Genomic DNA, 56,858 nt, shown 5'->3' with positions numbered 1-56,858 from the left:
GTTGGTCAGGTCGCGCACCTCGGCGCCCGCCGCCGAGAGAGCGAACTCGATCAGATAGCCGAGGATGTTCTGCTCCGTGAAGTCTTTGGAACCCACCGTGACCTGCACACCCTCCAGTTCGGGCACGGGCCGGATGCTGCCGGGGCCGACTCGAAGCGGCACCGCGCCGCCGGATTGCAGCCCGCAGGCGGCCAGCAACGTCAAGCCCAGGCCGAGGGTCAGCGCGCGCCACGCCCGGATCATTTCAGCCCCTTCGGCCCGAGAAACGCTTCGGCGAGCGCGCCGAGCCAGTCCACCAGCAGGGCCAGCGCCACCGCGAGCACCGCGCCGACCACCAGGGTGACGTTGTCGCGCAGCTTGTAGCCGGTGTCGATCAGAATGCCGAGCCCGCCCGCGCTCACCAGGAACGACAGCGTCGCGGTGCCGACCGCGAGCACCAGCGAAGTGCGCAGCCCGGCCAGGATGTAGGGCACCGCGAGCGGGAATTCGATGCGCCGCAACACCGTCACGGCCGACATGCCCTGGCCGCGCCCCGCATCGATGAGCGTCCGGTCCACCTGCTCATAGCCCAGAATGGTGTTGCGCAGCACCGGAAGCAGCGAATAGAACGCGATCGGCGCTACGCCGATCCAGAAGCCGGTGGTGCGGGTGGCCAGGTAGAACAGCACGATCAGGCCGATGGCCGGTGCGGCCGCGCCGATATTCGCGATACCGACGAAAACGGGTGTGAGCCGCCGGAATCCCGGTCGCGTGAGCAGGGTTCCGAGCGGGACGGCCACCGCGACGACGATCAGCACCACGGTCGCGGTGATCCGCACGTGCTGCCAGGTGACGGTCGCGACGTTGCCCGCGTTCAGGCTCGCTTGCTGGGTGACGGTCAGGTCGCGGGCGAACGCCCACACCAGCACGCCCGCGGTGAGCACGAGCACGACCACCGGCTGCACGACCAACCGGATGCGCTCGGCCCTGCGCTGGGTGGCGGGTGACGCGGTGGCGGTGGTCATGGTGCGCCGTCCGTCGCGGAACGCCCGGCTCCGTGCTCGGCGCGCAGGGCCGACAGGTGGCCGACCAGGGTGTCGATGGTGATCAGCCCGGCGTACTCGCCGCGCGCGCCGGTCACCACCGCGGTCGCGCTCTGATGGGTGAGCAGGGCTTCGAGTGCGTCCTGCAGCGTCGATTTCAGCGCCAGCGTCTCCGGCACCGGCGTTCCCAGATCGCGCAGCGAATCGGCGTGGGCCAGTTGTTCGGCCGAGACCCAGCGGCGTGGCTTGCCATGACCGTCCAGTACCAGCGCCCACGGCCAGTCGCGGTCCGCGAGCGCGGCGCGCAACTCGTCGACGGTGTCCTGTTCGGTGGCGGTGGGGCAGTCGCCGAGTTCGACATCCCCGACCCGGGTCAGGGTGAGCTGTTTGAGCGAGGCGTCCGCGCCGACGAAACCGGCGACCGTCTCGTCGGCCGGGTCAGCCAGGATCGCCGCGGGTGTGTCGTATTGCAGGATCCTGGACCGGTCGCCGAGCACGGCGATGCGGTCGCCGAGCTTGACCGCCTCGGTGAAATCGTGGGTGACGAAGACGATCGTCTTGCCGAGTTCGCCTTGCAGCCGCAGCAACTCGTCCTGCAGCAATCCCCGGGTGATCGGATCGACCGCGCCGAACGGCTCGTCCATCAGCAGCACGGGCGGGTCTGCCGCCAATGCCCTGGCCACGCCGACGCGCTGCTGCTGGCCGCCGGACAGCTGGCGGGGATAGCGGTCGCGGAAGGTGCCTGGATCGAGACCGACCAGCTCGAGCATCTCGTCGACCCGTGCCGCGACGCGCCGCCGGTCCCAGCCGATCAGGCCCGGTACGGTCGCGACGTTCTTCGCGACGGTCAGGTGCGGGAACAGTCCCGCCTGCTGGATCGAATAGCCGATGCCGCGGCGCAACCGGTCGGGCTGGATCGTGGCCGCGTCGCGGCCGTCGATCGTGATTTTTCCGGAGGTGGGTTCGATCAGCCGGTTGATCATTCGCATGGTGGTGGTCTTGCCACAGCCGGACGGCCCGACCAGGACCACGATCTCGCCGGCCGGGATGGTCAGCGAGACGCTGTCCACAGCCGGATCACGCTGTCCCGGATAGTGTTTGGTTACCGCGTGCAGCACGATCTCGACGCCGGAGACGACGGATGCCGCGCGGCCGTCGCTGGTTTCGGTTTCAGTCACGAATTCCCCTGGAAGTGGTGAGCCGCCCGACCAGGACGTAGATCCCGTCGAGGACGAGTGCGAGGACGACGACGAGGATCGTGCCGACCAGCGCCTGTGGCACCGCGTTCGGGCTGCCCAGGCGCGCGAGTCCGGAGAAGATCAGGTTCCCGAGTCCGGGGCCCTTGGCGTATGCCGCGAGGGCGAGAATCCCCATGATCAGCTGGGTGCTCACCCGCATACCGGCCAGAATCGCGGGCCACGCCAGCGGCAGTTCGATCCGGGCGAGCACCCGCAGCCGGTTCATCCCGACGCCGCGGGCGGCGTCGGTCACGGCCGGATCCACCGAGGCGAGTCCGATGATGGTGTTGCGCATGATCGGCAGCAGCGCGTACACCACGAGCGCGGTGATCGTCGGTGCGACACCGAGACCGAGCACCGGGATCAGCAGGCCGAGCAGCGCGAACGACGGAACGGTGAGCACCGCGCCCGCCAGCGCGGAGGCGATCGACGAGCCGAACGGGCTGCGGTAGACCAGGATTCCGATCAGAACCGAGACCACCGTCGCCAGCAGCACCGATTGCACCACGGCCGAGACGTGCAGGTAGGAGTCGACCAGCAACTGGTGCCGCCGGTGCACGATGAATGTCCACAGCGTGTCCAGGGCCGTACCTCCCCATCGGCTGGTCTCTCCGGAGACTAGCGCGGTTTTCCAGGTGCCGTCCATGATTTCGGCTCCACCGGGTTGCCCCTCCGCTCGGTCGCCGAAACCAGGCGGACGGCGCGTGGAACCGTTCGGCGTGCTCGCGCGTCGAATTCCATAAGCTCGACAACAACGTCACACGAACGAATCGGGGGAGCGAATGACACAACAACGGGGATCGCGATCGGGGCGGTGGGTCGCGCTCGCACTGGTGGTGCTCGGCGTGGTCGCCGCCGGGATCGCCGGTGGTCTCTGGTGGCAGGACCGTACGGACCACCGGGCGATCGCGGGCGAGCGCCTCACCGAGTTCCCCGCGCTGGACCGTTCGGCACTCGACGCGGCCCAGGCCGGAATCGTCGCGGTCGCCGAGCGCGAGTTCGCCGATCCCGGTGCGGGTACGAAATACGCGGAAGGAGCCGAGGAGGCGTGGTGCGCCGATTTCGTCAGCTGGGTGCTGCGCGAGGCCGGTGTGCCGCTGGCCAACCCGAATTCGGGTTCGTGGCGGATTCCCGGCGTCTATACCTTGCAGGAGTATTACGAGAGCATCGGCCGGTTCGTCCCGAGCGGCTCGAACTATCGACCGCGGACCGGTGACGTGCTGCTGTACGGAGAGCCCAGTCCGTTCGGACAGCACACGAACATCGTCCTGCGAGTCGAGGGCGGCCAGGTGACCACGATCGGCGGTAACGAGTACGGCGCGGTGCGCATCCACCGGTTCGTGCTGGGCGACATAACCGGGGTGGTCGGGTTCGGCCGATTGTGAAGATCACTTCCGTCGAACGGGATTCGACCGATATGCGGGTGAAACGGGGTGCCGGATAGTCCTACGATGGGAGGTGGCGGCGCCCGGCAGCGCCGCCGCCGGTCCCCGCCCTGCTTCCCCCTCATCGGCAGGACGGGGATCTCGGGCCGCAGTGCGTTCCGGGGTGGGACGAGATCGGTCGCGTACCGTGTCGGGTGTCCATCGAGAGGTGAGGGTTGCGGAACTAGCGATGCATCCGACCGACGAACCGAGTAGTGCGCCCGGCTGGATCGACTACGCCGAGTTCGGCGAGCGTTTCGTCACGCACGCCGTGAACGCCGCTCGTATCGAGTCCGCGGTCTCCGGCATGGCGGGCCGCGGCATGACCATCGGCCCGGTCTCGATCGGCCCGGCCGGGCTCGCCGGATTCGTCGCCGAGGGGAAGGTCGGCGCCCCGCGCGTACTGCGCAGCGGCCCGAAGGTCACCTTCGACGTCACCGTTCCGGTGTCGCTCACCTTGAAGGTGCTGCTCGGCGGCCGGAAACTGCGGCTCGAGGCCAGGGTGGAGATCGATCTGACCCTGCACGCCCGCACCGCCGAACCCGTGCTCGTCGTCATCGATATCCCACCGATCACCCAGCGGGACATCAGTTTCGTCTTGCGCGCCCAGGCGGTGGATTCGGCGTGGGAATGGTTGCTCGACCCGATCGCGGGCGTGGTGCAGCGAGAGGTCGCCTCCCGGGTGAACGCCATGCTTGCCGACCCGCAGACCCGCAGGGGGCTGGTGTTCGACCTCGAGGCCATGGTCGCGGGCAAGCGTTCGCCGTATCGGGACGAGCTCGCGTTCGATTGGATCGGCTACGACGAGTTCGGGCATCGGTTCTTCTCCCGCATCGTGACGCGCGAGCGAGTGTGGGACGTGGTGGAACGGCTGGCGGGCAGGCTGATCGAGGTCGGTCCGCTGCGGACCGGACCGCGCGCGAGCGCCGTCGTGACCGTTCGGGGAACGGTACGGATGCCGCGGCTGACGGACCGGTCGACGGAGCCGGTCGCCTTCGATCTGACCCTGCCGGTGAGCCTGGACATCACGGTCGACGTGTTGAAAGCCAATCGCTATCGCGCTGACGTCGAGGTGCCTTTGGTACTCACCGCCCGCGCTGCCGACCCCTTGCGGGTGGTGATCGACGTGCCGCCGCCCGACCCGGCCGACATTCGGATGGAATTCACCGCGCAGGGCGCCCGCGCGGCCGCGCTCGGTGCGCTCGCCGGGATAAAGAAGCAGGTCGTGGCGCAGGTGGCGGCGGTGATCCGCAAAGAACTGGCCGATCCAGCGATGCGCGCCATCGATGTCGCCGCGCGCATCGACGGCATTGTGTGACCGGTAGCGTCGTCGAGCGTATGTGGCGAATGTGAAACGTGATTCTCCTGGGTCTAGCGGTTCCAGTGTGAATATGGTGAAATGAGTTCACGTTCGAGGCTCCCGGCGCGCGGTGGATTGGGGAAGGTGCGCCGGGCACGCTGCCATCCATGTCGGGTTGCGCGAAGGAGTCGACGATGCGTTCCAATTCGGTATCCCGGCGTGATCTGTTCGCCTACACGGCCGCCGCGGCCGTCGTCGGCATGACCGCCGCGGCAGCTCCCGCGTCCGCGCGACCAGCGCTGGGCACCCTCATCGATTACGCCGGAGGCGTTCCCTCCGCTGCGGCGATCCGCGACGCCGGACATATCGGCGTGATCCGCTACGTGTCCGATCGCAGGCCCGGCGCCGAGTGGATGGCGGGCAAACCGCTGCGATCCCCGGAAGTCGACGATCTCAAAGCGGCTGGTCTGCAGATCGTCTCGTGCTACCAATTCGGCAAGGGACCGACCGCGGACTGGCGTGGCGGGCTGGAGGCGGGCAAGCGGCACGCCGAGCGCGGGCTCGCGTTGCACCGCGCCGCCGGTGGCCCGGACAACGTGCCCATCTACGCGTCCATCGACGACAACCCCTCCCCGGTCGACTTCGCCACCATGATCGCGCCGTACCTACTGGGCTGGCAGGCAGTGCTCGGCACGGAGAACACCGGCGTCTACGCGAACACCCCGACCATCGAGCTGGCCCGCGCCGCGAGCCTGGGTTCCTGGTACTGGCAGCACAACTGGGGCACACCCAAGGGCTTCGTGCACCCCGCCGCCAACCTGCACCAGGTCGAGATCGACAAGCAATCCATCGACGGTGTGGGGATCGATGTGAACAACGTGCTCACGCCCGAATACGGGCAGTGGTGAGCAGCTGCCGCGGTACGTGCCTGCTCGCCTCCACCCCGCTTTTCGAGCGAAGTGAGACCGAGCAGCTGCCGAATATTACGTCTGGCAGTGGCTTATCGGGGTGACGCGCAGATCGGGCTCGTCGTCCGGAACGACCCGCAGGGAGGGGCGGCTGTCCGGAGCCTCGTGATCGCCGAGCCAGGACAGCAGCGACCACCGGGACAGGCCGGAGAACGCGGAGCCGAGGCTGGCGAACGAGAACGACGAGATCGCCGACCCGAACGATCCCACGGATCCGATCGACAGCACCGAGCCCACGCTGCCGATGGACAGGACCGAGTAGGCCGAGCCGATCGAGAGGATGGAACCCTCCGAGCGGATCGACAGGATGGAACGGTGCGAGCGCCTGCTCCGGATCGAATGACCCGGCTGTCTCGAACAGTCCGCGGATTTCGAGAAAACGGTGGTCGCCATAGATAGCGGTCTACCACAGTCCGGCCACCTCGTGTGGCTGCGCGGCAGATCGATACGAGGTATTCGCCGAGTCACCGCAACGCCGAAAGGGCGACGACCCCCATGGAGTCGCCGCCCTCGACCGGAAGCTCAGCCTACGGTGAAGAATCCGAGCGTCGGCAGGAAGGAGCAGGTCCGCGCCTCCGCGTCACCGGACTGGGTGGTCAGCGAGCCGGAGACGACCGCGACGACGCGGCCGTTGCCCGTGTCGGCGATCGCGGACAGCGTGGCGGGGCCGTCCGGGTTGATCTTGGCCTCGTCGGTCAGCGGCAGGACGCCCGACTGGCGGGTGTCGAGGTTCAGCCACTGCACCGTCATCGGCGGGTTCTGCACCGGCGTCGGCCCCTTGGTGCCGAGCGCGGTGAAGACGAACCCGGTCTGGCCCGCCTGCGGGCCGGGTGGCGGCAGCGTGGCGGGCCCGGGCACGGCGAGGGCGGTACCCACCGAGTCGGCGGACGGGCCGATGCAGCCCTTGCCGATGCTCGGGTAGAGGAACTGGGCGATCACCGGTCCGTCCTGCGGTACCTCGGGGCCTCCGCCGCCGCTGCCGTCCAGGAAGGTGATGATCCGTTCCAGCGTCGACTTGATCTGCGGCGGAAGGTTCAAAGTGGCCAGCAGCCTGCGGGCCTGATCGAGGATGGCCGACTGCGGACCCGCGACGCCGGCCGGGCTCGCGATATCCGCGGGGCCCGCGACGGCGCCGACGATGGCTGGGGCGAGCGCGGCCAGCGCATCCACGGGAACGCCTTCGGGCACCATGGGAACGCTGTTCGTAGTCGCCACGGGGGCGGTCGCGGGAGCCGCGATTGCTGTCGTCGGCGCGGCGAGCGTGGCACTCGCCGCGACGGCGAGTGCGGACAATGCGATCCGCGATCCTCGGGTGCGAAGCACTGGTCTGGCCGTCCTTACCTCGGGGTACATCTGGGTTCGATTGCTAAAAGCCATCGTTTCGGGGGTCACTCTAGGGACATTGCGGCTATGTGTACAGCTGCGGCGTCCGGAAAGCGCCGTGGACGATCAGTGTTAGCAGAAGATACCGCGCCCAGATGTTACTGATGTGAAAGTTGATGCAAATGTTATCGGTGGTTCGAGGGTGGAACCGACCGGATTCGCGCTGCGGCTAATCTAATCGGTGCCGTCCGCGCTGTCGCCTCGACATCGAACTTCGGGCGCGCCAACCGACGCACCGCACCCGAGCCGAAAGCCAGCGATTTGAATCGTCACCTCCGATGGGCCGTGTCGGTGCTGGGCCTGTCCGTGCTGGCCCGGCTGCTCTGGATGCTGCTGTCCCCGAATGGGATGAACCTCGTCGACCTGCATGTCTACGTCGGCGGGTCGGCCGCGTTGTTGACCGATCAGCTCTACGACTTCACCTATGCGGAGAAGACTCCGGACTTCCCGTTGCCGTTCACTTATCCGCCTTTCGCGGCATTGGTGTTCTTCCCGCTGCACTATCTGCCGTTCACCCTGGTCGCGGTGGCTTGGTTGCTGGCCATCGCCGCGGCGCTGTACGCGGTGGTGCACATCAGTCTCGAGCTGCTGTTCGGGGCGCAGCGGCTGCGCACGCCGCAGTGGCGGGCCGCCACCGTCGGGTGGACCGCGCTCGGGCTGTGGCTGGAGCCGGTCCGAACCACGATGGACTACGGCCAGGTCAATGTCTTCCTGGTGCTCGGTGGGATGCTCGCGGTTCGCAGTTCGCGGTGGTGGCTGTCCGGTGGACTGGTCGGAATAGTCGCGGGCATCAAACTGACGCCGGCGATCACCGGGTTGTACTTCGTCGCGCGCAAGCGCTGGGCGACGGTGGCGTGGTCGGCCGTGGTCTTCGGCGCGACGGTAGGGCTGAGTTTCCTGATCGCGCCGGTCGAGGCGCGTCGGTATTTCGGCACACTGCTCGGTGACGCCGACCGGATCGGTCCGGTGGGGTCGGTGTGGAACCAGTCGCTGCGGGGCACACTGAGCCGCATCCTCGGCTACGACGTCGAGTCCGGCCCGTGGTGGATCGCGGCCGTGCTCGTCGTGGCGGTGCTGGCGTTCCTGGCTTGGCGCGCGCTCGGCGCGGACGACCGGCTCGGCACGCTGATCGTGGTGCAACTGTTCGGGCTGATGGTCTCGCCGATCTCGTGGTCGCATCACTGGGTGTGGCTGCTGCCGACGGTGCTCTGGGTGGTGTACGGGCCGCTGCGCCGGGCGCCCGGCGCGCGGGTGATCGCCGGGTACTGGCTGGTGACCATGCTCGTCGGCGTGCCGTGGGTGCTGTCGTTCTTCCAGGATTCGATCTGGACCATCTCGCGCCCGGGCGTACTGGCCTGGCTCGGCGCCGTCGACGTGCTCGGCGTTCTGGCGTTCTACCTCTGGGTGATCCGCTTCGGAGCCAGGTACACGCGATCGGCCGAGGACGAAGAAGCGCGCGCAACCACCGAGGGCCCCGCGCGCACCGCATAAGGTACTCGCCCGACTCTGCGTTGATCAGCCTCGAGCGGCGATCAGCGGAGACTCGAACTTCTGGCTGGAACGCGACACGGCGGCCCGGCTCCCGGTTTCGAGCGAAGCGAGACCGAGCATGCCCCGTTCGCGGCCCGGCTCGCGTCCGAGCGGCCGCCGCCTCCGCGACGCAGTCGCCAGCGGCGGTCGCTCGGACGCGAGCCATAAGAGGGCCGCGAACACGCAGCGCCGAAGGCGCTGCAAAATCAACAGAGCCGGTCTATTTCATGTGCCAGTGCTACATCCAGCGCGGTGAGCCCGCCCGCCGAGTGTGTCGACAAGCTGAATGTGACCTTGCGCCAGCGGATATCGATGTCGGGGTGATGGTTCGCCTCCTCCGCGACTTCGGCGACGCGGCGCACCAGTTCGATGCCCGCGGGGAAGGTGGCCGCCTCGACGGTGCGCGTCAGGTTGTCCCCTGACCTGGACCACTCCGGCAATTCGGTGAGAGCGTCGACGATTTCGGGTTCGGAGAGCAGTGCCTGCTGCGCCATAACACTCCTTACTACTCGCCTCGGGCCGCCCCGGAAAGGGTGGCGGCGGGGGTCAGGCAGCGCGCGCCTGCTTGAGTGCCTTCTTCAGATCCTTGCCGGTGACACCGGCCGCTTCGCACTTCTTCATCCGCATGATGACCACGGGGCACTTCACGCAGCGCGTCTTCTTCCGACAGCACTTCTTCTTCGGTTTCAGGCTCGAAACCTTCTTGGCTTTGACCTTGCCCACGGCGGTTAGCATACCCTTAGTACAAAGGCTGAAACGGTGCCTCGAACCGACTGCCGGTAGGGTATAGCTCGCCGCGATGCCTGGTGAGTTTCGATTCTCCACCTGTTCGCAGGGAGACCGGCGTGTGCGTCAGGCCCCGGAGGCGGCAGCCTGCGTAATCACGGAGGGTCCGTGCACGCCGGACACCGAGCACCGTCGGCTCCAACACCGAACAGCAGGAGGATTCAGGCGTGTCGTCTGCACGCGATTTTCGCAACGTCGCCATCGTGGCTCACGTCGACCACGGCAAGACGACCCTGGTCGACGCCATGCTGCGCCAGTCGGGCGCCTTCGCCGAGCGGGCCGAGCCCGTCGATCGGGTGATGGACTCCGGCGACCTGGAACGCGAGAAGGGCATCACCATTCTCGCCAAGAACACGGCGGTGCACCGGCATCACCCGGACGGCTCGGTCACCGTGATCAACGTCATCGACACCCCCGGCCACGCCGACTTCGGTGGCGAGGTCGAGCGCGGCCTGTCCATGGTGGACGGCGTGGTGCTGCTGGTGGACGCGTCCGAGGGGCCGCTGCCGCAGACCCGGTTCGTGCTGCGCAAGGCGCTGGCCGCGTCGCTGCCGGTGATCCTGGTCGTGAACAAGACCGACCGCCCCGACGCCCGCATCGAAGAGGTCGTCGAGGAGAGCCACGACCTACTGCTGGACCTGGCCTCCGATCTCGACGACGCCGCCGCCGAGGCCGCCGAGCTCGCGCTCGACCTTCCGGTGCTGTACGCCTCCGGTCGTGAGGGCAAGGCGTCCAAGGAGCGTCCGGAGAACGGCAACGCCCCGGCCGCGGAGAATCTGGACGCGCTGTTCGACGTGCTGCTGGAATACATCCCCGCGCCGAAGGGTGATGCGTCCGCGCCGCTGCAGGCGCACGTCACCAACCTGGACGCCTCGGCGTTCCTGGGTCGTCTCGCGCTGGTCCGCATCCACAACGGCGAACTGCGCAAGGGGCAGAACGTCGCGTGGATGCACGCCGACGGCGTCAAGCAGGTGAAGATCACCGAACTGCTGCAGACCGTCGGCGTGGAGCGCAAGCCGGGCGAGCTGGCGGTGGCGGGCGACATCGTCGCCATCGCGGGCATTCCGGACATCATGATCGGCGACACCCTTGCCGACATCGATGATCCGGTCGCGCTGCCGCGCATCACCGTCGACGAGCCCGCCATCTCGGTCACCATCGGCACCAACACCTCGCCGCTGGTCGGCCGGGTGCAAGGGCACAAGTTGACCGCCCGCATGGTGAAGGCACGCCTGGACCAGGAGCTGGTCGGCAACGTGTCGCTGCGCGTGCTCGACATCGGGCGCCCGGACGCCTGGGAGGTGCAGGGCCGCGGTGAGCTGGCGCTGGCCATCCTGGTCGAGACCATGCGCCGGGAGGGCTTCGAGCTGACCGTCGGCAAGCCGCAGGTGGTCACCAAGCAGGTCGACGGCAAGGTGCACGAGCCGTACGAGGAGCTGACCATCGACTGCCCCGAGGAGTACCTCGGCGCGATCACCCAGTTGCTGGCCGCCCGCAAGGGCAAGATGGTGCAGATGAGCAACCACGCCGCGGGCTGGGTGCGGATGGAGTTCATCGTTCCCTCCCGTGGCCTGATCGGTTTCCGCACCGACTTCCTCACCGAGACCCGCGGCACCGGCATCGCCAACGCTGTGTCGCACGGCTACGCGCCGTGGGCGGGCGAGATCCGGGCCAGGCACACCGGCTCGCTGGTCTCCGACCGGTCGGGCTCGGTGACGCCGTTCGCGATGATCCAGCTGGCCGACCGCGGGCAGTTCTTCGTGGAGCCGGGCGCGGACACCTACGAGGGGCATGTCGTCGGCGTCAATCCGCGCGCGGAGGATCTGGACATCAACGTCACGCGCGAGAAGAAGCTGACCAACATGCGCAGCTCCACCGCCGACGTGATCGAGACCTTGGCCAAGCCGTTGCAGCTGGATCTCGAAGGCGCCATGGAGTTCTGCGCCGCCGACGAGTGCGTTGAGGTCACCCCGGAGGTGGTCCGGGTGCGCAAGGTGGTCCTCGGGCAGAACGAGCGCGCACGGGAACTGTCCCGGCGCAAGGCGCGCGACCGCGCGGCGCTGTAACAACTTGTGTGCCACGGTATTCGGTGTCACCGCGGGTGGCACCGAATACCGGGCAGAACCGCTGGTCGGGCAGTCGCGGGCGCTCGCATCGTGCGGGTGTACCGCCAGCCTCGCGTTCGACTCGGGCTCCTCGGGTGTGATCGCAATTCCTCGCATCACCAGGCATGGTGGCAATCGGGAGAAATTCGAGACGGCCCCGTGATGCGTGCGGTGGTGAAGTCCGGTGCCACATATTCGAGGGCTGATCGGTTTCGTTGTCGGTAATTTCGATTTGTGATCGTCTCAGCCCTTGGTATGCGGGTCCGAAATCGGTTCGTTCGCGTGGAATAAGTTTCCGAGGCGACGGCTGGTGGGAAAATTTGGTAATTGTCGACCACTACCCGTCGTGGGGTGGTGGTGGCGGGTGAAAATAATTGGCTGTGCCGTGCGCCTGTTTTATATTGTCGGCACCCGTGGTCATCCAGAGCTGTGCACGCAATGAGCTTTCTCATGCTATCGAGGGGCCTCGACGCGCGGGCGGGCCAGCGCCTGTGTGGGTTGTCGCCGTGTTGGCCGGATGGTGCTTCGGCGAAAAGAATTCGTCTCCCGTTCGGCGTGTCGGCGCAAATGTTCACTTCATGTCCGAGTCGGTAGCGCGTGTGGTTGCCTAAACGACACCGATGCGCATACGGATTGCGGTGCGTCGGGTGCGGCGGGCTATTGTGCCGCGACGGTACGCCGAATATTTGCCGAGGTTCGACACGGTTTGTATGGGTGATGTCACGACCCTGCGACGCTGCTGTGTTTCCACGCTACGCATATCCGTTCGACCGCGTTGTTTCCGCGCTGGTCAGCAGGAATCTGGGAACGGACTCGACCGTACGGTAGAGTTCCCGAGCGTGAAAGTGGGCGCAGGAAAACGCGCAGCGTGGCGCACGTTGTTGCCGGCCGTGGCAGTGCTGACCTTGATCAGCAGCTGTGCGGCGAATCCGCCGCCGCCCATCGAGAGCACCGACAGTCCGAAGACCACACCGGTCAAGCCCGCGGAGACGACCGTCGTCGTCGCTTTGGACACCATCGGCACCGCGTTCAACCCGCATCTGCGCTCGGACCAATCCGCCGCGACCTCGGCGATCGCCTCCCTGGTCCTGCCGAGTCCGTTCCGGCCGGTGCTCGATCCGGCGCGGCCAGGGACGACGGCCTGGGTGCCGGATTCGTCGCTGCTGGTCTCCGCCGAAGTCACCGCGCAGGAACCGTTCACGATCACCTACAAATTGCGCAACGAAGCGTCCTGGTCGGATGGCGCGCCGATCGCGGCCGAGGACTTCCGCTACCTGTGGCAGGAGATGATCTCCGAGCCGGGCGTCGTCGACCCGGCCGGCTACCGGATGATCTCGGACGTCAATTCGTCGGCGGGCGGCAAGACGGTCACCGTCGTGATGACGCAGCCCTACCCCGGCTGGCGGGAGCTGTTCACCGATCTGCTGCCGTCTCATCTGCTCAAGGACGCGCCCGGCGGATTCGCCAGGGGGATGAACGGTCAGGTCAGCGGTGTCCGGGTGTCCGGGGGGCCGTTCGGGATCCGCTCGGCGGACCCGGGCCGTGACGAGATGCTGCTGGAACGCAACGACCGCTTCTGGGGCACACCGGCGATGCCGGGCCAGATCCTGCTCCGCCGCGGCGGCACCACCGCGCAGCTGGCGGGCTCGCTGCGCACCGGCGACGTACAGATGGCGCTGGTCCACGGGGGCGTGGCGACCCAGGCGCAACTGGGGGCGATTCCCTCCGTGCGCACCACGATCATGCCGCAGTCGCGAGTGCTGCAGATGGCGCTAAACGGGCGCAAAGGCGACTTGAGCGATCCCCGGGTCCGCTCGGGCGTGCTGGCCCTGCTGGACCCTGCCCTGCTGGCCACGGTCGGCGCGCAGACCGGCAACTGGGTGGAACCGGCGCGCGCGCAGGTGCTCGCACCATCCGATCCCGGATACGCCCCGACCGCTCCGCCGCGTCCATCGGCGGAGGAGGCGTTCGCGCTGCTCGCCGCCGCGGGGTACGGCCGGGCGCCGGAGCCGCCGCCGGCGACCTCCCCGACCTCGCCCGCCCCGCAGCCGCGCACCGTCGGCAAGGACGGCAAGCCGCTGGCCGTGCGCATCGGCGCGGTCGACCGGGACGCCACCGCCTTGGCCGTGGCCAATACCGCCGCCGACCAGCTGCGCAGCGCGGGCATCGACGCCACGGTGCGCAGTGTCGCCGCCGACGAGTTGTACGGCAAGGAACTGCTCGAGGGCACGGTCGACGCGATCGTCGGCTGGGAGGTGGCCGGTTCCGATCCGGCGACCGTGCTGGCTTCCAGGTATGGCTGCCCGCCGCCCGCGCTGCCAGGGGTCACCGGCCCGGCGCAGGCCATCGCCGAGGCGGCGCAGCGGGCGCCGAGCAACCTGTCCGGCGTGTGCGATCCGACCCTGCAACCCGCGATCGACGACGCCCTGCGGGGCGGCGACGTGGGACGGGTGCTCGCCGAGGCCGAACCCAAACTGTGGGCCATGGCGACCGTGCTGCCGATCGTGCAGGACAACGCCGTCGCCGCGTCCGGTCCTCGGCTGGACGGCGCCTCGCTCAGCGGCGCGATCCAGGTCGGGATCTTCGGCGACGCGTCCATGTGGCGCAGGATCCCGTGACCGCGGAGACCGGTGGGCTGCTTCTGGTACACGCCCACCCGGACGACGAGTCCATCACCACCGGCGGCACGATCGCGCACTACCGCCGTCGCGGCGTGCCGGTCACCGTGATCACCTGCACCCTCGGTGAGGAGGGCGAGGTGATCGGCGACGACTGGGCGCTGCTCGCGGCGGATCACGCCGACCAGCTCGGCGGCTATCGCATTCTGGAGCTGACCCGCGCGCTGGACGCGCTGGGCGCGGGTCCGCCGCACTTGCTCGGGGGCGCGGGACGCTGGCGTGACTCCGGGATGGCGGGCACACCCGCCGCGAACAAGCCGCGCGTCTTCGTGCGCTCCGGAGACGAGGCGGTGCGGGCTCTCACGGACGTCGTCCTTCGTCTGCGGCCGCGCGTGGTCGTCGGTTACGACCCGAACGGCGGCTACGGCCATCCGGACCACATCCGGGCGCACGAGATCACCACGGCCGCCGTGCATGCCGCCGCCGGCGAAGGCTGGGATGTCCCGAAGTACTACTGGACCGTCACCGACGCCGACATGCTGCGTCTGCACACCGCGGCGCTGGCCCGGCGCACGGCCGCGGGCCTGCCCGGCGCGCTGCCGCCCGGTTGGCGACTGCCCGCCGAGGGCGAACTGGCGAGCGTGCCCAGCGACGCGGTGACCACCACGATCGACGTCTCCGAGGTGCTTTCGGCCAAGCGCGCCGCGCTGCGGGCGCACGCCACACAGGTCACGGTCGCGCCGTCCGGCCGGGAATTCGCCTTGTCGAACGGTATCGCTCAGCCGGTGTTGCCCGAGGAGCACTTCATCCTGGTGCGGGGTCGGCGCGGTCCGCTCGGTCCGGACGGGCGGGAGCACGATTTGTTCGCCGCCCCGGAGTGACGGATCCCGCCGGCGGCGGTGCGGCCGCTACCCGCGATTTCCGGACATTTCACATAATTCGCCCGCCGTTTTCGGAACTTGTCCGGGCGGCGAGCTCCTGTACCCCCAGGGCTGGCAGTTGGCGGTATCGGCGCGGCGGGTACGGTTCGGCGTGATCTCGGCACATCGAAACGGAGGATCCGTCGGTTCATGACAGCGCGCGGCGACAACGCCCACCTCAGCATCGAGGACCACGGATACCACAAGAGTCTGAAGCCGCGCCAGCTACAGATGATCGCGATCGGCGGCGCCATCGGCACCGGCCTGTTCCTCGGCGCCGGCGGGCGGCTGGCCAGTGCCGGACCCGGGTTGTTCCTGGTCTACGGCGTGTGCGGGTTCTTCGCGTTCCTCATCCTGCGCGCGCTCGGCGAATTGGTCCTGCACCGGCCGTCGTCCGGGTCGTTCGTCTCCTACGCGCGCGAGTTCTTCGGTGAGAAGGCGGCGTTCGTCGCGGGCTGGATGTACTTCCTGAACTGGTCGATGACCGGCATCGCCGACACCACCGCGATCGCGCAGTACTTCCACTATTGGTCCGGGTTCTCCGCCGTTCCGCAATGGTTGCTCGCGCTGATCGCGCTGGTCCTCGTGCTGGGCGTCAACCTGATCTCGGTGAAGTGGTTCGGTGAGATGGAGTTCTGGGCCGCGCTGGTGAAGGTATTCGCGCTCAGCGCGTTCCTGATCGTCGGCACGATCTTCTTGCTCGGCCGCTTCACGGTGCAGGGCGCCGCGACCGGGACCAGCGTGATCGCCGATCACGGCGGCCTGTTCCCGACCGGCGTCATGCCGTTGGTCGTGGTGGTGTCCGGTGTCGTATTCGCTTATGCCGCTGTTGAATTGGTCGGCACCGCGGCGGGGGAGACGGAGCATCCGGAGCAGGTCATGCCACGGGCGATCAATTCGGTGATCGTCCGGATCGCCGTCTTCTACGTCGGTTCGCTGGTCCTGCTCGGATTGCTGCTGCCGTACACGCGGTACACGGCCGACGAGAGTCCGTTCGTCACCTTCTTCACCATGCTCGGCGTCCCTGGCATCGGCAGCGTGATGAATCTCGTGGTGCTGACCGCGGCGTTCTCCAGCCTGAACGCCGGCCTCTACTCGACCGGCCGCATCCTGCGGTCGATGTCGATCAACGGCAGCGCGCCGAAATTCACCGGGGTGATGGGCAGCAACGGCGTTCCCTACGGCGGCATCCTGCTCACCAGCCTGATCGCGCTGGTCGGCATCGCGCTCAACGGCATCGTCCCGGATCAGGCGTTCGAGATCGTGCTGAACATGGCGTCGCTCGGCATCGTCGCCTCCTGGGCCACCATCGTGTTGTGCCAGCTGCAGTTGTGGCGCTGGTCCACCCGGGGACGCATCCAGCGGCCCGCCTTCCGCATGTTCGGCGCGCCCTACACCGGTTTGCTCACGCTGGTGTTCCTGTTCTTCGTCGTCGTGCTGACGGGGTTCGACTATCCGGTGGGGACCTGGACCGTCGCGACCATCGCCCTGATCGTCCCCGCGCTGATCGTCGGCTGGTTCGCCGCGCGTAGACGAGTGCTGGCCATAGCGGCGGAGCGTGGCGACCCGACCGGCGAACCTCCGGTGGTCGCTGCCCTGCCTGCCGACCGGGAGAACTGATCGTGCACCCGATCGCGCCGGAATAGACTCGGCAGTATGTACAACTGGGAGGTCCAGAACGCGATCGCGGCGTTCGTCGACAGCATGCGGCCGCACTGGCAGGAGCAGCACGACCTGTATATGACGGTGCTGTACGCGTTCGCCGACATGCAAAGCCACTTGTTGACCCTCCTCGGCTACCCGCCGGTGCCGTGACGACGAAGATCGACGACCACGCAGGCGATCGCGCTCCCGTGGCATCCGGCGCCACCCGTATCCCCGTAGGCCTCCTCGGCTCGGTGATCCTCGCGATCCTGATCGTGGACGCCCTGCTCACCCTTGCGCTCGAGGTGCTCTACCTGCCGACCTATCTGGGCTCGGTCGTTTTCCCGGTCTCCGCCGCGGTGGCGGGAGTGGTGAACGTGCTGCTCGTCGCGGGTGCGCGAACAGTGACCCGGCGTCCCGCGCTGCTGGGCCTTCCGCTGGTCGCATGGGCGTTCGGCTTCCTGGTCTGCGCGAGCGCCGGGCCCGGCGGTGACATTCTGCTCGGCAGTGATTGGCGGACGGCGCTGTTGCTGTTCGCCGGGCTGCTGCCGCCGCTGGCCTACCTCTACATCCAGGCGAACGCGCACGTCTTCGGCCGCCGCTGACTCACGCGAGCCGGACCGCCAGGGTCGCGATCACGGCCTCGGTGCGAACGCGCAGCGCGGCTGTGAGCACCGGTCCGCGCGGATTGTGCAGCGGGCGTTGCCACCAGTGCCGGGCTTCGACATGCGCCAGCAGCACGGTGACACCCAGCCCGGCGGCGGTCTGCTTGCGGACGTAGCCGACGAGCGTCGACACCAGGCTGCGATGCGGGCAGGGGAGCACCGCGAGCGGCACACCGGGATCCCACTCCTTCCACTGGGCGCTGAGCCGTTTGGTCGTGGCCGGATCGATGTCCGCGGCCACCGCGACGATCTCGCCCCGCATGCGCAGCGCGGCTTCCAAGGCGCGATAGGTCACCTCGCTCATGGTGACCACCGGGACGACCACCAACTCCTTGGCCTCCGGCGCGGGTCGCGGGGGCGGCGGGATTTCACGCAGTCGCAGCTGACGCGCGACGCCGGCGTAGTAGTTCTCGATCCGGAAGAAGAGGCCAACCAGCGCGGGGATGATGAGCAGCAGCAGCCACGCGCCCTCGGTGAACTTCTCCGCGAGCAAGACGACGCCCGCGACGGCGGTGAGCGTCGCGCCGAATCCGTTCAGCAGTGCGCGCGGCAACCACCCGCGGTCGCACACTCGCCACCAGTGCAGCACCAGACCGGTCTGGCTGATGGTGAACCCGATGAAGACGCCGATCGCGAAAACCGGCAGCAGCCGGTGGGTTTCGGCGTCGACCGCCAGCAGCACCAGCCCGGCCAGCAAGGCGAGTGCCGTGACCCCGTACCGGAAGACCGGACGCTCCGACCGCAGCGCGAACAGCGACGGCGCCCTGTGGTCCTTGGCCAGCAGCGCCAGCAGCACCGGGAGCCCGCCGAAACTGGTGTTCGCCGCGAGCAGCAGCACCGCGGTGACCGCGAGATTGGTGAGGTAGAACAGCCAGCCGGTGCCGAACGCGGCCGCCGCCAGCTGGGCCAAGATGGTCACATCCGGGCGCGGCGTGACGTGGTGCTCGCGGATCAGCACGGCCAGGCCGAGCAGCATCGCGCCGAGCAGGATGCCAAGCGCCACCTCGGGGTGCTGCGCGCGGCGCACCGCGGGGCTGCGGAAAGCGGGCACGGCGTTGGCGATCGCTTCCACACCGGTCAGCGACGAGCATCCCGCCGCGAAGGCCTTGAGCAGCAGAACGATTCCGAGCGCCTCGACCGGCTCGATCGGACCCGGGTCGCCGCCGATCATCGCGACCGGCTCCGGCCGCAGCATCCCGACAACGATCACACCGCCGATCAGGACGACGAACAGGATCGTCGGCCCCATCAGCACCCGCGCGGATTCCGCCACTCCGATCAGGTTGATCACGGTCAGCGCCGCGAGGCCGATCAGCGTCATCGGTAGCAGTTCGTGGGCCAGGGCGGGAAAGGCGCTGGCCAGGCTGGCCGCGCCTGCGGCGAGGCTCACCGCGACGGTCAGCACGTAGTCCACGACCAGGCTGGCGGCCGCGAGCAGCGCGGCGGGCCTGCCGAGCTGCTTCTTGGCGACCGCGTACGCGCCGCCGCCGTCCGGATGCACGGCGATCACTTGCCGGTAGGAGAGCACCAGTACCAGCAACAGCGCGGCGATCGCGCAGGCAACCGGCAGCGTCCAGGAGACGGCCGCCGCGCCCGCCGCGACCAGCACCAGCACGATCGCCTCTGGTCCGTAGGCGACGCTGGACAACGCGTCCAGGGAGAGCGCGGCGAGCCCGCCCACCGCGGTCAAACGGAACTTGTCCGCTCGCTGCATCTGCCGAACCCGGCGGTCGGCGATCCGCGGCTCCGTATGGTGCGGCTCGGTCTTGGTCACCACAGCGTCCATTGAACTCCGCCGCCGCTCGGCAACCGATCAGCGACACTGGGGGCGGGTTCAGCGGGTGCCGGGCAGCCCTGGTGTGACGGCTTGGATGAGTTCCCATGCTCGGTCGGCGGGGAGGTCGACCACGGAGTAGTGCTTCTTGCCCGCCGCGGTGGCCGCGACGACCGTAGCGACCCCGGCACGCCGTTGGAAGAAGGTTCGACGCACTGTCCAGCCGATGATGCCGGGGGCCTCGATGCAGTCGCGGTCGCGGTCGAGTGATCCGGACCGGGTGATCAGCCAGGTTGGGCTGGTGGTTGTGCGGGGCAGTACCGCGTGTCCGAGGCCGCGATAGCGGTCCTCGGCGAGGGCGAGCGCGAGGGCGAGCGTGAGGCCCGGCAGTAGCCACCACCACGGCGAATAGTGCTGTCCAGCAAGGGAGATGACGACCAGCGCGGCGGCGATGAGCACGACCGGTGCGAGCGCGCGGGTATGCCTGCGTCGCCGTGCGGCCGGACCGTGCGCGATCAGCGGGGCGCTGCCCGGCGCCGGGACGGTGTGCGCGTCCGCCGCGCCCGAACCGGTGGGCCTCGCCTCCGGCTGGACAGGAAACTCGTTGTCTCGCACTTCCTCTGGGGCGAGCAGATGGCCGAGGGTGTGCTCCACGGCGCTACGCGGGGCCTGCGGAAGGATTCGCTGCCGCGGGTTCTGCCCGGTCATGATCGCCTCGAGTTCGGCGCCGCCCGCAAGGCGCAGCAGCAGCGGTTCGGAGACCGTCGCTCCGCGCAGCCGGGCTCGATCGAGGGTGATCTGGCGGGTGGTGAACAGGCCGTGGCGCAGCTGCAAGGTCTTGCCGTCGTCGCGGACGCGCAACCCGAAATACGTGGTCAGATAGTGCGCGCACGCGGCAGCGCTGACCACGACGACGATGACGCCCAGCAGCGCGGCCGCGGCGAGCGCGAGGACGAGCACGCCGCCGTCTTCCACGTCGTGCACCGCGTCGGACCGGAAAACGATCTCACCGAGCCCGTATTGCAGCGCGAAGCCGACGATCGGCGCGATGATCGCGAACCCGGTCAGCGACAACGGGGCGTAGCGCACCCACGCCGGACTCCAGTGCCCGATCTCTCCCGCCCGGGTACGCGGGGCCGTGAAACCACCGGAGCTGTTCTGCTGCGGCTCTTTTCGTTCTTCATCCGGACCCACCCTGGCCGCCGTATGGGCGAGCAGCGCGGCGCGCAACGGCGGGACGACGCGGGCATCCAGGGCGTCGAGCTTGAACTTCTCGCCCGATTCGGCATGCTGGCCGGTCCCGATCGCCAGCACCGCCAGGCCGAGAGCCCGATGCAGCAGGTCCGCTTCGATGTCCACCGAGCGGATCCGCGACCGCGGCACCGACAGTTTCTTGCGTTCCAGCAGCCCGGTGCGCAATTCCACGTGTGTGGGCCCGACCCGATACGTCGTGGTGAACCAGCGGGTCAGCGCGAACCCGACGATCAACGCGAGCGGGATGACGCTCCACACGTGGTTGCCGCTGCTGGTCCCGAGGATCACCGAACCGATCAGCACCGGGATGAACTTCACCACTTCGGTGATCGGATGGACCAGCAGCATCCGCTTGTCCAGCCGCTGCCAGGGCGGCCCGTCCTGCTCGGCGCCGGTCGTCTCGGGGCTCATGTCGCGTCTCCGCGGTGCTGGGCGGCGATCCGGGTGAGCCGGGCCACGGTTTCCTCGGCGACCGGAAGGTCGAGCGCGCCGATCTGCACCGCACCCGCGGAGGACGCGGTGGTCACGGTGACGGTCGCCAATCCGAGCAGGCGTTCGAGCGGACCGCGTTCGGTGTCGACGGTCTGCACGCGGGAGATCGGCGCGACCCGGCTCTCCTGGGTGAGCCAGCCGACCCGGGTGTAGACCGCATCGTCGGTGACCTCCCAGCGGTGCACCGCGTACCGCCACCACGGCGCGACACCGATGTTCAGCGCGGCGGGCACGAGCGCGACCAGGAAGAATCCCAGCTGCCACCCGCGATGCGCGGAGTCGACCACCGCCCACACCAGCAGGGCCGCGAACGGGATCACCCACGTCAGGACGGCCTGCACAGTCCACAGGAGCTTCGCCTTCGGACTGGGGCGCCAGGCCGGATCGGCCATGATCGTGCGCGGCTGCGACATGCCGCCAATCGTTGCACGATCACGCGGTCGCCGTCGCGGTCGATGGTGAGCGGCCTACCGCGACGGCGCGGACCCGGCGGACGGGTGAGCGCGAGGGTCGCAGAGGGCTTTCTACCGGGAATGAGCCTCGTTGTGTGACAACCGTTTCGGGCGCATCGGGCGGTCGCCGAGGAGTTGGCCCCCGGCCTCACCTGCGAGGGTCTGGTGTGCCGGAACGGTCGAATCGGCGGCGCTCACCGAGGCCACGCTCGACGACCGAACGCGGGCCGCGCGGCGCGGGTGCCCCGGAATAGCCTCGGGTACCGCACAGTTGTCAACGCTCAACGGTGCTCCACGTCCCCGTGTGGGCTCCGTGGCGAGCGGAGCCGTGACTCGTCCGCTTCGTCGCAACCAGCACTGGAGGGAGACAGTTCCGGATGTGTAGCGCATGATCGAGGGCGTGACCGACCTACCGAACCCGAGCGTCCCATCCGCGCCGCCCAGTCCATCGGCCATGCGCCGGGCGCTGCGCAGGGCCCGCGACGGTGTCACGTTGAACGTGGACGAGGCCGCGGTGCTGCTGCACGCGACCGGCGACGACCTGGCCGACCTCTGTCGCAGCGCCGCGCGGGTGCGCGACGCCGGGCTGGCGTCCGCGGGGCGTCCGAAGACGATCAGCTATTCCCGCAACGTCTTCATCCCGTTGACCAGGCTGTGCCGGGACAAGTGCCACTACTGCACCTTCGTCACGGTGCCCGGCAAGTTGCGCGCCGAGGGCAAGGGGATGTTCCTCGAACCCGACGAGGTGCTCGACATCGCACGCAGGGGCGCTGCCCTCGGCTGCAAAGAGGCGCTGTTCACGCTGGGTGACCGGCCCGAGGATCGCTGGCCGGAGGCCGCGCAGTGGCTCGACGAGCGCGGCTACGACTCCACGCTGGACTACCTGCGCGCCGTGTCGATCATGGTGCTGGAGGAGACCGGCCTGCTGCCGCACCTGAACCCGGGCGTGATGTCGTGGGAGGAGATCGCGCGGCTCAAGCCGGTGGCGCAGTCCATGGGCATGATGCTGGAGACCACCTCGGCCCGGTTGTTCACCGAGAAGGGCAACTGCCATTACGGCAGCCCCGACAAGGACCCGGCCGTGCGGCTGCGGGCGATCACCGACGCGGGACGGCTCTCGGTGCCCTATACCACCGGGATCCTGGTCGGCATCGGTGAGACGATGGCGGAGCGGGCCGAGTCGATCATGGCGATTCGCAAGCAGCACAAGGCTTTCGGGCACATCCAGGAAGTCATCGTGCAGAACTTCCGCGCCAAGGACGACACCGCCATGCGGGACGTGCCGGACGCGGGCCTGGAGGAATTCCTCGCCACCATCGCGGTCACCCGCGTGCTGCTCGGGCCGGACGTGCCGGTGCAGGCGCCGCCGAACCTGGTCTCGCACGCCGAGTGCCGCGCACTGATCGACGCGGGCATCGACGACTGGGGCGGCGTCTCGCCGGTGACGCCCGACCACGTGAACCCGGAGCGGCCGTGGCCGAACCTGGACACGTTGCGGGAGATCACCGAGGCGGCGGGCTATCAGCTGGTCGAGCGGACCTCCGCGCACCCGAAGTACGTGCGAGCGGGCAATCCGTGGGTCGATCCGCGGATCGGCGCGCACGTCGCCGCGCTCACCGACCCGGTGACGGGGCTGGCGAATCCGGACGCGATCCCGGTCGGCCTGCCCTGGCAGGAGCCGGACGAGTCCTGGGAGTCGGCCGGACGCGTCGACCTCAACACCGCCATCGACACCGAGGGCCGCAACACCGAGGCCCGCAGCGACGCTGCCCTCGGGCAGGACATCGTGGGCGCCTTCGGCGACTGGGACACCATTCGTGAACAGGCCCGCGATCTCGCCGTCGCCGTTCCGCAGCGGCTGGACTCCGACGTGCTCGCCGCGCTGCGCGCCGCCGAACGCGATCCGGCCGGGCTCGGCGACGCCGAGTATCTGGCGCTGGCCACGGCGGACGGCGCGGAGCTGGACGCGGTCGCCGCGCTGGCCGATCAACTGCGCCGCGACACCGTCGGCGACGACGTCACCTACGTGGTGAACCGGAACATCAACTTCACCAACATCTGCTACACCGGGTGCCGGTTCTGCGCGTTCGCCCAGCGTAAGGGCGACGCGGACGCGTTCACCCTGAGCACGCACGAGGTGGCCGACCGGGCCTGGGAGGCGCATGTCGACGGCGCCACCGAGGTGTGCATGCAGGGCGGCATCGACCCCGACCTGCCGGTCACCGGGTACGCGGATCTGGTGCGGGCGGTCAAGCAGCGGGTGCCGTCGATGCATGTGCACGCCTTCAGCCCGATGGAGATCGTGAACGGCGCCTCGCGCGGCGGCCAGAGCGTCCGGGAGTGGCTGGTCGCCCTGAAGGAGGCGGGCCTGGACACCATCCCAGGCACCGCCGCGGAGATCCTGGACGACGAGGTGCGCTGGGTGCTCACCAAGGGCAAACTGCCCACCTCGGCGTGGATCGAGGTGATCACCACGGCGCACCAGGTGGGCATCCGGTCCAGTTCGACCATGATGTACGGCCACGTGGACAACCCGAAGCACTGGGTCGGGCATCTGCGGGTGCTGCGTGGAATCCAGGACGAGACCGGCGGTTTCACCGAGTTCGTGCTGCTGCCGTTCGTGCACCAGAGCGCGCCGCTGTACTTGGCGGGCGCCGCGCGGCCCGGGCCGACCAACCGGGACAACCGCGCCGCGCACGCGCTGGCCAGGATCATGCTGCACGGCCGGATCCACAACATCCAGACCAGCTGGGTCAAGCTGGGCACCACCGGAACGCGGGTGATGCTCAACAGTGGCGCCAACGATCTGGGCGGCACGTTGATGGAGGAGACCATCTCCCGGATGGCGGGCTCGCAGCACGGCTCGGCCAAGACGGTCGCCGAGTTGGTGGAGATCGCCTCCGGCATCGGACGACCGGCCCGGGAACGGACGACGACCTACGGCGTCCCGAAGCACAAGCGGTTGTCGGCCGCTCCGGGGCTTCAGGCGGTATTGGTCGACTGACGAGGGAGCTGCGCCGGGCGGCGCGGCGACGGCGATAGGTTCCAGCCCGCGGTGCGATCGGGCTTCCGGTCGGCCGCGGGCAGCCGGGACCGGCGCAATACCGGACCCGCCGTGGCACGCTCCGGCGCTACCTCCCACAACGCGGCCCCCAGCGCGTACCTCGGGTGGCGGAGTCGAATCGGGCCTCGCGTCGGCGTGCGCGATCCCCGAAGTTAGGGCAGGCTGACCAGTAGTAACGTGTGGTTGCCGGGATAGGGTTTCGCCGGGCGGACTATCCCGCAGGCGAGGACAGACTAGGAGAGCGGCAGTGCCGTACATCATCGCTGAACCGTGCGTTGACGTGAAGGACAAGGCATGCATCGAGGAATGCCCCGTGGACTGCATCTACGAGGGTGGTCGCATGCTGTACATCCATCCCGACGAATGCGTGGACTGTGGTGCATGTGAGCCGGTGTGCCCGGTGGAGGCGATCTTCTACGAAGACGACACCCCGGACCAGTGGAGCGGATACGTCAACGCCAACGTCGATTTCTTCGACGAGCTGGGCTCGCCCGGCGGCGCGACCAAGGTCGGCAAGGTCGACTACGACCCGCCGTTCATCAAGGAACTGCCCCCGATGGCGAGTGAGTGAGACCTGACGTGTCACCGCGTGGCCGGGTCAGCAGTCTGCTGCCCGATTTCCCCTGGGACACCATCGCTTCGGTGAAGGTGAAGGCGGCCGCCCACCCCGGCGGGATCGTCGACCTGTCCGTCGGCACTCCGGTCGACCCGGTCGACCCGCTGATCCGGACGGCGCTGAACTCCGTCGCGGCGGTCCCCGGTTACCCGACCACGCATGGCACCCCCGAGCTCCGCGCGGCCGCGGTCGACGCGCTGAAGCGGCGCTACGGGATCACCGGACTCGAGCCCGCGGCCGTGCTGCCCGCGATCGGCACCAAAGAGCTGATCGCGGGGCTGCCCCGGCTGCTCGGGCTCGGCTCGGGCGACCTGGTCGTCATCCCCGAGGTCGCCTACCCCACCTACGAGGTCGGCGCGCTGCTGGCGGGCGCGCAGGTGCTGCGCGCGGACGGACTGACCCGGCTCGGTCCGCAGACGCCCGCGCTGATCTACGTGAACTCGCCGTCCAACCCGACCGGCCGGATACTCGGCGTCGAACATCTGCGCAAGGTGGTCGCCTTCGCGCGGGAGCGCGGCGTGATCGTCGCCTCCGACGAGTGCTACCTGGGACTGACCTGGGAGGGTCGCGGCGTCTCCTTGCTCGACCCCGAAGTATGCGACGGCGACCACACCAACCTGCTGGCCGTGCATTCGTTGTCCAAGACCTCCAACCTGGCCAGCTATCGCGCCGGATTCGTGACGGGCGACCCGGAGCTGGTCGCGGAACTGCTCGAAGTGCGCAAGCACGCGGGCATGATGGTGCCGTTCCCGATCCAGGCCGCGATGACCGCCGCGCTCAGCGACGACGCGCACGAGGCGCGTCAGCGCGAGCGGTACCGCGCCCGACGCGACGTGTTGCGAAAGGCTTTGCAGGCCGCGGGTTTCCGGATCGATCATTCCGAGGCGGGCCTGTATCTGTGGTCGACGCGTGGTGAGCCGTGCCGGACCACGTTGGAATGGCTGGCCGATCGCGGCATCCTCGCCGCGCCCGGCGACTTCTACGGCCCCGGCGCGAGCGAGCACGTGCGGATCGCGCTGACCGCGACCGACGAGCGGATCGCGGCGGCGGCCGAACGGCTCGCCGCGGGCTGACACCTTCGTCGCCGCTGCGCGCGAGCGCGGCCATCGTTCGAGGCCGCGGTCGCACAACGGGCACAGCGAGGCGTGTCGGCGTCCGCGCCCGCCCTGCCCGGCGAGCTAGCCTGAGGTATGGACGCTGTCACGGTTGTCCCCACGCCCGGCAACGAGCCGGTGCACTTCTACGCGCCCGGAAGCCCCGAACGGGAGTTACTCCTCGGCAAGCTGGCCGAGCTGTCCGCGGAACCCGTCGACGTGCCGCTGGTCATCGGCGGCAAGCATCGACCCGGCCTCGGCGAACGGCACGACATCGTCACACCGCATCGGCATCGGCACGTGCTGGGGACCTACACCGACACCACCCATTCGGAAGCGCACGGAGCCATCGACGCCGCGACGGCCGCCGCCCCGGGGTGGCGGGCGCTGCCGTTCGAGGAGCGCGCCGCGGTGCTGCTGCGCGCCGCGGACCTGTTGGCCGGGCCGTGGCGGGAGACGATCGCCGCGGCCACCATGCTCGGTCAGTCGAAGTCGGCCCAGCAAGCCGAGATCGATGCGCCGTGCGAGCTGGTCGACTTCTGGCGGTTCAACGTCGCGTTCGCGCGGCAGATCTTGGAGCAACAGCCCAGCTCCAGCGCCGGGGTGTGGAACCGGATGGACTATCGGCCGCTGGAAGGGTTCGTCTACGCCATCACACCGTTCAACTTCACCGCCATCGCCGGGAATCTGCCGACCGCGCCCGCGCTGATGGGCAACACGGTGGTGTGGAAGCCGTCGCCGACGCAGACGTTGTCGGCGTTCTACACGATGCGGCTGCTGGAGGCGGCGGGCTTGCCGCCCGGCGTGATCAACATGGTCACCGGCGACGGGGTGCAACTGTCGGAGGTGGCCTTGGCCGATCCGCGGCTGGCCGGTATCCATTTCACCGGTTCCACCAAGACGTTCCAGTACCTCTGGCAGCAAGTGGGCGCGAATATCGGTCGGTATCAGGGCTATCCGCGCCTGGTGGGGGAGACCGGCGGCAAGGACTTCATCGTCGCGCACTCCTCGGCCGACCCCGGCGCGCTGCGCACCGCCCTGATTCGCGGCGCCTACGAGTATCAGGGTCAGAAGTGCTCGGCGGCCTCACGCGCCTACATCGCGCGGTCGGTCTGGCGCGCGATGGGCGACGAGTTCCTGCACGACGCCGACCGGCTGAGCTACGGCGACGTCGCGGATCTGTCGAATTTCGGTGGAGCGCTGATCGATCGGCGCGCGTACGACAAGAATGCGGCGGCCATCCGGCGCGCCGCGGACGCGGGCGTCGCCATCCCGGTCGGCGGAACCTACGACGACAGCGAAGGCTGGTTCGTCCGGCCGACCGTATTCCTGACCGACAATCCGCACGACGAATCGTTCGCCACCGAGTATTTCGGCCCGATCCTTTCGGTGTACGTCTACGACGACGCCGAACCCGGCTCCTACAGTGCGATACTCGCCGAAGTCGAGTCGGCTGCGCCTTACGCGCTGACCGGAGCGGTGTTCGCGCAGGACCGGTACGCGATCGAAGAGGCCGACGCCGCACTGCGTTTCGCGGCGGGCAACTTCTACGTCAACGACAAGCCCACGGGTGCGGTGGTGGGGCAGCAGCCGTTCGGCGGCGCACGCGCCTCCGGCACCGACGACAAGGCGGGCTCGCCGTTGAACCTGCTGCGCTGGGTCGCGCCGCGGACGATCAAGGAGACCTTCGTGCCGCCCGTCGACTTCCGCTACCCGCACATGGAGAGGTGATCAGACCAGCGGCTTTCCCTGCCGCAGGCGCCTGCGCAGGTCGAACAGATAGGCGTTGAGCGGGAACATGCGTGCCGCCGCGGGCAGCCGACCGTGCACGGCTCCGAGGATCCGCAGCAGCCGGTCCAACCGCCGCTGGTCGCGGTCGGTCCAGGTCATGCCCATCTCGTCGCGCAGGTGCTGCGGAAGCAAGCCGGTGACGATAAAGCGCTGCAATCCGGCGAAGACCACCTGCACCGGTCGCGGCATCATCTTCAGGTCGATCAGACCGTTGAAGTAGTCCCGAAGCTCCGGCTCGATGCCGCGCTGCTTCAGGTTCTCGTCCCAGTACCGCTGGAACTCCGTGCGATTCGCCGGCCACATCTCCGGCCGCATCTGCAGGGTGGTGCCCAGGCGGGCGGCGTAGGTGTAGAAGGCGTCGGCGGTCGCGTCGTCCATCGGGCCGTGCATCCGCGTGTAGAGGTCATCGATGCCCCAGTACAGGCAGGCGGCGACCCACAGCTGGAGATTCGGATCGAAGGCGTTGTACTTGACCGGGCTCGCGGTGGTGGAGCGCACCGACCGGTGCGATAGGTTGACGGCCTCCCGGTAGGCGTCGCGTTCGTCATCCGACCCGAGCAGCGCCACGGCGATATAGGTGAGGGTGGTGCGCAGCCGCTTGATCGGGTGCAGTGTGACCTTGCCGCTGTCGACGGTGCTCTCCAGCACGCCGCGGCCGACCGGGCGCAGGCTCAATTGCATGATGACGTTCGCCGCGCCGCCGAGGAACGCGGCGACGCCGTCGACGTACTGCGCGACCGTCTCGGGGGTGAGGGTCTGGCTCGGATCCGGTTCGTGCTCGGCGGTGCGCAGCGGCGCGGTCATCGTCGACCTCGTCTTTCGTGTCCGCCCGATCCCAGAGAATCGGTCGATGAGAAGATAATGCCCTAACTTTCTCATCGACTCGGTGAGCTGTCAATCGCCGCGGGTAGGCGGTGATGGTGTGCAATGCTGAAAGTGTCATCGTGTCGCTGTCGCGGATAGGGTTGAGGTATGGCCAGGCTGACCAGGCTGCTGCCGCTGGTGCGCAGCGCCGCCCCGGAGGATCGCAACCAGGCGCGGGTACTGGACGCGGCGCTGCTGGCGTTCCTCGACTTCGGTATCAAGCGCACCAGCATGGTGGAAGTGGCGCGTCGCGGCGGATTGTCGCTGGCCACGCTCTACCGCCGCTTCGCGAGCAAATCCGATCTGATCCGGGCCGTCGGACTGCGGCAGACGCGCGAATTCATCGAGGAGGTCGACGCCGCGCTCCAGCGTCAGGTCGATCGCGACGCGAGCGCCGAGGACCAGATCGTCGAACTGTTCGCCGCGTTCATCAACGGCCTGCGAGGAAACCAGCTGATCCACCGGCTGCTGGCCACCGAGCCCGAACTCGTGCTGCCGTACCTCACCACCCAGGGCGCGCCGGTCATCGAACTCGGCCGGGATTACCTGGCCGAGTTCATCACGCGGTTGCAGCGGGAAGGCAAGTTGCCGGAATACGATCCGGAGCCGCTGGCCGAGATGATCGCTCGCACCGCGCTGTCACTGGCGCTGACCCCGCAGACCGTGATCCCGCTCGGCGACGACGCATCGATCCGGCAGTTCGCCCGCGATCACGTCGTGGTGTCCTTCCGGGTGCGCTGACTTCAGCGGTGCTGCGGAAGGCCGAAGAGCATCGCCCCGAGCGCGGCCATGACATCCGCCGTCTGCTCGGCCGCGGTGCCGTGGGTGTGCGCGGTCACCGCGAAACCGGGGCCGTAGGACGTCGAGGCGACCTCCGGCTCGCCGAAATCCGACCAGCCCCATTTGCTGCCCTGGACGAAGGGCCATCGTGCCGTGCCCCAGTTCTGCTCGGTGCCGTCTCGGGCCGTCGATCCCGCCGCGGCCATCCATCCGAAGATCGGTGATCCGGGATCGGTGCGCAATTTGGTGGCGAGGAAGTCGGACACGTTCGCCGTGCTGGTCGCCCCCGCGCCCCAACTGGGTCCTGGCACCGTCTGGGCGAGGCCGTATTCGGCGGCGATGGCCGCGATGGCCTGTGGATACTTGGCCTCCATCACGGTCGCGGCTCCATCATCTGAGTAGCGGATCATTTGCTCTCCCAGCATGCGGTCCTCGGCCGAGCCGTCGCCGTGGCGCAGGGCGTAGTCGGCAAGGAAGAGCTTCGACAGCGACAGACTCGAGCGTGACTCGTGTTCGTTCGGTGTTCCCCAGCCGATGCCGACCGAGGTGCGTACGGAGATCGCCGTGCGCGGCGGCACCGCGGCCACTTCGGTTTCGGCGGATTCCTCGGCAAGGGCGACCGGCGCGGCCAGCGCCAGGAACCCGCAGGCGATCAGCGCGGTCAACGTCGTTCGGTAGCCCATCGTCTCCTCCTGGCTGGTGGCGTCACGTCGCGTCGGACGGCGCTGTGCAGGCACGATCAGCAATACGAGATGCGATTGCCCACCAGTAACTGGAATGAAACGAAGGGTTGGCTCAGACGAGACGAAGGCCGAGTCGACGCCGGATGCGCATATCCAGGAGATAAGCGTTCAGCGGGAATGCGCGGATCGTTCGCGGTAGCCGGGACTCGGCGGCCCCGACGGCGCGCAGAAGGTGGCCGAGTACGCGTTCGTCGCGGTCGGTCCAGGTCATCCCCATCTCGTCGCGCAGGTGCCGGGGCAGCAATCCGGTCACGAAGAAGCGGTGCAGGCGCCCGAAAGCCAGCTGCGCGGGTCGCGGCAGCATGCGTAGGTCGATGAGGTCGTCGAAGTAGGCACGGACCGTCGGATCGATGCTGGTCGCCGCGAGATTCGCGCTCCAGTACTCGGTGAAGGCGCGGCGGTCTGGAGGCCACATCGCTGCGGGCATCTGGAGGGTGGTGCCGAGCCTGGCGCCGAGACGGTAGAACGCGTCGGCCGTCGCTTCGTCCATCGGGCCGTGCATGCGCTCGTACAGATCCCGCGCTCCCCAATGCAGGCAGGCCGCGACCCAGAGTTGCAATGTGGGATCGAAGGCGTTGTAGTGCACCGGGCTCGAGTCGGTGGAGTGGACCGGACGATGCGAGACGTTGATCGCTTCTCGGTAGGCGGCGCGTTCCTCGTCGGTGCCGAGCATCGCTACGGAAAGGTAGGTCAACGTGGTGCGCAGCCGTTTGACCGGATGCAACATGACGTTTCCGCTGTCGACGGTGCTCTCCAGCACGCCGTAACCGACCGGCGGAGCGCTCAGCTGCATGATGACGTTCGCGACGCCGCCGAACAGGCCGGCCACGCCGTCGAGGTATTGCCCGATGTCGAAGGAGTCCGGCGATTCGGGACGATGCGTCGCGGAAAGTGGCCTCGTCATCGTCGACCTCGCAGTGCTGAGAAAGCTATGCACCAACGTTCTCACCACGTCAGCGGGAGTGTCAACCGTCACATTCGACGCCGGTCGGCGCGGGATGCCGCGACACCGCCGCTGATCCGGCGAAGTAGCGTGAGCGAATGCCGTTCGGTCCGCCGCTGCTGCTCAGCTCCCTGAACCCGCTCGCCGTCGCAGGCGGAGCGGACATCCCCGACGCCGTCACCATCGACGGCGCCACCCTCTCCCGCAGCGATCTGCTGGGCGCCGCCACTTCGGTGGCCGAACGCGTCGCGCGCGCGGAACGAGTGGCGGTGTTCGCCGAGCCGACCGTGGAAACCGTGCTCGCGGTGGTTGGCTGCCTGATCGCGGGCGTCACGGTGGTTCCGGTGCCCCCGGACTCCGGGACCGCGGAACGGGCGCACATCCTGGCCGATTCGAGCGCTCAGGTGTGGCTGGGGAAAGCGCCGGAGGACGCCGACCTACCCGTGGTGCCGGTGCGGCGGCACGCCAGGTCCTGGCACACCTACCCCGAACCCGACCCGGCCACCACGGCTTTCGTGCTGTACACCTCGGGAACCACCGGCTTGCCCAAAGGCGTGCTACTCAGTCGCGGCGCGATCGCCGCGGGTCTGGACGCCCTGGCCGAGGCGTGGGCTTGGACCGCGAGGGACACGCTGGTGCACGGGCTTCCGTTGTTCCATGTGCACGGGCTGATCCTCGGCCTGCTCGGTCCGCTGCGGGTGGGCAGTCCGTTGATCCACACCGGTAAGCCGACGCCACAGGCATACGCGGCGGCCAAGGGTTCGCTGTACTTCGGCGTGCCCACCGTGTGGTCGCGGGTGGTCGACGACCCCGACGCGGCGAAGCAGTTGACCGACGCGCGGCTGCTCGTTTCCGGTAGCGCGCCGCTGCCGGTGCCGGTGTTCGAGCGATTGCGCGAGCTGACCGGGCACGCGCCGGTCGAGCGCTACGGCATGAGCGAAACCATGATCACGCTGTCCACCCGGGCCGATGGTGAGCGCAGGCCGGGCTGGGTCGGATTGCCGGTGCGCGGTGTGCGCACCCGGATCCGGGACGAGTCCGGTGCTCCGGTGCCGCACGACGGCGAGAGCATCGGGGGCTTGGAAGTGTCCGGACCGATGCTCTTCGACGGTTACCTGAATCGCCCGGAGGCGACCGCGCGGACCTGGACCGAGGACGGGTGGTTCCGGACCGGCGACGTCGCCGCCATCGACCCGGAAGGCTTTCATCGCATCGTCGGCCGGGAATCGGTGGATCTGATCAAGTCCGGTGGTTACCGGGTCGGCGCGGGCGAGGTCGAGACGGTGCTGCTCGGTCACCCCGCGGTCGCGGAAGCCGCGGTGGTCGGCCTGCCCGACGACGATCTCGGCCAGCGCATCACCGCCTTCGTCGTGCTGCGCGTCGCCGCGACCGAGCGTGAGTTGATCGACCATGTGGCCGAAGAACTTTCGGTGCACAAACGCCCGCGCGAGATCCGCGTGGTCGACGCGCTGCCGCGCAACGCCATGGGCAAGGTGCAGAAGAAGAAGCTGAGCTGACCGCGGGGTTGACCTCGAGTTAGGTAGAGGTTCTACGGTCGGCGCATGACTGCGACTCTGACCACCGAACACATCGACTACCTGCACACCCAGCGGCTGGGCCGGCTGGCCACCGTCCGGCCCGACGGCACCCCGCAGAACAACCCCGTCGGCTTCCGCTACAACGCCGACCTGGGCACCATCGACATCGCGGGCTGGAACATGGGCGACTCGTGGAAATTCCGCAACCTCGCCACCAACGACCACGTCGCCTTCGTCGTCGACGACGTCGCGTCGGTCCAACCGTGGCGCGTCCGCTGCCTCGAGATCCGCGGCACCGCCGAAGCACTCACCGACGTCGACCCATACATCCCCGGCGTCTCCCGCGAAATGATCCGCATCCATCCCCACCGAGTCATCGCCTTCGGGCTCTCGGAAGCGCCTTCGGCCTGATCCGAACTCCGCGAGTGGCACAACCATGTGCCACTCGCGGAACGTTCAGTCGTTGGCGTGGAGGTCGGCGTTGAGTTCGATGCCGGTGCCCTTGCGGGGGACTACTTCGACGGCGCCGGTGGTGGAGTTGCGGCGGAAGAGGAGGTTGTCGCGGCCTGCGAGTTCGGCGGCCTTGACCAGGGTGCCGTCGGGTGTGGTGACCTTCGTGCCCGCGGTGAGGTAGAGGCCGGCCTCCAGGACGCAGTCGTTGCCGAGGGGGATGCCGAGCCCGGAGTTCGCGCCGAGCAGGGACCGTTCGCCGATGGAGATGACCGTGGTGCCGCCGCCGGAGAGGGTGCCCATGGTGGACGCGCCGCCGCCGATGTCGGAGCCGTCGCCGACCACGACGCCCGCGGAGACGCGGCCCTCGATCATGGACGCGCCGAGGGTGCCCGCGTTGAAGTTCACGAAGCCCTCGTGCATGACGGTGGTGCCGGAGGCCAGGTGCGCGCCGAGGCGGACCCGGTCGGCGTCGCCGATGCGGACGCCGGAGGGCAGCACGTAGTCGACCATGCGCGGGAACTTGTCCACGCTGTACACCGTGACGGGGCCGCGGGCGCGCAGCTTGGCGCGGGTGGCCTCGAAGCCATCCACCGCGGCGGGGCCGTGGTTGGTCCACACCACGTTGGTGAGCAGGCCGAACTGGCCGTCCAGGCTCACCTCGTGCGGCTTGACCAGGCGGTGCGAGAGCAGGTGCAGGCGCAGGTAGACGTCGTGCGCGTCCACCGGGGCGGCGGACAGGTCGGCGATCGTGGTGTGCACCGCGATCACGTCGACCCCGCGGGCGTCGTCGAAGCCGAGCAGAGCCGCGTACTCCGCGGGCGCCTCGTCCAGCCGCTTGCTGCCGGTCTCGGCGAACTCGCCCAGCTGCGGGTTCGGGTACCACGTGTCCAGCACGGTCCCGTCCGCGGTCACGTTGGCGATACCGATTGCTGCTGCTCCCTGGATACTCACGGCCTAGAGGTTACCGACCCGCGACCGGCGATGGTGCGGCTGCTCCGGAGAGCGCGATCACCAGGCTCGATACGCCTCCAGCTCCAGGACCGGTCGGCCGAGTGCCCTGGTCAGCAGTCGCGCCGACGCTCGATCGCCCGATCAACGAGACCACTGCGCCGACCGGAGATACGCGCGACGGTGGCCGCACTGTCGCACGCTGAACAGTGTCTGGGCCGAGAATGACCGCACCATCGCCTGGACGACTCCGGCGAGATGCCGGCGCACGATGGCGGTCCCGGACGATGCGGCGGCACACCGGCCGGTACCGGCGGGCCTCGCGGGTGACCGGTCGTAGGGTGAAGCGCGTGACCATCGACCTGCATGCGGACCCGATCACACTGACCGCCGCCCTCGTCGACATCCCGAGCGTCTCGCGCGACGAGGCCGCCATCACCGACGCGGTGGAGCGGGCACTGGTGGAGCAGACGACGGGCTTCGAGATCCTCCGGCACGGGAACGTGGTGCTGGCACGCACCCACCGCGGGTTGCCGACCCGGGTGATCCTGGCCGGGCACTTGGACACCGTGCCGATCGCCGACAACGTGCCCGGCCGGTTCGCGGTGGGCCCGACAGGCGAACAGGTCTTCTACGGCTGTGGCTCGGTGGACATGAAATCCGGCGACGCGGTCTTCCTGCATCTGGCCGCCACCGTCGCCGATCCGGTGCACGACCTGACCCTGATCTTCTACGACGGCGAGGAGATCGCCGCCGAGTTCAACGGCCTCGGGCACATCGAACGCGACCTGCCCGACTGGCTCAGCGGCGACCTCGCGGTGCTCGGCGAACCGTCCGGCGGCTGGATCGAGGCCGGTTGCCAGGGCACGCTGCGCGTGCGGCTGAGCGCCTCGGGCGTGCGCGCGCACTCGGCGCGAGCATGGCTGGGGGACAACGCGATTCACCGCTTGGCCCCGGTCTTGCAGCGGCTCGCCGACTACCGCGCCCGGGAAGTGGACATCGACGGCTGCGTCTATCGCGAGGGACTGTCCGCGGTCCGGGTCACCGGCGGCGTGGCGGGCAACGTGGTGCCGGACGCCGCCGAACTGGACGTCAACTTCCGTTTCGCGCCCGACCGCACCGTCGACCAAGCCGTCGAGCACGTGCGCGAGGTCTTCGCCGGGCTCGAGTTGTCCTTCGAAGTGACCGACTCGGCGCCGGGCGCGCTGCCGGGGCTGACCGCTCCGGCGGCCAAGGACCTGATCGCGTCGGTACAGCGCCACGGCGGCGGCGGTGTGCGCGCGAAGTACGGCTGGACCGACGTCTCGCGTTTCGCGGCCCGCGGCATCCCCGCCGTCAACTTCGGTCCGGGCGATCCAAACCTCGCGCACAAGCGCGACGAACACGTTCCCGTCGACCAGATCACCGCGGTCACCGCCATGCTGCGCGGCTACCTGAGCGGCACTCCGGACTGAACGGCGGGTGCGAAGCCGCGGGTGCCGCCGCATCCGGCCCGGGATCGTCGCGACCGCCGTACTGCCGCCGCGCGCGTGATCGACCGAGCACGAACTTCCCGCGCCCGTCCGTCCGCGTGATCTCGTTCGTGGCGATCTCCGCGACGGCGTCGAGCAGAGGTCGAAGAGGTCCGGCGAGCCCGTCCGAGTGCACCTGGATGGCTTCGGGCGCGCAGCGGCGCGGCTGGAGGTTCGGTTGCTGCCGACCCGGCCACGCGGCCCGATTCCCGCTGATGGCCGCGATCGCGGGTGCCCGACTCCGACTCGCCGCCCGCCTGATTCGCACGGTGACGTGCGCCTCGAGCGCCGAGATTGCGATGGTGTCTCGCCCTGCCTGCGTCCGGCTGAACGTCGGACGACTTCTCTCGTCCGGCCCGTGAGTCCCTCTTGCCGGGCGGTAGCGTGGAATGCATGTCCACCGACGCCGCGGACCGTGAGGTCGCCCCCGAACCGAAGTCGAGACCGAAGTTCCGCGGGCCGATCATGTTCCGCCGCGACCGTGCCGACGGCGTCAGCACCGCCGACCGGAATCTGCTGGACAAGCGCGGCGACACGGACTGGGTGCACACCGATCCGTGGCGCGTGCTGCGCATCCAGGCCGAGTTCGTCGAGGGCTTCGGCGCTCTCGCCGAGGTGCCCCGAGCGGTGACGGTCTTCGGTTCGGCGCGCACCTCCGCCGACCACCCGGAGTACCAGGCCGGACTCGCGATCGGCGCCGCGCTGGCGCGGGCGGGTTTCGCGGTGATCACCGGCGGCGGTCCCGGCGCGATGGAGGCGGCCAACCGAGGAGCATGCGAGGCGGGCGGCTACTCCATCGGTCTCGGCATCGAGCTGCCGTTCGAGCAGAGCCTCAACGACTGGGTCGACCTGGGCATCAATTTCCGGTACTTCTTCGTCCGCAAGACGATGTTCGTGAAGTACTCGCAGGCGTTCATCTGCCTGCCCGGCGGCTTCGGCACGCTCGACGAGTTGTTCGAGGCGCTGACGCTCGTGCAGACCCACAAGATCACCCGGTTCCCGATCATCCTGTTCGGCACCAGGTATTGGTCCGGGCTGGTCGATTGGTTGCGCGATTCGCTGGGCGGGTCCGGCAAGATCTCTCCGGGCGACCTCGGACTGCTGCACGTGACCGACAGCGTCGAGGAGGTCGTGAACATCATTCAGGCGGCCGCGATAGCGGGCGGCGCCGAGGACGCGATCGGGACGGAGGATCAGTGGTGAGCGAGCGGCCTTTCGCCGTCTGTGTCTACTGTTCGGCGAGCACGACCGACCAGGACTATCTTTCGCTGGCCGCCCGGGTGGGCACCGAGATCGCCCGGCGCGGTTGGCAACTGGTGTCCGGCGGCGGTCACGTCTCGATGATGGGCGCGATCGCCACCGCGGCGCGCGCCGGCGGCGCGAACACCATCGGTGTGATCCCCAAGCACCTGGTGCACCGAGAGGTCGCCGACGTCGACGCCGACGAACTGGTCGTCACCGACACCATGCGCCAGCGCAAGCAGGTGATGGAGGACCGCGCCGACGCCTTCCTCACCCTGCCCGGCGGCATCGGCACACTCGAGGAGTTCTTCGAAACCTGGACCGGCGGATATCTGGGACAGCACGAGAAACCCGTTGTTGTGCTGGATCCCAATGGATTCTTCCGCGGGTTGTTCTCCTGGCTGGACGAGTTGTACGAGCGGAAGTTCGTGCCCCAGACAGCGTTGTCCCGGATTACCGTGGTGACCGATCTCCCGTCCGCTTTCGCGGCGTTGGAGGCGCGCCTACCCCGTGAGGAGAGCTGAAGACGTGAGCACCGATGCCCGCTCGACGGTGAGTTTGGTCGACCTCGCCCGGCATCTCCCCGCGATGGCCCTGGACGCGCCCGGCATGCTCCGCAACGCGTTGAACATGCTCGTGACGCCGGATTCCAAGTCGTCGGTCGGGCTGTATTTCCAGCGCAACGCCCACCGGCATCCGGACCGCTTGTTCCTGCGGTTCGAGGGCGCGAGCTACACCTACGGCGAGGCCAACGCGGAGGTGAACCGGTACGCGAGCGTGCTCGCCGCGCGCGGGGTGCGGCGCGGCGACGTGGTGGGCGTGCTGATGACCAACCGGCCGGAAACCCTGTTCGTCGTGCTGGCGACGGTCAAGCTCGGGGCCACCGTCGGATTGCTCAACCATCATCAGCGCGACCAGGTGCTGGCGCACAGCCTCGGCCTGCTCGACAGCGTGCTGAACGTGGTGGGCGCGGAGTGCGCCGAGGCGATCGACTCGCTGCCCGAACCGCCCGCCAACGTGCTCGCGGCCGACGAACTCCGCGACGCGGCCCGCGACGCCGACGACGGCGACCCGCCGAGCTGTGCGGAGGTCACCGCGCGCGAGCGGGCGTTCCTCATCTTCACCTCCGGCACCACCGGACTGCCGAAGGCCAGCGTGATGACCCACCTGCGCTGGACCAAGAGCATGGGCGGACTCGGTGGCCTGGGAATCCGCTTGCGCGGCAACGACACCCTGTACTGCTGCCTGCCGCTGTACCACAACAACGCGCTCACGGTCGCGTTGTCCGCGGTCCTGGCCGCGGGCGGCACGTTCGCCCTCGGCCGGAGTTTCTCCGCGTCCCGGTTCTGGAACGAGGTCATTCGCGAACAGGCCACGGCGTTCATCTACATCGGCGAACTGTGCCGCTACCTGATCAACCAGCCGGCCGAGCCGACCGACCGGCAGCACCTGATCCGGCTCGCCGTCGGCAACGGATTGCGTCCGGAATTGTGGGACGAGTTCAAGTCCCGGTTCGGCATCGAGCGCATCGTGGAGTTCTACGGTGCGAGCGAGGCGAACATCGCCTTCGTCAACGCATTCGGCGTGGACCGGACGGCGGGTTTCGGTCCGCTGCCGTATGCCGTCGTGGAGTACGACGAGGAGACCGGAAAGGCGAAGCGCGACAAGAACGGCCGCCTGCGCCGGGTCGGCACCGGTGGCGTCGGCCTGCTGTTGGCCAAGGTCACCGACCGCTCCCCGTTCGACGGTTACACCGACAAGGCCGCCTCCGAGGCCAAGCTGGTGCGCGATGGCTTCGAATCCGGGGACGTCTGGTTCGACACCGGCGACCTGGTGCGCGACCAGGGCTGGCACCACATCGCGTTCGTGGACCGGCTCGGCGACACGTTCCGCTGGAAGGGGGAGAACGTGGCGACCACCGAAGTGGAGGGCGCGCTGAGCAAGGCGGAGTCGATCGAGCAGGCGGTGGTCTACGGCGTGGACATCCCCGGAACCGACGGCAAGGCGGGCATGGCCGCGGTGACGCTGCATCCGGGCGCGGAATTCGACGGTGCGGCGGTGGCGAAGCTGGCCTACGACCAATTGCCGGGTTACGCCGTGCCGCTGTTCATTCGCATCGTGCACGAGCTGGAACAGACTTCGACGTTCAAGAGCCGCAAGGTGGACCTGCGCAAGCAGGGCTACGCCGACGATCCCGACAGCACGCTGTACGTGCTCGCGGGCCGCGCCGAGGGATACATCCCCGCCTACGCCGATTACGCCGCCGACGTAGCCGCGGGCCGCGCCCCGAAGAACTGACGGCCGTCTGCGGAAAAGAGCTGGTGGCGGTGGTTCCCCCACCTCCGCCAGAGGACTGCTGGCTGATCTTGTGGCACTCGACTGGTACGGTCTGAGAATTAGGAGACCACTGGTTTCGTGAGCACACGGGTCACTCGTGGGGTACGCCCAAGCCCCGGCGACACGACCTGTCCGCGATCCCTGTCTCCTGATTTGTACGGCCTGATTCGCGGAGAGGCGGGAGAGCGACATGTTCAGCTCGACCGCGGCCCCGCTTCCCACGCTGTGCGGGCGGCCGGTGGCGACGGATCGGGCGCTCGTGATGGCGATCGTGAACCGCACCCCGGACTCGTTCTACGACCGCGGCGCCACGTTCACCGATGCGGCGGCCATGGATGCCGTGGCGCGCGCGGTGGACGAGGGCGCCGATCTCGTCGACATCGGCGGGGTGAAAGCCGGGCCGGGTGATTCGGTGGACGCGGCCGAGGAGACGCGCCGGGTGGTGCCGTTCGTCGCGGCCATTCGCGCGAAGTACCCGGAGCTACTGATCAGCGTCGACACCTGGCGCGCCGATGTTGCATTGGCGGCGGTGGGCGAGGGGGCGGATCTGATCAACGACACCTGGGCCGGCGCCGACCCCGATCTCGTTCCGGTGGCCGCCGCGCACGGTGCGGGTGTGGTGTGCAGCCATACCGGTGGCGCGGTGCCGCGCACCAGGCCGCACCGCGTCCGCTACACCGACGTGGTGGAGGAGGTCACCGGAACCGTGGTGCGGGCCGCCGAGGAAGCGCTCGCCGCGGGAGTGCGCCGGGATTCGATCCTGATCGATCCTACGCATGATTTCGGCAAAAACACTTATCACGGTCTCGAACTGTTGCGCCGAGTCGACGTTCTTGTAAAAACCGGATGGCCAGTCTTGATGGCGCTGAGCAACAAGGATTTCATCGGGGAGACTCTAGGTGTCGGTCTTTCCGAACGGCTGGAGGGCACTTTGGCGGCGACAGCGTGGTCGGCGGCGGCAGGCGCCAGAGTCTTTCGTGTCCACGAAGTCGCAGCGACCCGGCGGGTCGTGGACATGATCGCCGCTATCCAGGGCATCCGGCCCCCCGCACGAACCTTGCGAGGTCTGGCATGACATTTCAACACCGTGAGCCCGCCTGGGCGACGACCAATACCTGGGACACCCCGAACTGGCGCGTGGACGAACTCGTCTCCGCGAAGGCCGGGCGCACCGTGTCGGTGGTGCTGCCCGCGCTGAACGAAGAACGGACCGTGGCCGACGTGGTGGCCAGCATCCGGCCGCTGCTCGGCACGCTGGTGGACGAGCTGATCGTGCTGGACTCCGGCTCGACCGACGCCACCGCGGAGCGGGCCCGCGCCGCGGGCGCCGAGGTGATCAGCCGCGAGCAGGCGGTTCCGGAGCTGGAGCCGGTTGCGGGCAAGGGCGAGGTGCTGTGGCGCTCGCTGGCGGTGACCAGCGGCGATCTGATCGCCTTCGTCGACTCCGACCTCATCGACCCGGATCCCGCCTTCGTGCCGAAGCTGCTCGGTCCGCTGCTCACGGTGGACGACATGCACCTGGCCAAAGCGTATTACCGCAGGCCGTTGCGGCAAGGCGGCGCGGTGGACGCGCATGGCGGCGGCCGCGTCACCGAACTGGTCGCCCGGCCCCTCCTGGCCGCGCTGCGACCGGAGCTGTCGCAGGTGTTGCAGCCGCTCGGCGGCGAGTACGCGGGCACCCGCGAACTGCTCACCTCGGTGCCGTTCGCCCCGGGCTACGGGGTGGAGATCGGGCTGTTGCTCGACACCTACGACCGGCTCGGCATGTCCGCGATCGGCCAGGTCAACCTGGGTGTGCGCACGCATCGCAACCGTCCGCTGGCCGACCTGGGGGTGATGAGCCGCCAGATCCTCGGCACCGTGCTCGGTCGCAGCGGTATCCAGGACTCCGGCGCCGCGCTGACCCAGTTCCCGCTGATCGGCGACGAGTTCACCGCGCACCGCACCGAGGTCTCCCTGCTGGACCGCCCGCCGATGAACACCCTCCGGCCGGCCTGCGCCGCGGCCTGATCCGTTCTCGCGCCGCATGCGGATGCGGTCAGGCCCCTTCCGCATGCGGGTCGCGCATGTATCCCGCCTCGATCAGAGTCCGGAAGGCCGCGTACTTGTAGACGCACTCGGAGGGTTCACAGATCCGGTGGCGCTGCATGAGTTCGTGCGCCTCCGCCACCGTCAAGGGCTCGACGGGTAGTCGCTGCGGCCTGCCGATCGGACAGACCGGGAGCGCGGGGGCGGGCAGTTGTTCCGCGATCACGTGCTCGGTGACGCCGACCCGGCGCCGCCGGTTCGCCGGTCCGTGCAGCAACCCGATGGTGGCGAGCAGGCTCGCCGCGCCGACGAGCGAGCAGAGGACGGCGATCTGGGTGGCGGTCACGGCGCATTTCTCCTCTCGGTGGGGCGGGCCGGGCAGAACGTGGCGGGGCCGAAGCGCAACGCACCGTCACCAACGTGCAGTTAATTTTCAGCAAATCAAGTGTGGGCCGAGTGAGCGCGTCGTGCAAGTGGGATTGGACGCGCCGCCGACCGGTATGTGCGGCTCTGTGGCCGGTATTCCCGCCGACCGGCGGTCCAATCCGCCACACGTACGAACTTCGAGCTGATCAGCCGGTGAATGGGTCCCCTCGATGCGCTGCATCGGGGAAGTGGAGTGCCGCCGCGCTCGGCCAGAATCTGGGCGACGATGGAGATGGCCGTCTCGTCCGCGCGCCGAGTCCCCGTCGCTGTTCCGCACTGTATGCCCCGACGTCAGGACGACTGCCTCGGCGTATCCGACGGCCTGTGGCCGTGGACGCTGGACCGGTCAACGCGGCTTCGAACTCCCGGGGTCCGGGGCTGATCGTTCCACCACGTGTGCCGACGTGACCGACTCGTGTGACAGCAGGGTGAGCAATTGCCCGAGTGCCGCGCGCTTGGCGCCGGCGCTTCGCGCATCGGGTCCGGCCGCAGCGCGTTGAGCCCGAGAAATCGGTGAATTTCCGCTGTGCCGACCGCTGGTTAACCGAAGGCTATTGGTTGCGGCGACGATGATCCGGCAGCAGTACCTGGTTCGCATCGTCCTCGGTCGCCGAATCCGCGGCAGCGTCACGGGGCTCGTCGGCCTCGGTGCCGGATTGCTCGCGTTCCTCGCGCCCGGGATCGACCGACTCGGCGTCGGTATTCGGCGAGCCGGATTCCGGTTCACCGTCCACCGGGCCGTCCGCCTCGGGCGACGGAGCCGACTGCTCCCGCGCGAGCCGGGCCTGGAGATCGGCGACGGTCACATGAGCCTTCGACCCGGTCGGCCGCAGCAGCACACTGATGATCAGGCCGACCAGGCCCACCGCCAGGACGGCCCCGCCGATCAGCAATAGCGGATTCACGATTTCCTCCTTGCCGGACGCCTCACGCGGCCGTTTCTCGGAGAGCGGTTATCGTCCAGCTATTCAATCATCCGCGTATGAACGCACTCGGGGGAGGGGTGGTGACCTGGGGCACATAATGTGCGGCTGCTTTTTAAGTCGAGAGAGTCGCTGTGAACAGGTGATCAGCGGAGCTAGTGGTGCCCGTTCGGCGGCTCGAGTCATTTTTCTGCTGCGCTGATTGCGCGCGTTCTGCGCTCGGTCACGATGACCAGATATTTGCTGAAATCCGTTGTCTCAGTATGTCCGACGCGCCGGGCATCTCGGGGCGGATCCGCAGCGCCTTCACCCGGGTCGCGGCTCAGCGGCGCAGACCCGTTGCGGGCGATCTGTTCTCGGGATCGTGGCGGTAGACCGGCGTGAGCAGCTCGGCCTCCAGCGGTTCGCCGGTGGCGCGGTCGAAGCGACAGGCGATCAGCACGGAGAACAGGTGATTGCTCGCTCGTTCGTGCAGGGTGGCCAGCCGGGTGGCGAGCAGCCGGATCGCGCCGAGCGAGCCCGGCGGATGCATGCCGTCGATCATCAATACGCTGCCGCGCCCGTCGGGCCTGGGAAGCCTGCCCAGGTAGGCGATGTCGTGCGGTTCGGGTCCGCCCGGCCGGTAGACCCGTCGGGCCGCCCGGTCCTCGATGCCCCGGCGCGCGTCACCCATTCTGGCTACGGCGCGGCGCAATCGTGGGTCCGCGGCGACCAACTGACGCAAGCTCGGGGACAGTTCCGGCCCGCCCAGCACGATCAAGCCGTCCCGCCGCAAATCGACCGGACGGCCCGGTAGGAAATGCTCGACCGCCACGCTGAAACCGAGTTCGCGTAGCAGCTCGGCCAATCGTTGCGGCGCCGCGGGATCCGGCGCGCCGATCACCCGCCCTGCGCGCACCTCCGGGACGAGCACGGTGAGCGAGCCGTGCCCGAAGAACAGTCCTTCCGGCGCGGGTCCCTGCGTACTCACCTGGTGGATACGGGCCCGGGAAAGCCCGGCCGCCGCACCGATTCTGGCGAACGTCCAGCCTTCGGCATGGAGCTCCCGGATCACGGCACGCCGAATCCTGGTCAGTTCGTTGATGGTCTGCTGGGCCGCCGCCACCCCGTCGGTGGCCGCCTTCAGTCGCTCGACCTTGTCCTCGATCGCGAACACGCGCGCCACGTCATCGGCCGACATGTGCGAAGTCTAGACAGCTGAACAGCTCAATGTGTCTAGTCTTCTTGACGTTCAGGTGGCGTCGGTGTCGATCGGAGGACGTTCGTTGCGCTCCAACGGCTTATCCAACTTGGGCATCGGATAGTCCGGCATCCCGCTGTTCGTGCTGTACAGGTCCTTGGGATCGGGCAGCGCGCTGTCGAAATCCCGGAACAGCGAATCATCGCCGTTGAGAAGATGTTTGGTCACCATCGCCCGCGGCGTCATACCGCGCAGTTGGTTCAGGTCGGCCAGCGGTTTACGCAGATCCTCGAACTCCGGCCCCAATTCCTCTTTCAGCTGAGACGTGGCGCCACTCGCGTAATCACGCACCTGCCGCAGGCTGCGCGTGGTCCAGCGCACGGCACCGGGCAAGCGCTCCGGGCCGAGAATCACGAGGGCGGCGACGAGCAGGATGACCATCTCGCTCCAGCCGATGTTGCTGAACACGTAACCAGGCTACCTGGCCCGGTCAGCGGGTCGTCCATTGATAGCCGACCGGGAAATGAACGGTGGGTGTTGTCCGGGCTTTTCCAGGCCGTACAGCACCCACCGCATGTACAAGAAAAGGAATCTATGTGGGGTAGATCACAATCTTGCCGTTGTGTATGCCGCCGTAGCAGTACTCCACGCCGTCCGTCGCGACCGCGGTGTGCCCTCCACCCGGGCGGCAGTCGAACCAGTCGACGTAAGTGTCGTTCGTGGTAGCGCCGGCCGGTGCCGCGGACAGCCCCACGGTGGCGACCGCCGCCATAGTGGATCCGAGAATGAAAATGGCGAGATGACGCATCACAGCCCTCCCCGTGCTGCTGGATTTCGACAGCGTGACTCTATCCGCCGCGGTTTTGCGGCGTCTAGCGAAAATAATTGGGGTTCTGCGTTATTAGTTGGCGCAGGGAACTGCTAGTCGGATTCCAGGGTCACCGGGACGTCGACTCGGCGGCCGTCGCGGATGAGCTGGACGACCACGGTCTGGCCGATCTTGCTGGACTGTTCGGCCACCGTGAACTCGTCGGAGCTGGTGACCTCCCGATCGCCGACGCGCACGATGACATCGCCTTCGACGATGCCCGCCCGCGCGGCCGGGCCGTTCGGCGACACGTCGGCCACCGCGGCTCCGCTCATGACGTCATTGGCGACCGTCTTGGTGCGGAGGGACAGACCCATGGTCGGATGGTGCACCACACCGTCACGGATCAAGGTCTGCGCGACCTCGGTCATCTTGTCCACCGGGATGGCGAAGCCGAGGCCGACCGAGCCGCCGGTCTCGCTGCGGATGGCGGTGTTGATGCCGATGACCCGGCCGTCCATGTCCACCAGAGCGCCACCGGAGTTACCCGGGTTGATCGACGCGTCGGTCTGCACGGCGTCGATCACGGCCTTCGTGTCGCTGCCCTCGCCCTCCAGTTTCACCGGGCGGTGCAAGGCGCTGACGATGCCGGAGGTGACGGTCTTGCTCAGGCCGAGCGGCGATCCGATGGCCAGCACGTCGTCGCCGACCTGTACGTTGCCGGATTTGCCGAGCTGAGCGACGGTGAGATTCTTCACATCGACCTTCAGGACGGCCAGGTCGGTCTTCGGGTCGCGGCCGACGATCTGGGCGGGCACCCTGGTGCCGTCGGAGAACTGCACCTGGATCGCGGATCGGTTGGTCTTGTCCTGGGCGGCCATCGAGACGACGTGGTTGTTGGTGACGACGTAGCCGCCGCCGTCGATCACCACGCCGGAGCCGGTGGCGCCGTTCTCACCGACGGTCACGCGGATGGAGACGACCGAGGGCAACACGGCGTTGGCGACCTTTGCGATCAGGCCGTGCGGGCGGTTTCCGTCGCCGCCCTGTTCGAGGGCCACCTTGCGGGAGGTCAGCGTCGAGGCGGTTTCCGCGGTCAGGCGGCCGACCAGCCCGCCGAGCAGGCCGATGACGAGTGCGACGAGCGCGAGTAGGGCCAGCGCCTTGGGCGCGACTCGGGAGCCGAACAGCACTTCGCGGGCGCTGAGTTTCTCGGCCTGCGGCAGCGCCTGCGGTTTGGGTGTGGGCACCGCGGGGGCTCCGAGGCGGGCGACCGCCTCCGGGTCGCGCCATGGGTCGGCCGGTCCGGCAGCGGGAGCCTGGCCACCGGCCGCGTCGGGATCGCGCTGCAGGAGTTCGCTGGAGCCTTCTGGACGGCCGAAAGCCTCGGCCAGCACCGCGTCGGGCGGACGGTTCTGCAGTTCGGGACCGGATTGCGGCGCCGCGCCCGCCTTACGGAGCGGCAGCGGCTCGGCGAACGAACCGGACAGGCCGGACGGTCTGCGGAAGGCCCGCGCCGTGTGCGTGTCGACATGGGGCCGGTAGACCGGGCGCGGACCGAGCACGGGTGCGTCCGGAGGACGGAGATTCCCGCGGTTGGCCGCCGAATCCGAGGTGTCGGCCGATCCGGAATTCGTCGATTCGGTGGTCACTCGGGAAACTCTACTTGCGCCACCACGTGGTCCACCGGGTCGCGGTGAACGAATCGGTCAGAAACCCGAAAACCGCGTCGTTACGCCCGGACTGACCGGAGGTCGGGGCGGGCGTCCGGCCACTGGACGCGCCGCCGGGCAACTCCGCGAGGGGAATCCTGGTCAGGCTGTCGTGCAGCCCGGTCGGAATCGCGACCTGGCCTGCGTGCCGCAGTGCGATGCGCGCCTGTTGCTGGGCATCGACCTCGGCCGCGCATTCGGGACACAGCGAGAGGTGCTGAGCGGCACGCAGGTAGGCGTTCATCCGCAACTCACCGTCCACGTACGCCGCGATCGCCTCGCTCGCCAAATGCTCGGTGGGGCGAAAACGGGGCGGACGACGACCGGACGTGCTGAAGTCGCCACTCATTCGGTGCTCACCCTTCCAACCGACATCGACCGATGTTCGGGCGATGCCGGCTTCCGACGAATCACCCTATGTTCGCGTCAGCGGCGAACCGCTGCTCACTTCCATTATGCGCAAGGTAGTCGCGCAGGGCTTGGCGTCCACGGTGGATCCGACTGCGCACAGTGCCCAGTTTCACGCCGAGCGTAGCGCCGATCTCCTCGTAGGACAGCCCCTCGATATCGCACAGGACCACGGCCGCGCGGAACTCCGGCGCGAGCGAATCCAGGGCCGATTGCAGGTCGGGATCCAGCCGGGCGTCGTGGTAGGCCTGTTCCGGCCCCGGGCCCTCGGCGGGCACCCGGTCGTAGTCCTCGGGCAGCGCTTCCATCCTGATCCGGTTGCGGCGGCGCACCATGTCCAGGAACAGGTTGGTGGTGATGCGGTGCAGCCATCCCTCGAAGGTGCCCGGTTGGTAATTCGACAGCGAACGGAACACCCGGATGAACGTCTCCTGGGTGAGGTCCTCCGCGTCCTGTGCGTCGCCGGAGAGTCGGTAGGCCAGGCGATAGACCCGGTCCGCGTGCTCGCGGACGAGTTCGTCCCACGTGGGCATCGCCGACCGGTCGCCGGTGGCATCGAAGGCAGCAGTCCCGGTCAGCTCGACCGCGTCCTCGGCGGACTCGGCCTCGACCGGCAGGATCTGCTCGGGCAGGGTGGCGTATTCGCGCGCCGCATCGACCATGTGGATGGGGCTACCTCCTACTAGGGACCGCAAACGTCGGGAACTCGCTCGGGGCCGGATCTACGGTCCGTCACGTACGGATACAACCGACAACCGGTATGTCGTTGTTCCCGCGTCCCGTGTTAAGGCACGGTCGGTGGTCTTGCGATGCCCATACTCTTTCTGGTCCTGATATGGCCGGGTTATGGAGATGCTGAGGGTCACCTGAGAAAACCGGCGGCGGAAATGGCGGGCGGCGCGTGTTGTCCGGAACGCCGAGATCACCCGCCCGGCGTTAGCCTCATACCCGTGGCATCGAATCTGGAGCGGAATCTCGCCTATGTGGAGGAATCCGTCGTGGAAGACGAAATCCTCGTCAGCGCGCGGGAACGGGCCACCGAACTCGGCGCGATACCCGTGCCGCCCTCGGTGGGTGCGCTGCTGAGCATGTACGCGCAGTTGCTCGGTGCGCGCGCGGTGGTCGAGGTCGGCACCGGCGCGGGCATCAGCGGCCTGTGGCTGCTCGACGGCATGCGCGAGGACGGCACGCTCACCACCATCGATTCGGAGCCGGAACACCAGCGCGCGGCCAAGGAGGCGTTCCGCGCCGCCGACATCCCGCCCGCGCGCACCCGCCTGATCAACGGGCGGGCGCTGGACGTGCTGCCCCGGCTGGCCGACGGCGCCTACGACCTGGTCTTCATCGACGCCGCGCCGCTGGAACACCCGGAGTACGTCGCTCAGGCCGTGCGGCTGCTGCGCGACGGCGGCGCCATCCTGCTGCACAACGCGCTGCTGGGCGGGCGCGTACCCGATCCGGCGCAACGTGATCCGGCCACGCAGGCGGTGCGCGCCGCCACCCGCGCCATCGCGGAGAATCCGGAACTCACCTGCGTGCTGATTCCGGTCGGCGACGGATTGCTTTGCGCCTCACGCGGTTAGCGATTCGCGGGGCAGTCTGATTCCACCCCGGAATCCGGGGTATGCGCTGAGAAAGAACTCAGTGAGGAAAACAGTTATGCGTGAACTAACACCCCTCGAAGTAGCGGCTATGGGGGAAGTCGTGACCGAACGGCGCACGAGTTGGTTGCGGCCGACGATGATGGCCCTGCTGCTCGTGATTCTGGGAGCGGTGCTGGTGATGGTGGTGGTGAGCAACACCGATTTCGACACCGGCCCGGCGAAAACCACGCCTACCCCCGGTCCCTGTGAGCCGTTCTGCACCCAGAACGTCGCCCCGCCCGCCCCGTAATCCCGCTGTCGACCGCGCGCGTACTCCGGCCGAATAGGCCTGCCGCCGAAGTTTTTCCGGAATTCCTGGCCGCCGTGCCGTTTCTTCATCGCAGCCGCACCACCCGCCGGCGTTCGCGAAACAGCCGCCGAACGAGCACGGTTCGGCGCATGATGCCGCGAAAGACCGAAGATCCCCGATACTGGTGGAAGTCATGTTCCGAGTGGATCCGGAGGCGGGTGCGGCATGGTGATGATGATGTTTCTCTGGGACGAAGACGAGCGTCGTCCGAAGCCGATTCATTGGGGCCGGACCATGATCGCTTTCGCCGCGGTGCTGTTGTTCGCCGTGCTGGTGGTCTATTTGGTGAGTACCGCCGATTTCGGTGGCGCCTCGAAATCCACCGTGCCACGCACCCCGGGCCCTTGCGCGCCGTTCTGCATCAATTCGCCCGCGCCCGAGCCGGGCGCGCCCTAGCCCGATCCAGGCGGTACTACACCCAGACGCCCTTGCCGACCGTGACGACACCGCCGTTGCTCACGGCGAAGCGGCTGCGGTCGCGCGCCAGGTCCACTCCGATGATCTCGCCCTCGCCGACGACGACGTTCTTGTCCAGAATGGCGTGCCGGACCACCGCGCCGCGCCCGATCCGCACGCCGGGCATGAGCACGCACCCCTCGACAGTGGCGCCGTCGTCGACCATGACGTTGCCGCTGAGCACCGAATTGCGGACGGTGGCGGCCGACAGGATGCTGCCCGCGCCCACGATGCATTCCTGCGCCAGGCCGCCCTGGGCGAACTTGGCGGGCGGAAGGTTCTCGGTCGCCCCGCGGATCGGCCAGTGACGGTTGTAGAGATTGAACACCGGATGCACCGAGACCAGGTCCATGTGCGCGTCGTAGAACGCGTCGATGGTCCCGACATCGCGCCAGTAGCCGCGGTCGCGGTCGGTGGCGCCCGGCACGTCGTTGTCGGCGAAGTCGTAGACACCGGCCTGCCCCGCCGCGACGAGGGCCGGGATGATGTCGCCGCCCATGTCGTGGTCGGAGTCGGAGTTGTCCGCGTCCGCCCGGATCGAGTCCACCAGCACCTTGGTGGTGAAGACGTAGTTGCCCATGGACGCGAAGGTGACGTTCGGGTCGTCCGGGGTGCCGGGCGGATGCGCGGGCTTCTCCAGGAACTGCGTGATGCGGCCGGACTCGTCGCTATCGATGCAGCCGAACGCGCTCGCCTGGCTGCGCGGCACCCGGATGCCGGCCACGGTTACACCGGCACCGGAATCGATGTGATGGCGCACCATCTGCTCCGGGTCCATCCGGTAGACGTGATCGGCGCCGAAAACCGCGATGTATTCCGGGTCCTCGTCGTAGATCAGGTTCAGTGATTGCAGGATCGCGTCCGCGCTGCCGGTGTACCAGCGCGGTCCCAGCCGCTGCTGGGCGGGCACGGGGGTGATGTACTCGCCCGCGAAACCGGACAACCGCCAGGTCTGCGAGATGTGCCGGTCGAGCGAATGCGACTTGTACTGGGTGAGCACGCACAGCCGCAGGAAACCCGCGTTGACCAGATTGCTGAGTACGAAATCGATGAGACGGTAGGCGCCGCCGAACGGGACGGCGGGCTTGGCGCGGTCGGCCGTGAGTGGAAAGAGTCGCTTGCCCTCACCACCGGCGAGCACGATTCCGAGTACGTGCGGCTGGCTCCTCACACCTGCCAAACTACCGGGTGAAGCGCCCGTGAGTGGCCGCCGCGGACGCGAACGTTTAGTTTGGATCGGTGAGTTTCGGCACGGATGGCGGACGTTCGCCGGTGGATTCCGGCGAACGGGACCGGCTTCGCGTCGCGATGCTGACCCGCGAGTATCCGCCCGAGGTGTACGGCGGGGCCGGGGTGCACGTCACGCAGTTGACGGCGCATTTGCGTCAACTGTGCGAGGTGACCGTGCATTGCATGGGTGTCGACCGCGCCGATGCCGTGGTCCACCAACCGGATCCGTCGCTCTACGCCGCCAATGCCGCGCTGCAGATGATGTCCGCCCAGTTGCGGATGGCCGACGCGGTGGGCGATGTGGACGTGGTGCACTCGCATACCTGGTACAGCGGCTTGGCCGGCCATCTGGCCGCGGCCCTCTACGGCGTCCCGCACGTGCTGACCGCCCATTCCCTGGAGCCGCGCAGGCCGTGGAAGGCCGAGCAGCTCGGCGGCGGCTACCGGCTCTCGTCCTGGTCGGAGCGCAACGCCGTCGAGCACGCCGACGCCGTCATCGCGGTGAGCGAGGGCATGCGCCACGACGTGCTCGACGCCTACCCCGCGGTGGACCCGGACCGCGTGCATGTGGTGCACAACGGCATCGACGGGGCGGTCTGGCATCCCGGCCCCCCGGCGGGCGGCGAGCCGTCGGTGCTCACCGAACTCGGCGTGCGGGCCGATCTTCCCCTCGTCGCCTTCGTCGGCCGCATCACGCGGCAGAAGGGCGTCGGCCACCTGCTGGCGGCCGCCCGCGACTTCGACCCCGACATCCAGCTCGTGCTGTGCGCGGGCGCGCCGGACACGCCGGAGCTGGAGCACGAGGTCTCCACGGCCGTCCAGGAGCTGCGACAGCGGCGCGGTGGGGTGTTCTGGGTGCGTGAGATGCTGCCGACCGAGCGGATCCGGCAGATTCTCGCCGCGTCGGCACTGTTCGTGTGCCCGTCGGTGTACGAGCCGCTGGGCATCGTCAATCTGGAGGCGATGGCCTGCGCGACCGCGGTGGTCGCCTCCGACGTGGGCGGCATCCCCGAGGTGGTCGACGACCGCAACGGCCGACTGGTGCACTACGACGCGGGCGCAGCCGAGGACTACGAGCACGGACTCGCCGCCGCCGTGAACGAAGTGGCCGGTGATCCGGAGCTGTCCGCTCGCCTGGGCGCCGCGGGGCGCGAGCGCGCGATCTCCGAATTCGATTGGTCACGCATCGCGGCGCGCACGGTCGCGGTCTACGACGAGGTCAGAAAAGGCTGAGCCGGGCGATCAGGCCGCCCGGCGGTAGGTGCCGACGACGACCGACGCGGTGACCTCGACGGTCTCCGGCAGCCGCGCGAGACGCTCCGCTCCGGCGGCCGCGTGATGCGCGGACGGACCCATGCCGACCACATGTTCGACATCGGTTCTGGCGAGCGTCATCGGATACTCGATCAATGTCCGGTCCACGGGTTCGAGATGTCCCGTCATCGCGGCGTCGAGCCTGCTGTTCTTGTCGGGGTCGACCCGCACCATGTCCAGCGGCTCGATCAGTTCGCCCAAGTGGCGCTCGGTGGGTGTGGCGACAACGAAGCGACCGTCCTCGGTGAGCACCCTGGCGATCTCGCCGGGATTGCGCGGGGCGAAGACGGAGAGTACGCAGGCCAGCGCGCCGTCGCGGATCGGTAACCCGCGCCATGCGTCGGCCAGCACCGCCGCGGCGCGCGGGTGCGCGCGGGCGCACCGCCGGACGGCGGGTTTGGCCACGTCCAGCCCGATGCCGACAGCCGGGGGAGCGGCGTCGAGTGCCCGAGCGAGGTAGTAGCCGGTGCCCGCGCCGACCTCCAGCACCGGACCGTCCGTCCGGCGCGCCGTGGCGGCGCGCGCCACAGCGTCCGCGATCGGCCTGAAGTGGCCCTCGCTCTGGAAGGCGGCGCGGGCATCGAGCATGGCCGCGGTGTCCCCGGTCATCTTGGTCGACGCACCGGTCAGCAGGCTGACGTAGCCCTGCCTGGCGACGTCGAAACTGTGGCCGCGACCGCAGCGCAGTGCTCGATCCCGCGGTTCGAGCGCGAGCGACGCGGCATCCCGGTGCGCCCGCAGGCATTCCGGGCAGGCCAGGACGTCGGCCGCGTCGGCGAGGGCCGAGTGCTCAGCCGGGGCCACTCAGCTCGTGACGCTCTTCAGTTCGTCACCGAGCGCCGCTGCTTCGTCCGGCGTGAGCTCGACGACCAGACGCCCGCCACCCTCGAGTGGAACCCGCATGACGATTCCACGCCCTTCTTTGGTTGCCTCGAGGGGACCGTCCCCGGTACGGGGCTTCATGGCCGCCATCCTCTGCTCCCTCCAGATCTGCGCGGTCCTTGCGCACTTTTTGGAACTCCAGTTGTCACCAACCAGCGAGCTCGCCGGCGTTTGGCGAGCTACACCCGTCCCATTCTTCCCTATCGCCGATAGGGACGGATAGCTGAGTTCAAAAAGTGACCGGTCGGCCCGTCTCGGGCCGGGCGCTGCCCACCCAGCAGTCGGCCACATGATCATCGACCATTCCGGTCGCCTGCATCAGGGCGTACGCCGTGGTCGGTCCGACGAACCGGAATCCACGCCGTTTCAATTCTTTTGCCATGGCGGTGGATTCGGGTGTGGTGGCGGGCACCTCGGCGCCGGAGCGCGGGCGCGGGCGCGGCAGCGGGGCGAACGACCAGAGCAACTCGTCCAAGCTGACGTCGAGGTCACGCGCGACGCGTGCGTTGGCGATGGCCGCGTCGATCTTGAGGCGGTTGCGGACGATGCCGGCGTCGGCCATCAGCCGGGCGACGTCGTCGTCACCGAACTCCGCGACTCGCGCGATCGAGAAATCTGCGAACGCCGCGCGGAAGGCCGGGCGTTTGCGCAGGATGGTCAGCCAGGACAACCCGGATTGGAACGCCTCCAAGCAGAGCCGTTCGAACAACGCGTCGTCGCCGTGCAGGGGCTTGCCCCACTCGTAGTCGTGATAGTCCCGGTAGAGCTGGGAATCCGACGGCCACGCGCAGCGGATCAGTCCGTCGTCGGCGAGGGCGCTCATTTCGACTCCGGCGCGATCGGCGTCTGCCATCGCGCGGCCTGCGCCTCGGCCAGTTGGTGCTGGAGCTCATCGATCCGCGCGGCCAGCCGGGCCAGCGCCCAATCCACCTCTCCGGCTTTGTAGCCGCGCACCACCTGCTGGAATCGCAACGCGCGCACGTCCGCCCCGGTGATCCCTTCCACCGGCAGCACGGTGGCCGTCGTACCCTCCGGCAGCGGCCCGAGTTCCTCCGCCCGCCCGAACACCGCACTGGCCAGTAGGAACAGCACCGCGGCGACCAAGCCGACGATCAGCACGTACAACAGCATGGTGAGCATGGGACCGAGCTTATTAGCGAGCACCGACAGTCGGGCTCGCGCGTGGCCCTACAAATGCCGGGTGGTGTCGATGCCGAGCGACATGCCCGCGAGGCCGCGGCGGCGGACGGCGAGCTTGTCGGCGACCTCCAACAGGGCCTTGGCGGCCGAGTTCTCCGGATCGCGCAGCACGATCGGAGTACCTTCGTCGCCCGCTTCGCGCAGCGCCTGTTCGATGGGGATCTGGCCGAGCAGCGGCACGGTCGCACCGACGGCGCGGGTGAGCCGGTCGGCGACGGCCTGCCCGCCGCCGGAGCCGTACAGGTCCATCCGGGTGCCGTCCGGCAGGTCCAGCCAGGACATGTTCTCCACCACGCCCGCGATGCGCTGCCGGGTCTGCAACGCGATCGCGCCCGCTCGCTCGGCCACCTCCGCGGCGGCGGGCTGCGGGGTGGTGACGACCAGGATCTCGGCGTTCGGGATCAGCTGTGCGATGGAGATCGCGACGTCGCCGGTGCCCGGCGGCAGATCCAGCAAAAGGATGTCGAGGTCGCCCCAGAACACGTCGGCGAGGAACTGCTGCAACGCCCGGTGCAGCATCGGGCCGCGCCAGACCACAGGGGTGTTTCCCTGGGTGAACTGCGCGATCGAGATCATCTTCACGTCGTGCGCGACCGGCGGCATGATCATCCGCTCCACCTGCGTCGGCCTGGCGTCGGTGCCGAGCATGCGCGGGATGGAATGACCGTAGATGTCGGCGTCCAGCACGCCGACCGACAGGCCACGCGCGGCCATGGCCGCGGCGAGGTTCACCGTCACGCTGGACTTGCCGACGCCGCCCTTTCCGGAGGCGACGGCGTAGACGCGGGTCAGCGAGCCGGGCTGGGCGAAGGGGATGACCGGATCGGCGGAGTCGCCGCGCAGCTGCTTGCGCAGTGCGGTGCGCTGCTCGTCGTCCATCACGTCGAGGTCGACGCTGACGGCGCCCACACCAGGCACGTCGGCGATGGCCCTGCTCACCCGCTGCGTGATCTCGGTGCGCAGGGGGCAGCCCGCCGTCGTCAGATAGATCTCCACGTGGACATCGCTATCAGCGCCGATGACGACGCTTTTCACCATGCCCAGTTCGGTGATCGGCTTGCGGATCTCCGGGTCGTCGACCTTCGCAAGGGCACCCCGCACATCCGATTCCGTAACCACTGGCATGGCCGGAATTTTAGGCGTGTCAAATTTTGGGCAGGTCTCCGGCCCGGGGTGCGACCCCCGTGCTGTAGGAGGTCTCCCATGCCATGACGTTCGCGACATAGGCCATGGAGTGGTTGTAGCGCAGGATCGCCTTGGACTGTTGCGCCAGGTCGCGCATGTTCAGGCCGCCGTCGCAGAGGTACCTCCCCGCCGTCAGCGCGGCGTCGAAGAGGTTCTGCGGATCGGCGATGCCGTCGCCGTTGCCGTCGGCCCCGTAGCGCTTCCAAGTGTCGGGCAGGAACTGCATCGGGCCGATCGCGCGGTCGTAGCTGTCCAAGCCGTCCAGCGCGCCGTCGTCGGAATCCCGGACGACGTGGTTGCCGTTGAGCGAACCGTCCAGCACGGGGCCGTAGACGGGGCTGAGCGGGTTGCCGTCGGCGTCGGCTTTGCCGCCGTACGCGTGGGTGGACTCGACCCGGCCGATACCGGCCAGCAGCGACCACGGCATGCCGCACACGGGGTTCTCGGCGGCCAGGACCCGTTCCGCGTTCTGATAGGCGGCGACGGCGATGCCGGGGACGCCGAGCGGCCCGGCCTGCATGGCGGCGGCCTGCCGACCACTGGGCAGCGCAACGGTTTTCACCACGGGCGTCGCCGTGGGCGCGGCCTTGGCCATTGCGTGAGCGAGGAATTCGGTCCCGGCGACGGGCTCGACCACCGATTGCGCGGCGCCCTGAACGTCCTGGCCCTCCGGCGTATGGACGGCGGTCGCGAGAGGCGCTGCCTCGCCTACCTCGGAGGCGGCCGTGACGGATACGAGCCCTGCGGGAACCAATCCGGTCAACGCGATGACGGAACTCCGTCGAACGGTGGCAGGCGGTTGTTTTCGATGACGCCCCACGGTGTGGTGACCCTCCCATGGCTCGCTGTGAGCCCTTTGTTACGGAACCAAGGGGAAGGGTACCGCATCCGAGATCTTTTTGTTACTGCTTCGTGATCTGATGCCAGGTTTGAATCACTGCTGGGGCGCGGGTGGCGCGGGAAGGGGGATGACGATGCCGAACGGCAGGGTGATTCCGGGCGGCGGCGTGGGTGTGGGTTCGGCGGCGGTCGCCGATTCGGGTTCCGGTGCGGGTGGTGTGGTGGTGGCGGCGGGTTCGGATTCGCGGCGAGACTCGTTGTCGCGGGCGGGTAGGTCACCCGGGATGGGGGCAGGTTCGGCGGTGGCGAGCGTGGTGTCCGGCTGTCCGCATCCGGCGGCGAGCTGGTCCTGTGTGCCGGGTTGTCCTGCGGGAGCGGGCTGTCCTGCGGTGCCGGGTTGTCCCGCTGTAGCGGCCTCCGCGGGTTTGTCCGCCCCGGCGGCATCGGTGGAACCCGGGTTGCGCGGCTCGGCCGCTGTGGCGCCGTAAGGCTGCTGCGGTGCGAGCGGTACGCGGGCGGTCCCGGGTAGGTCCGGGAACGGCATCGGAGCGGGAACCGATTGCCCGACACAGGGATTCACCGGCGCTGGAGCCGGGCAGAAGATCCCGCACGGGATCGGCGGCAGACCGGGGAGCGTGATCATCACCTGCGTCGGCTGCGGTCGCGGCCGGGGCGCTCGATACTGTCCGGCCGGATCCGTGGTCGGGGTGGTGGTGCGCACCGCGCTCATGTCCGTGCCCGGCCCCACCGGCGGCAACGACCCCGGCGCCACCAGATCCGGCGACACCCGCACCTGCGTCGGCGAACCACCCGA

General features: G+C 68.6%; 57 protein-coding genes and 1 pseudogene (1 of these 58 running past the window's edge). 27 read left to right on the top strand and 31 right to left on the bottom strand.

The genetic code is table 11. The features are described from left to right. The 4 genes in view from ACWESM_RS32505 to ACWESM_RS32490 are tightly spaced (each overlapping or abutting the next) and all read right to left on the bottom strand, a layout consistent with a single transcriptional unit that may run on beyond the window. Positions 1 to 243: the beginning of a glycine betaine ABC transporter substrate-binding protein gene (locus ACWESM_RS32505; RefSeq protein ID WP_452495023.1), read on the bottom strand. The gene continues 732 nt to the left of window position 1, outside the view; only the first 243 of its 975 coding nucleotides appear in the window; its start codon is at positions 241 to 243; the stop codon falls past the left edge of the window. Continuing rightward, the gene (locus ACWESM_RS32500) at positions 240 to 1,004 is read right to left on the bottom strand and encodes an ABC transporter permease (RefSeq protein ID WP_364435199.1); all 765 of its coding nucleotides are present in this window, start codon (positions 1,002 to 1,004) and stop codon (positions 240 to 242) included. The genes ACWESM_RS32505 and ACWESM_RS32500 overlap by 4 nt, the downstream gene beginning before the upstream one ends. Next, positions 1,001 to 2,200 carry an ABC transporter ATP-binding protein gene (locus ACWESM_RS32495; protein ID WP_452495021.1) on the bottom strand — a complete coding sequence of 400 codons (1,200 nt, stop codon included), beginning with the start codon at positions 2,198 to 2,200 and terminating at the stop codon, positions 1,001 to 1,003. Before ACWESM_RS32495 ends, ACWESM_RS32500 begins: the two co-directional genes overlap by 4 nt. Next, positions 2,193 to 2,843, bottom strand: a complete 651-nt coding sequence (locus tag ACWESM_RS32490; RefSeq protein WP_355078669.1) for an ABC transporter permease — start codon at positions 2,841 to 2,843, stop codon at positions 2,193 to 2,195. Before ACWESM_RS32490 ends, ACWESM_RS32495 begins: the two co-directional genes overlap by 8 nt. A 199-nt stretch (positions 2,844 to 3,042) precedes the next feature. Between ACWESM_RS32490 and ACWESM_RS32485 the strand changes: the two genes are divergently transcribed. From ACWESM_RS32485 to ACWESM_RS32475, 3 genes are all read left to right on the top strand, one after another. Next, positions 3,043 to 3,645, top strand: coding sequence for a CHAP domain-containing protein (locus tag ACWESM_RS32485; protein WP_397280285.1), 603 nt, complete (start codon positions 3,043 to 3,045; stop codon positions 3,643 to 3,645). 229 nt (positions 3,646 to 3,874) lie between these two features. After that, positions 3,875 to 5,002 carry a hypothetical protein gene (locus tag ACWESM_RS32480; RefSeq protein ID WP_364435190.1) on the top strand — a complete coding sequence of 376 codons (1,128 nt, stop codon included), beginning with the start codon at positions 3,875 to 3,877 and terminating at the stop codon, positions 5,000 to 5,002. Positions 5,003 to 5,178: 176 nt separating this feature from the next. After that, a complete protein-coding gene (locus ACWESM_RS32475; protein ID WP_452495019.1) occupies positions 5,179 to 5,892 on the top strand; it encodes a DUF1906 domain-containing protein in 714 nt (237 codons plus the stop codon). A gap of 75 nt (positions 5,893 to 5,967) precedes the next feature. Here ACWESM_RS32475 and ACWESM_RS32470 read toward each other — a convergent pair whose 3' ends face one another. Further along, a complete protein-coding gene (locus ACWESM_RS32470) occupies positions 5,968 to 6,345 on the bottom strand; it encodes a hypothetical protein (protein WP_355078658.1) in 378 nt (125 codons plus the stop codon). A gap of 129 nt (positions 6,346 to 6,474) precedes the next feature. Beyond that, positions 6,475 to 7,275 (bottom strand): Rv1157c family protein, encoded by an 801-nt coding sequence (locus ACWESM_RS32465; protein WP_355078659.1) that lies wholly within the window; start codon positions 7,273 to 7,275, stop codon positions 6,475 to 6,477. A 321-nt stretch (positions 7,276 to 7,596) separates the two neighbouring features. On the opposite strand from ACWESM_RS32465, the gene ACWESM_RS32460 reads away from it, so the two are divergent. Continuing rightward, entirely contained in the window at positions 7,597 to 8,826 is a 1,230-nt protein-coding gene (locus tag ACWESM_RS32460; RefSeq protein WP_397280292.1) for a mannosyltransferase, read from the top strand. Positions 8,827 to 9,071: 245 nt separating this feature from the next. Here ACWESM_RS32460 and ACWESM_RS32455 read toward each other — a convergent pair whose 3' ends face one another. Together ACWESM_RS32455 and ACWESM_RS32450 are read right to left on the bottom strand one after the other, a co-directional pair. Further along, positions 9,072 to 9,359, bottom strand: coding sequence for a 4a-hydroxytetrahydrobiopterin dehydratase (locus ACWESM_RS32455; protein WP_355080355.1), 288 nt, complete (start codon positions 9,357 to 9,359; stop codon positions 9,072 to 9,074). Positions 9,360 to 9,411: 52 nt separating this feature from the next. Next, positions 9,412 to 9,588, bottom strand: a complete 177-nt coding sequence (locus tag ACWESM_RS32450) for a hypothetical protein (RefSeq protein WP_356966658.1) — start codon at positions 9,586 to 9,588, stop codon at positions 9,412 to 9,414. Positions 9,589 to 9,818: 230 nt separating this feature from the next. Here ACWESM_RS32450 and typA point away from each other — a divergent pair, with 230 nt between their 5' ends. From typA to ACWESM_RS32420, 6 genes are all read left to right on the top strand, one after another. Continuing rightward, complete coding sequence (gene typA / locus ACWESM_RS32445; protein WP_355080358.1) at positions 9,819 to 11,717, top strand: translational GTPase TypA; 1,899 nt, start codon at positions 9,819 to 9,821, stop codon at positions 11,715 to 11,717. A gap of 929 nt (positions 11,718 to 12,646) precedes the next feature. Further along, a complete protein-coding gene (locus tag ACWESM_RS32440; protein WP_355080359.1) occupies positions 12,647 to 14,374 on the top strand; it encodes an ABC transporter family substrate-binding protein in 1,728 nt (575 codons plus the stop codon). Then, entirely contained in the window at positions 14,371 to 15,255 is an 885-nt protein-coding gene (mshB, locus tag ACWESM_RS32435; RefSeq protein ID WP_355080361.1) for an N-acetyl-1-D-myo-inositol-2-amino-2-deoxy-alpha-D-glucopyranoside deacetylase, read from the top strand. Before ACWESM_RS32440 ends, mshB begins: the two co-directional genes overlap by 4 nt. A gap of 189 nt (positions 15,256 to 15,444) precedes the next feature. Beyond that, positions 15,445 to 16,914, top strand: a complete 1,470-nt coding sequence (locus ACWESM_RS32430) for an amino acid permease (protein ID WP_452495016.1) — start codon at positions 15,445 to 15,447, stop codon at positions 16,912 to 16,914. Positions 16,915 to 16,950: 36 nt separating this feature from the next. Next, on the top strand, positions 16,951 to 17,109 hold the full coding sequence (locus ACWESM_RS32425) for a hypothetical protein (protein ID WP_169332723.1): 159 nt from the start codon (positions 16,951 to 16,953) through the stop codon (positions 17,107 to 17,109). Beyond that, a complete protein-coding gene (locus tag ACWESM_RS32420; RefSeq protein ID WP_355080365.1) occupies positions 17,106 to 17,543 on the top strand; it encodes a hypothetical protein in 438 nt (145 codons plus the stop codon). The genes ACWESM_RS32425 and ACWESM_RS32420 overlap by 4 nt, the downstream gene beginning before the upstream one ends. Position 17,544: 1 nt before the next feature. Here the strand turns inward: ACWESM_RS32420 and ACWESM_RS32415 are convergent, their stop codons facing one another. The 3 genes from ACWESM_RS32415 to ACWESM_RS32405 are packed head-to-tail and all read right to left on the bottom strand — an operon-like array spanning position 17,545 to position 21,536. After that, a complete protein-coding gene (locus ACWESM_RS32415; protein ID WP_452495014.1) occupies positions 17,545 to 19,377 on the bottom strand; it encodes an APC family permease in 1,833 nt (610 codons plus the stop codon). Positions 19,378 to 19,437: 60 nt separating this feature from the next. Next, on the bottom strand, positions 19,438 to 21,042 hold the full coding sequence (locus ACWESM_RS32410; RefSeq protein ID WP_452495012.1) for a PH domain-containing protein: 1,605 nt from the start codon (positions 21,040 to 21,042) through the stop codon (positions 19,438 to 19,440). Next, positions 21,039 to 21,536, bottom strand: coding sequence for a PH domain-containing protein (locus ACWESM_RS32405; protein WP_355080371.1), 498 nt, complete (start codon positions 21,534 to 21,536; stop codon positions 21,039 to 21,041). The genes ACWESM_RS32410 and ACWESM_RS32405 overlap by 4 nt, the downstream gene beginning before the upstream one ends. Before the next feature lie 427 nt (positions 21,537 to 21,963). On the opposite strand from ACWESM_RS32405, the gene ACWESM_RS32400 reads away from it, so the two are divergent. From ACWESM_RS32400 to pruA, 4 genes are all read left to right on the top strand, one after another. Next, positions 21,964 to 24,579, top strand: coding sequence for a bifunctional FO biosynthesis protein CofGH (locus ACWESM_RS32400; protein WP_397280301.1), 2,616 nt, complete (start codon positions 21,964 to 21,966; stop codon positions 24,577 to 24,579). A 307-nt stretch (positions 24,580 to 24,886) separates the two neighbouring features. Then, positions 24,887 to 25,210: a ferredoxin gene (gene fdxA, locus ACWESM_RS32395; RefSeq protein WP_014987978.1), complete on the top strand. Its 324-nt coding sequence runs from the start codon at positions 24,887 to 24,889 to the stop codon at positions 25,208 to 25,210. Then, positions 25,207 to 26,328, top strand: a complete 1,122-nt coding sequence (dapC, locus tag ACWESM_RS32390) for a succinyldiaminopimelate transaminase (RefSeq protein WP_364435163.1) — start codon at positions 25,207 to 25,209, stop codon at positions 26,326 to 26,328. Before fdxA ends, dapC begins: the two co-directional genes overlap by 4 nt. Before the next feature lie 117 nt (positions 26,329 to 26,445). Further along, positions 26,446 to 28,080, top strand: coding sequence for an L-glutamate gamma-semialdehyde dehydrogenase (pruA, locus tag ACWESM_RS32385; protein ID WP_452495009.1), 1,635 nt, complete (start codon positions 26,446 to 26,448; stop codon positions 28,078 to 28,080). Here pruA and ACWESM_RS32380 read toward each other — a convergent pair whose 3' ends face one another. Beyond that, positions 28,081 to 28,944 (bottom strand): oxygenase MpaB family protein, encoded by an 864-nt coding sequence (locus ACWESM_RS32380; RefSeq protein WP_452495008.1) that lies wholly within the window; start codon positions 28,942 to 28,944, stop codon positions 28,081 to 28,083. A 168-nt stretch (positions 28,945 to 29,112) separates the two neighbouring features. On the opposite strand from ACWESM_RS32380, the gene ACWESM_RS32375 reads away from it, so the two are divergent. After that, positions 29,113 to 29,745, top strand: coding sequence for a TetR/AcrR family transcriptional regulator (locus tag ACWESM_RS32375; RefSeq protein ID WP_397280307.1), 633 nt, complete (start codon positions 29,113 to 29,115; stop codon positions 29,743 to 29,745). Between the two features lie 2 nt (positions 29,746 to 29,747). Here the strand turns inward: ACWESM_RS32375 and ACWESM_RS32370 are convergent, their stop codons facing one another. Further along, positions 29,748 to 30,467, bottom strand: coding sequence for a hypothetical protein (locus ACWESM_RS32370; protein ID WP_355080383.1), 720 nt, complete (start codon positions 30,465 to 30,467; stop codon positions 29,748 to 29,750). A gap of 112 nt (positions 30,468 to 30,579) precedes the next feature. After that, positions 30,580 to 31,431, bottom strand: coding sequence for an oxygenase MpaB family protein (locus ACWESM_RS32365; protein ID WP_364435153.1), 852 nt, complete (start codon positions 31,429 to 31,431; stop codon positions 30,580 to 30,582). Positions 31,432 to 31,568: 137 nt separating this feature from the next. Between ACWESM_RS32365 and ACWESM_RS32360 the strand changes: the two genes are divergently transcribed. After that, the gene (locus ACWESM_RS32360; RefSeq protein WP_452495005.1) at positions 31,569 to 32,987 is read left to right on the top strand and encodes an acyl-CoA synthetase; all 1,419 of its coding nucleotides are present in this window, start codon (positions 31,569 to 31,571) and stop codon (positions 32,985 to 32,987) included. Positions 32,988 to 33,032: 45 nt separating this feature from the next. Next, positions 33,033 to 33,419, top strand: coding sequence for a PPOX class F420-dependent oxidoreductase (locus tag ACWESM_RS32355; protein ID WP_355080388.1), 387 nt, complete (start codon positions 33,033 to 33,035; stop codon positions 33,417 to 33,419). A 45-nt stretch (positions 33,420 to 33,464) separates the two neighbouring features. On the opposite strand, the gene dapD is transcribed toward ACWESM_RS32355, so the two are convergent. Further along, the gene (dapD, locus tag ACWESM_RS32350) at positions 33,465 to 34,412 is read right to left on the bottom strand and encodes a 2,3,4,5-tetrahydropyridine-2,6-dicarboxylate N-succinyltransferase (protein WP_355080390.1); all 948 of its coding nucleotides are present in this window, start codon (positions 34,410 to 34,412) and stop codon (positions 33,465 to 33,467) included. 347 nt (positions 34,413 to 34,759) lie between these two features. Between dapD and dapE the strand changes: the two genes are divergently transcribed. The 6 genes from dapE to ACWESM_RS32320 all read left to right on the top strand — a co-directional run bounded on the left by dapE (position 34,760) and on the right by ACWESM_RS32320 (position 41,509). Next, positions 34,760 to 35,863 (top strand): succinyl-diaminopimelate desuccinylase, encoded by a 1,104-nt coding sequence (gene dapE, locus ACWESM_RS32345; protein ID WP_364435145.1) that lies wholly within the window; start codon positions 34,760 to 34,762, stop codon positions 35,861 to 35,863. Between the two features lie 450 nt (positions 35,864 to 36,313). Continuing rightward, on the top strand, positions 36,314 to 37,123 hold the full coding sequence (locus ACWESM_RS32340; RefSeq protein WP_355080394.1) for an LOG family protein: 810 nt from the start codon (positions 36,314 to 36,316) through the stop codon (positions 37,121 to 37,123). Then, positions 37,117 to 37,686, top strand: coding sequence for an LOG family protein (locus tag ACWESM_RS32335; protein ID WP_379255965.1), 570 nt, complete (start codon positions 37,117 to 37,119; stop codon positions 37,684 to 37,686). Before ACWESM_RS32340 ends, ACWESM_RS32335 begins: the two co-directional genes overlap by 7 nt. A gap of 4 nt (positions 37,687 to 37,690) precedes the next feature. After that, on the top strand, positions 37,691 to 39,460 hold the full coding sequence (locus ACWESM_RS32330; protein WP_364435140.1) for a long-chain-acyl-CoA synthetase: 1,770 nt from the start codon (positions 37,691 to 37,693) through the stop codon (positions 39,458 to 39,460). 229 nt (positions 39,461 to 39,689) lie between these two features. Beyond that, positions 39,690 to 40,574 (top strand): dihydropteroate synthase, encoded by an 885-nt coding sequence (gene folP / locus ACWESM_RS32325; protein WP_356966629.1) that lies wholly within the window; start codon positions 39,690 to 39,692, stop codon positions 40,572 to 40,574. After that, positions 40,571 to 41,509, top strand: coding sequence for a glucosyl-3-phosphoglycerate synthase (locus ACWESM_RS32320; RefSeq protein ID WP_355080402.1), 939 nt, complete (start codon positions 40,571 to 40,573; stop codon positions 41,507 to 41,509). The genes folP and ACWESM_RS32320 overlap by 4 nt, the downstream gene beginning before the upstream one ends. A gap of 28 nt (positions 41,510 to 41,537) precedes the next feature. On the opposite strand, the gene ACWESM_RS32315 is transcribed toward ACWESM_RS32320, so the two are convergent. The 8 genes from ACWESM_RS32315 to sigE form a co-directional block, all read right to left on the bottom strand. Further along, on the bottom strand, positions 41,538 to 41,873 hold the full coding sequence (locus ACWESM_RS32315; protein WP_355080404.1) for a hypothetical protein: 336 nt from the start codon (positions 41,871 to 41,873) through the stop codon (positions 41,538 to 41,540). 631 nt (positions 41,874 to 42,504) lie between these two features. After that, complete coding sequence (locus ACWESM_RS32310; protein ID WP_355080405.1) at positions 42,505 to 42,858, bottom strand: hypothetical protein; 354 nt, start codon at positions 42,856 to 42,858, stop codon at positions 42,505 to 42,507. A 340-nt stretch (positions 42,859 to 43,198) separates the two neighbouring features. Continuing rightward, on the bottom strand, positions 43,199 to 44,056 hold the full coding sequence (locus tag ACWESM_RS32305) for a hypothetical protein (protein WP_355080407.1): 858 nt from the start codon (positions 44,054 to 44,056) through the stop codon (positions 43,199 to 43,201). 51 nt (positions 44,057 to 44,107) lie between these two features. Beyond that, positions 44,108 to 44,524, bottom strand: coding sequence for a Sec-independent protein translocase protein TatB (tatB, locus tag ACWESM_RS32300; RefSeq protein ID WP_067804157.1), 417 nt, complete (start codon positions 44,522 to 44,524; stop codon positions 44,108 to 44,110). Between the two features lie 124 nt (positions 44,525 to 44,648). After that, complete coding sequence (locus ACWESM_RS32295; protein WP_355080409.1) at positions 44,649 to 44,864, bottom strand: hypothetical protein; 216 nt, start codon at positions 44,862 to 44,864, stop codon at positions 44,649 to 44,651. Between the two features lie 113 nt (positions 44,865 to 44,977). Continuing rightward, complete coding sequence (locus ACWESM_RS32290; protein ID WP_356966620.1) at positions 44,978 to 46,516, bottom strand: S1C family serine protease; 1,539 nt, start codon at positions 46,514 to 46,516, stop codon at positions 44,978 to 44,980. A 10-nt stretch (positions 46,517 to 46,526) separates the two neighbouring features. Then, positions 46,527 to 46,925: a hypothetical protein gene (locus ACWESM_RS32285; RefSeq protein WP_364435126.1), complete on the bottom strand. Its 399-nt coding sequence runs from the start codon at positions 46,923 to 46,925 to the stop codon at positions 46,527 to 46,529. Between the two features lie 61 nt (positions 46,926 to 46,986). Then, on the bottom strand, positions 46,987 to 47,646 hold the full coding sequence (sigE, locus tag ACWESM_RS32280) for an RNA polymerase sigma factor SigE (RefSeq protein ID WP_355080414.1): 660 nt from the start codon (positions 47,644 to 47,646) through the stop codon (positions 46,987 to 46,989). A 288-nt stretch (positions 47,647 to 47,934) separates the two neighbouring features. On the opposite strand from sigE, the gene ACWESM_RS32275 reads away from it, so the two are divergent. The 3 genes from ACWESM_RS32275 to ACWESM_RS32265 all read left to right on the top strand — a co-directional run bounded on the left by ACWESM_RS32275 (position 47,935) and on the right by ACWESM_RS32265 (position 49,333). Continuing rightward, positions 47,935 to 48,567 (top strand): O-methyltransferase, encoded by a 633-nt coding sequence (locus ACWESM_RS32275; protein WP_379255959.1) that lies wholly within the window; start codon positions 47,935 to 47,937, stop codon positions 48,565 to 48,567. A 76-nt stretch (positions 48,568 to 48,643) separates the two neighbouring features. Further along, positions 48,644 to 48,877, top strand: a complete 234-nt coding sequence (locus ACWESM_RS32270; protein WP_356966616.1) for a hypothetical protein — start codon at positions 48,644 to 48,646, stop codon at positions 48,875 to 48,877. 225 nt (positions 48,878 to 49,102) lie between these two features. Further along, positions 49,103 to 49,333: a hypothetical protein gene (locus tag ACWESM_RS32265; protein WP_356966614.1), complete on the top strand. Its 231-nt coding sequence runs from the start codon at positions 49,103 to 49,105 to the stop codon at positions 49,331 to 49,333. A 16-nt stretch (positions 49,334 to 49,349) separates the two neighbouring features. Here the strand turns inward: ACWESM_RS32265 and glgC are convergent, their stop codons facing one another. After that, on the bottom strand, positions 49,350 to 50,564 hold the full coding sequence (gene glgC, locus ACWESM_RS32260; RefSeq protein ID WP_355080419.1) for a glucose-1-phosphate adenylyltransferase: 1,215 nt from the start codon (positions 50,562 to 50,564) through the stop codon (positions 49,350 to 49,352). A gap of 137 nt (positions 50,565 to 50,701) precedes the next feature. Here glgC and glgA point away from each other — a divergent pair, with 137 nt between their 5' ends. After that, positions 50,702 to 51,856, top strand: coding sequence for a glycogen synthase (gene glgA, locus ACWESM_RS32255; protein WP_452495056.1), 1,155 nt, complete (start codon positions 50,702 to 50,704; stop codon positions 51,854 to 51,856). 9 nt (positions 51,857 to 51,865) lie between these two features. Here the strand turns inward: glgA and ACWESM_RS32250 are convergent, their stop codons facing one another. From ACWESM_RS32250 to ACWESM_RS32220, 7 genes and pseudogenes are all read right to left on the bottom strand, one after another. Beyond that, the gene (locus tag ACWESM_RS32250; protein WP_397280314.1) at positions 51,866 to 52,741 is read right to left on the bottom strand and encodes a putative RNA methyltransferase; all 876 of its coding nucleotides are present in this window, start codon (positions 52,739 to 52,741) and stop codon (positions 51,866 to 51,868) included. Next, on the bottom strand, positions 52,742 to 52,909 hold the full coding sequence (locus ACWESM_RS32245) for a DUF3117 domain-containing protein (RefSeq protein ID WP_011211259.1): 168 nt from the start codon (positions 52,907 to 52,909) through the stop codon (positions 52,742 to 52,744). A gap of 139 nt (positions 52,910 to 53,048) precedes the next feature. Next, positions 53,049 to 53,642 carry a DNA-3-methyladenine glycosylase I gene (locus ACWESM_RS32240; protein ID WP_452494999.1) on the bottom strand — a complete coding sequence of 198 codons (594 nt, stop codon included), beginning with the start codon at positions 53,640 to 53,642 and terminating at the stop codon, positions 53,049 to 53,051. Beyond that, complete coding sequence (locus tag ACWESM_RS32235) at positions 53,639 to 53,959, bottom strand: DivIVA domain-containing protein (RefSeq protein ID WP_039800550.1); 321 nt, start codon at positions 53,957 to 53,959, stop codon at positions 53,639 to 53,641. Before ACWESM_RS32235 ends, ACWESM_RS32240 begins: the two co-directional genes overlap by 4 nt. 48 nt (positions 53,960 to 54,007) lie before the next feature. Beyond that, positions 54,008 to 55,144: an Mrp/NBP35 family ATP-binding protein gene (locus tag ACWESM_RS32230; RefSeq protein WP_364435115.1), complete on the bottom strand. Its 1,137-nt coding sequence runs from the start codon at positions 55,142 to 55,144 to the stop codon at positions 54,008 to 54,010. A 19-nt stretch (positions 55,145 to 55,163) separates the two neighbouring features. Continuing rightward, the gene (locus tag ACWESM_RS32225; RefSeq protein ID WP_356966607.1) at positions 55,164 to 56,024 is read right to left on the bottom strand and encodes a lytic transglycosylase domain-containing protein; all 861 of its coding nucleotides are present in this window, start codon (positions 56,022 to 56,024) and stop codon (positions 55,164 to 55,166) included. 114 nt (positions 56,025 to 56,138) lie between these two features. Beyond that, positions 56,139 to 56,858: pseudogene (locus ACWESM_RS32220) on the bottom strand (lytic transglycosylase); the annotation flags it as partial.

It is taken from the genome of Nocardia sp. NPDC003999, assembly GCF_053604885.1.
This window is presented reverse-complemented; position numbering and strand designations above follow the sequence as displayed.

Bases quoted from the DNA above. Each gene is read 5' to 3' on its own strand.
- ACWESM_RS32500 (WP_364435199.1), bottom strand. From the start codon at position 1,004: ATGACCACCGCCACCGCGTCACCCGCCACCCAGCGCAGGGCCGAGCGC.
- ACWESM_RS32485 (WP_397280285.1), top strand. From the start codon at position 3,043: ATGACACAACAACGGGGATCGCGATCGGGGCGGTGGGTCGCGCTCGCA.
- ACWESM_RS32480 (WP_364435190.1), top strand. From the start codon at position 3,875: ATGCATCCGACCGACGAACCGAGTAGTGCGCCCGGCTGGATCGACTAC.
- ACWESM_RS32475 (WP_452495019.1), top strand. From the start codon at position 5,179: ATGCGTTCCAATTCGGTATCCCGGCGTGATCTGTTCGCCTACACGGCC.
- ACWESM_RS32470 (WP_355078658.1), bottom strand. From the start codon at position 6,345: ATGGCGACCACCGTTTTCTCGAAATCCGCGGACTGTTCGAGACAGCCG.
- ACWESM_RS32455 (WP_355080355.1), bottom strand. From the start codon at position 9,359: ATGGCGCAGCAGGCACTGCTCTCCGAACCCGAAATCGTCGACGCTCTC.
- ACWESM_RS32430 (WP_452495016.1), top strand. From the start codon at position 15,445: ATGACAGCGCGCGGCGACAACGCCCACCTCAGCATCGAGGACCACGGA.
- ACWESM_RS32425 (WP_169332723.1), top strand. From the start codon at position 16,951: ATGTACAACTGGGAGGTCCAGAACGCGATCGCGGCGTTCGTCGACAGC.
- ACWESM_RS32410 (WP_452495012.1), bottom strand. From the start codon at position 21,042: ATGAGCCCCGAGACGACCGGCGCCGAGCAGGACGGGCCGCCCTGGCAG.
- ACWESM_RS32405 (WP_355080371.1), bottom strand. From the start codon at position 21,536: ATGTCGCAGCCGCGCACGATCATGGCCGATCCGGCCTGGCGCCCCAGT.
- ACWESM_RS32400 (WP_397280301.1), top strand. From the start codon at position 21,964: ATGATCGAGGGCGTGACCGACCTACCGAACCCGAGCGTCCCATCCGCG.
- pruA (WP_452495009.1), top strand. From the start codon at position 26,446: ATGGACGCTGTCACGGTTGTCCCCACGCCCGGCAACGAGCCGGTGCAC.
- ACWESM_RS32380 (WP_452495008.1), bottom strand. From the start codon at position 28,944: ATGACCGCGCCGCTGCGCACCGCCGAGCACGAACCGGATCCGAGCCAG.
- ACWESM_RS32375 (WP_397280307.1), top strand. From the start codon at position 29,113: ATGGCCAGGCTGACCAGGCTGCTGCCGCTGGTGCGCAGCGCCGCCCCG.
- ACWESM_RS32370 (WP_355080383.1), bottom strand. From the start codon at position 30,467: ATGGGCTACCGAACGACGTTGACCGCGCTGATCGCCTGCGGGTTCCTG.
- ACWESM_RS32365 (WP_364435153.1), bottom strand. From the start codon at position 31,431: ATGACGAGGCCACTTTCCGCGACGCATCGTCCCGAATCGCCGGACTCC.
- ACWESM_RS32360 (WP_452495005.1), top strand. From the start codon at position 31,569: ATGCCGTTCGGTCCGCCGCTGCTGCTCAGCTCCCTGAACCCGCTCGCC.
- ACWESM_RS32355 (WP_355080388.1), top strand. From the start codon at position 33,033: ATGACTGCGACTCTGACCACCGAACACATCGACTACCTGCACACCCAG.
- ACWESM_RS32340 (WP_355080394.1), top strand. From the start codon at position 36,314: ATGTCCACCGACGCCGCGGACCGTGAGGTCGCCCCCGAACCGAAGTCG.
- folP (WP_356966629.1), top strand. From the start codon at position 39,690: ATGTTCAGCTCGACCGCGGCCCCGCTTCCCACGCTGTGCGGGCGGCCG.
- ACWESM_RS32320 (WP_355080402.1), top strand. From the start codon at position 40,571: ATGACATTTCAACACCGTGAGCCCGCCTGGGCGACGACCAATACCTGG.
- ACWESM_RS32305 (WP_355080407.1), bottom strand. From the start codon at position 44,056: ATGTCGGCCGATGACGTGGCGCGCGTGTTCGCGATCGAGGACAAGGTC.
- ACWESM_RS32295 (WP_355080409.1), bottom strand. From the start codon at position 44,864: ATGCGTCATCTCGCCATTTTCATTCTCGGATCCACTATGGCGGCGGTC.
- ACWESM_RS32285 (WP_364435126.1), bottom strand. From the start codon at position 46,925: ATGAGTGGCGACTTCAGCACGTCCGGTCGTCGTCCGCCCCGTTTTCGC.
- sigE (WP_355080414.1), bottom strand. From the start codon at position 47,646: ATGGTCGATGCGGCGCGCGAATACGCCACCCTGCCCGAGCAGATCCTG.
- ACWESM_RS32270 (WP_356966616.1), top strand. From the start codon at position 48,644: ATGCGTGAACTAACACCCCTCGAAGTAGCGGCTATGGGGGAAGTCGTG.
- ACWESM_RS32265 (WP_356966614.1), top strand. From the start codon at position 49,103: ATGGTGATGATGATGTTTCTCTGGGACGAAGACGAGCGTCGTCCGAAG.
- glgA (WP_452495056.1), top strand. From the start codon at position 50,702: ATGCTGACCCGCGAGTATCCGCCCGAGGTGTACGGCGGGGCCGGGGTG.
- ACWESM_RS32245 (WP_011211259.1), bottom strand. From the start codon at position 52,909: ATGGCGGCCATGAAGCCCCGTACCGGGGACGGTCCCCTCGAGGCAACC.
- ACWESM_RS32240 (WP_452494999.1), bottom strand. From the start codon at position 53,642: ATGAGCGCCCTCGCCGACGACGGACTGATCCGCTGCGCGTGGCCGTCG.
- ACWESM_RS32235 (WP_039800550.1), bottom strand. From the start codon at position 53,959: ATGCTCACCATGCTGTTGTACGTGCTGATCGTCGGCTTGGTCGCCGCG.
- ACWESM_RS32230 (WP_364435115.1), bottom strand. From the start codon at position 55,144: ATGCCAGTGGTTACGGAATCGGATGTGCGGGGTGCCCTTGCGAAGGTC.